Origin of the sequence: Vibrio sp. dhg, from assembly GCF_003443775.1 — a bacterium.
In the GTDB taxonomy this organism is placed as follows: domain Bacteria; phylum Pseudomonadota; class Gammaproteobacteria; order Enterobacterales; family Vibrionaceae; genus Vibrio; species Vibrio natriegens.
Window position 1 is genome coordinate 3,171,065 of sequence record NZ_CP028943.1, and the last position, 57,671, is coordinate 3,228,735.

The window sequence follows — 57,671 nt, forward strand, 5'->3', positions numbered from 1 at the left end:
AAAATCATCGACGCGGCCAGAATCACATTCAGCGTTTTGTATGACAACCAGCGTCCTACTGTGTATTTCTCCGCTTCCAGACTGTTGGTCACAACCATCGCAAAGGTAACCGCCAATGCGACTAGTCCCAAGCCAGTAAAAAGAGTGACGTTCGAGCGGTTCAAAGGCAGCTTTTGGTACAACACGTAACCCAGAGGTAAATAGCCCATATAGAGCCATAACTGATTACTCCAAGGGCCGTCTACCTTAAACAGGAATAAGGTACTGGTGAACAACCAGAATGCCAGGTAAGTATATAAAACGTTGTCGTCGACATTGCGTACCATCCACTGAAACAGAGGGATCACGAAATAGAGCGGAATAAAGTAATAGAAAAAACCTAAGTGGTAATAGGTTTCATGGTGGACACAGTTACTTAATACCTCTTTAACCGTTTCAAAGTTAAACCCCTCAGCCGTCCATCCGGACAAGTAAGCATAGAAAACCGACCATAAAAGAAAAGGCACCAACACCTTACCCAAGCGCCTTCTCAAATAATATTTTCCATCAAAAGGTCGAGTGTCAGTGAGCATTAATGCGCCTGTGATCAGAATGAAAACTGGCACCGCCCAACGGGTTACACTATTGACTCCCACAGCCGTAAGCCACTGATCGAAAGGAATGACCCCTAATTCATTTCGATATGGCGCTAAGACGTGAATAGCGATCACAGCAACTGCCGCCACACAGCGCAATAGATCAAAAAACAGAACCCTTTCTCTCATACTTCTTCCTAAACTGAGTCGCTTATCGTTTGTTTATAGCATAGGGTAATTTCCAGTCAGGGGAATGCTTAACAAACTGTTTTTGCTTATTTTTAACTCAGTGCGACAAAGCAGCCTATTTTTGCCCGCAGAGAGCCAGAACCAAGGCGAAAACCAGAACACAAGGATAGAACGAACCATATCGATACAAAAAAGGGCTCCGTAGAGGAGCCCGATAAATGTAAATGCGTACGCTTAAGCCGTCACTGTCTTGGCTTTGGGCAACTTGATTGAAATCAGAGTGGTCAAAGCAAGGAAAGCAAACGAGACCCACAGACAAGCGGCTAAACCCGCTTCCTGATAAATCCAGCCCGACAGAACGGTCCCTATCAAACGGCCCATCGCATTGGCCATGTAGTAAAAGCCAACATCCAGAGACACGCCATCGCCTTTGGCATAGCTGACAATCAAATATGAATGAAGCGAAGAGTTAATCGCGAATACCGCGCCAAAAATCATTAGCCCAGCCACAATAACAATTTCTGGTTGCCAACCGACTTGTACTCCGTAGGCAATTCCTCCTGTAATCAGAGCTAATATGCCCGCCCATACGAGTGCGGCACTGCCATCAGGTACGCGGCCTTGCGCTTTACCGGTAATACGTGGTGCAAAGCCTTGAACAAAGCCATACGCAATCACCCAAGCCGCTAAGAAGCCACCGACCCACAAGTGATCCCAGCCAAAAACGCTGCCGAGGTAGACTGGCAGAGCAACCACAAACCAAACATCACGGGCTCCGAACAGGAACATACGCGCTGCTGACAGGATATTCACTGATTCTGATTTAGAGAAAATATGGCGAAACTTGGGTTTGCTTTTCGCTTTGCCCATATCGGCTTCCAGCCAGATCATGCTACAAACAAACACTACGGCCAGAACAGCAGCCATAATGAACATGGAATGTTGGAAACCCACCCAAGACAGCAATAAGCCACCAATAAAGAATCCCGCACCTTTGAGTGCATTCTTCGAGCCAGTCAAAATAGCCACCCATTTGTACAACGCACCTTGTTGATCATCGGGGACTAAGGTTTTAATGGCACTCTTCGCACTCATTTTGTTGAGGTCTTTAGCAATACCTGACAGTGCCTGTGCCGCCATCACCCAAGGGATAGTCAGCCAAGCATTTGGCACAGCAAGCATCAATAACGCAAAAACTTGCATTGCTAAGCCAATATTCATGGTTTTGTTCAGGCCAAGTCTCGCACCTAACCAACCACCAATCAGGTTGGTGACCACACCAAAAAATTCATAGAAAAGGAACAGTGACGCAATCGCTAGGGTTGAGTAACCCAAGTCATGAAAGTAAAGCACCACCAGCATGCGTAACGCACCATCGGTAACCGTAAAGTTCCAATAATTGAACGTCACTAACATGTACTGACGAATACTTTTGCTTAGTTGTGAAATCATTTTGACCTCAGATGTACAGCAATAAAAGCATTTGGATCATGATGTGCCAAATACTGTAAAACCTGAACACCAATAAGTTTCTATCGGCATTGGTACAAACGTGCAAGCTCAATAATCTTTCAGGTTAAAAACAAAAAGATTATTTAAATCAGCTATATAATAGTAATTTGAATTTAATTAATGTATTCAAAATAGACGCTAAGCTGACTGAACTAGAGCTTTTGGATCATAATGTTCCAAAAGCTCTATAAGCTGATCAAGCACTCTGTGCTACGCGCTCGATGTACTCTACCTGCACGGGTTTCGTAAATGCGCCAGGGCGCAAAGCCTGTACTTCACGCACGATATCGTCGAGCACCCACTCTTTCTCAAGCAGTAAGTGCGCAGCCAAAAGACCAGTCCGGCCGGAGCCGCCCATACAGTGCATAGCAACTTTACCGCCCTCGGCAAGAATGGCGTGTAGCTCAGGACTCGCGTGCTGCCATTTCGTCGCAAACGCATCATCTGGTGCACAATCGTCTTCTATCTCGACCTGAAACCATTTCATACCCAGTTGCTGAGTGATTTCACCCAACTCAGAAACATTTTTGGCTGCCAGTTCAGTGTTATCCAATGCGGTAACGACGGCTTGAACGCCCTGCTCTTTCAACTGCTCAAGTGATGCTTGTAGCGCAACATCTTTAGTACCCGGACACGGTGTTAATACCAATGCGCCCGACTCTAGCGCTAATTGCCATGTAGGATGAGACATAGTTAAACCTCTTTAAGCCAGACCAACGTTACGTACCAGCTCTGCTGTACGTGTTGCGTAACCCATTTCATTGTCGTACCACGCGTAAATCTTCACCATGCGTGAGCCCACGACCATGGTTGATTGCGCGTCGACGATGGTAGAGCGCTGGTCGCCTTTGTAATCAATCGATACCAATGGGCGCTCTTCAAAACCAAGAATGCCTTTCAGTTCACCTTCAGACGCTTCTTTCAGTAATGCATTCACTTCTTCTGCTGTGGTATCACGCTTAACATCGAAGATGATGTCAGTCAGAGATGCATTGGCTAAAGGAACACGTACGGCATGGCCGTTAATTTTGCCTTTCAGGTCAGGGAAAATTTCCACAATCGCCGTCGCACTGCCTGTCGTGGTTGGGATAAGGCTCATGCCACAAGCGCGAGCACGACGAAGGTCTTTGTGTGGTGCATCCAGAATAGTCTGTGTGTTGGTCAGATCATGAATGGTTGTGAAGGAAGACTGCTCGATACCAAGTTTCTCATGAATCACTTTCACCACTGGCGCAATACAGTTGGTAGTACAAGATGCCGCGGTCACGATACGGTGTTTTTCAGGGTCAAAGATATGGTCGTTCACACCCACAACAATGTTGGCAATACCTTCTTCTTTCACTGGCGCACTGACGACAACTCGCTTAACACCTTGGTCAAGGTACTGATCTAAGTACGACGTTTTGCGATGTACGCCAGTGGCTTCAATCACAACATCACAGCCTGACCAATTAACGGCGTCGATGTCTCGCTGCTGGGTAGTGACGATACGCTTACCATCAATGACCAGTTCGTTGCCTTCGACCTGAACTTCATGGTGCCAACGCCCCTGAACCGAATCGAACTCCAGCAAATGCCCTAGCGTTGCCGCATCACCAGCAACATCATTAATCTGAACAAACTCCAATTCAGGCCAGTCAAACGCCGCACGCAATGCCAAACGGCCAATTCGGCCAAAACCGTTAATTCCTACTTTAATCGTCATAATTTTCCCTTCAAATCTTCTGCGTTGAAATATTTATCCGTTGTGTGCTGTTAGCAGCAGGCCTCACGATTTTTATCGTGCAGGCGCGAAATATCTTGCTGGTACTCTTGCTTCAAACAGTTCGATGCCACTAAATCGTTAATCACTTTTCTCATCCAACCTGGCAACTCTTGTGACAACTGGTAAAACACCCATTGTCCCTGACGCTTATCAACTAAGATGCCATTGGATCGTAACTGGGCAAGATGACGAGACACTTTCGGTTGGCTCTCTTGAAGTGCAAACGCTAAATCGCCCACACAAACTTCTCCTTCACGAGCCACCAGCATTAAACAACGCACTCGAGTCTCGTCAGATAAAAGTTTGAAAAACTGATGTGGAAGCATAGTAAACATACCTATATATGGATATGCGTATATGTTTATTTAAAACCACGGCAGCGTCAAGCGCTCAGCACTTAACGTCACAAAAGTTTAATAATGGAAAAGCTAGGCGTTAGCGACGCTTTGGCTCCAACGAACCGCTTCACCCAAAGAAGCCTGTACTTGCTCGAAACAAAGGCCCAGCTGATTAGAAAATTTTTCCACTCCAAGCCAGTCAGCGCGTTCGTAGCATTCTTCCAGAGAAATAAGCGCACCATACTCCCCTTTTCGATGCAGCAACGCTTGTTGCACAGACTCACTGAGCGGTAATTGCTTGATTAAGGATTCAGTAGACAGATCGAGTATGGCATCTAGAATCGACAACAAGCCGACCATAAAACCTTGCTCGTTCAAATGAGAGAATGGCTGGTGACGAGACATCAACTGACAAAATTGAGCTCGTTGAAGTGAGAGGTTAAACAGTTCACGTGGTTTGTTAGTCGAGATATAAGACGCCACGACAAGTGAGACGAACTGCTTTAGATTATCCTGCCCAAGGTAAATCAGAGCCTGACGAAACGAACGGATTTCCACTTCCAGCTTGGTCGCCTGCATGTTCACAAAGCGCAGTAATTTGTACGACAGCGCCACATCTTGCGTTATCAGGTCTTCAATACGCTGAAAATTTGGTTCGGGCACACACACTTCACGAAATAGCTGCAGTGCCACAACCTGCTCTGGGCTGACATAATGGGTTTGAGACACAAGAGGCTTACTGAAAAAGTAACCCTGGAAGAATTTGAAACCGGCTGCTTTTGCCTGATTAAACTCTTCCTCTGTCTCTACCCGCTCAGCTAGAAAATGGTATTTAACTCGTTGCGCTAGCTGCGTTTTAACCAATTCACACGCGGCCTCTAACCCCATTGCCATAATGTCCAGCTTTACAATGTGCGCGTAAGGCAAGAAACGTTTCCATTCTGGAGTAAGGGTGAAGTCGTCCAATGCGATCAGGTAGCCCTCTCGATAAAGCTCTCTGATCGCCTCAAATAGCTCATCAGTAGGCTGACAAGTTTCTAGTACTTCGACGACGATTTTATGTTTCGGCAAGCTGTGCGGTAAACGGCGCAGTAAACTCTGATGAGGGAAGTTGATGAAACATCGTGATGATGTAATCACCGGATTTAAGCCAACAGAGAGGAAGTTTTCGACAACCAATCGGTATGTCGCCCGGTCTGCATCAATATGAGAAGGGAAAACATTGCGCTCCCCATCCCGAAACAGCAGTTCGTAGCCAAGCGTTTGTCTTTTACGATTAAAGATAGGCTGGCGAGCGACATACGTGGTATTCATACTAAAAACAACCTAATAATTAGCGACTTATGATTTTGCAGCTGCTAATAGTGCACCACATCCCATAAACATGGAACCAAAGACTTTATTTATGTTCGCCATAATTTTATCTGAGCGAATAAAACGGCCCATCTTTGATGCCAGCGACGTGTAACCAAGCATCACAAATGAATCCACTGCAACTGTTGTTACCCCGAGTACCAATAACTGAGTTAGCTGGTCTTTTGCCGGATCAATAAACTGCGGGAACAAAGCCACCAAAAAAACAATCGATTTTGGATTGGTTAAATTAATGAGGATCGCTTTATACATCAGCGCTGTTGCTGACATCTCTTTTTGACTCTCTGCCGCCACCAAACCAGACGTATCGCGCCACTTCTGAAAACCAAGCCAGACAAGATAAGCCGCTCCAACCCATTTGATAACCGCAAACGCCGTGGCCGATTGCGCCACCAGCGCACCAATACCAGCACCCACCATAGCAATATGAATCGCTAAACCAATTTGCAAACCCATAATCGCGCCAAGTGACTTACGTGTACCGTAGCTCAGACCATTACTGATCGAGTTTACAGTACCTGATCCCGGAGCAAGGCTAAAAACAATTGCTGTGACCAAATAGGCAAACCAAACATGGGTATCCATTGCATTTCCTCACTAATTCTTCGATGATACATCGCGTCTACAATGTATTTTCAGGTAATCGACTAATGGCTACTCACCATTCCCCTACGACTTATACTCAAGAGAACTTATTTGAGCAAGCGATAGGTGGTCCGATCGCTGAACTCTGGCAAAGTCGCCAAGAAGGCTTTGTGAAAGGGACAGAAAAAAAGAAGATCTACTGGTGCAAACTCACCCACCCTGAACACAAAAAAGCGGTGCTGGTTGTTAATGGACGAATCGAGTCTTCCTGGAAATACCAAGAACTGTTTTATGATTTCTACCGCCAAGGTTACGACGTTTACTCATTTGACCACCGTGGGCAAGGATTATCCGACCGGCTACTAGAAGACTCGGACATGGGTCACGTCTATGACTTTGCAGACTATGTTGAAGATATGGACATAGTGATAAAAAAGCACGATCTCGGCCACTATGACCAGTGTTTTATCGTCGCGCACTCCATGGGCGGAGCCATCGCCACTCGTTATCTTCAAACTCACCCGAAGCATCATTTCACAGGGTTGATTTTAAGTGCCCCGATGTTCGGGATTAACCTGCCGTGGTACTTATCTCCGATCGCCCTGCCGGTGACACAAATTCTTTCGGCAGTATCAACGCTGCCACGTTATGCGCCTGGTCATCAGCCCTACTTCCCCAAACCGTTTGAGAATAATCTCCTCAGCCAGAGCCATGATCGCTATCGTTGGTTTCGTGGACTTTATTCAGACATGCCGGAGCTACAAGTTGGTGGACCAAGTACCCGCTGGGTATGGCAAGGGCTGATGGCAGCCAAACAATGCTTTTTATTAACACGTCAGGTAAAAATACCCGTGTTGCTTATTCAAGCCGGAGAAGACCGTATTGTCAGTAATCTGGCTCAGAAACGTTTTATTGATAAGTTGAGTAAAACCAACCCGAATGCCGAGCTGGTATCCGTAGAAGGTGCTCATCATGAAATTTTGTTCGAAGCCGATAAATACCGTAATCAGGCTCTGGATGCGATTTTCCGTTTTATGAAACAGCCTAAGCCTTCTTCCGTTTCATAAAAAACAGTCCGCCGCCAGATACGCAAAGTGGACTTTATACGTCCCTATTCTCTGAGCAATTTAAAGAGGAAATGTATGCAACGCGATTTACCCTCTTTTTCATCCCTATTTTAACGTACACTGATTAGGCTTGTTCAGCTTTCAACCGAGATGTAACCCCGAAAGGTGAATAGCACCTTAAGTTCCCCCTAGCATTCGGAGCCGCATGATCTAGTCAGTCTGCAGGGCTCCGTCTGCACTCTACTTAATCGACACTATCCAAACCGTTTACGAGGACTTCATGAGCACATCGCTACCTTGCAAAGAGATCACTAAAATCGTTGCCTCAGATCTGGATGGCACTTTACTTGCGCCCAATCATCAACTCAGCGCTTACTCAAAAATGACGCTGCGAACGCTACATGAAATGGGCTACACCTTTGTCTTTGCTACAGGTCGTCACCACGTAGACGTCGCTGGTATTCGCTCTCAGGTTGGGATTCCGGCGTACATGATCACCTCAAACGGTGCGCGCGTGCATGATCAAAACGATAAGCTGATGTACAGCGAAAACGTCCCACAGGAGCTCGTTCAAGGCGTGATCGACACGATCAAGCACGATCATGAAATACTTATCCACATGTATCAGAATGACGACTGGTTACTAAACAAAGACGATGAAACGCTGCGTGAATTCCATGAAGAGTTTACTTACAAGCTGTTCGATGAAAATCAGGCACCAACTGACGGCATCGCGAAAATCTTCTTTACCCATGCAGACAAAGATCATGAACGTCTGGTCTCGTTCGAAACTCAGTTACGTGACCAGTTTGGAGACAAACTAAATATCGCCTTCTCCACGCCTTGGTGTCTGGAAGTCATGAACGGAGAAGTCTCTAAAGGTCATGCTCTGCAAGCCATCGCGGAGTCACTCGATCTAGAACTGAAAAACTGCCTTGCATTTGGTGACGGCATGAATGACGTCGAAATGCTGTCAATGGCGGGTAAAGGTCTGATTATGGGGACTGCGCACGAAAAAGTAATGAAAGCACTACCAAACAACGAAGTGATTGGCAGTAACGCCGATGATGCGGTTGCACGCTATCTGCAAAAGCATTTGCTGCAAGACGAGCAATAAGAAAATCTTCACAAGGGCTGTATAAATCAGCCCTTGTTTTTATCTAGTCTAACGCTGGCTGGGCAGTTTCTCTCGGCCAAGAATCGCTTGCCACTCCTCCTCTGTCACTGGCATAACCGATAAACGATTTCCGCGTTTGACTAAAGGCATGTTCTCCAGCTCAGGCATCGCTTTCATCACTGACAACGGAATCACGCGGTCCGTTTTACGCACAAACTCTACATCAACCATAATCCAGCGAGGATTGTCCGGATCCGATTTCGGGTCGTAATAATCGCTTTCTGGATCGAACTGAAAATGGTCTGGATACGCCTCGCGTATGACTTTGGCAATTCCTGCAACACCAACGTTTTTACACGAAGAGTGATAAATCAGAACCAAATCGCCCAGTTTCAGCTGATCACGCATCATGTTACGCGCCTGATAATTACGAACGCCTTCCCAACATGAAACCTTTTGGGTTCGAAGCGTGTCAATAGAAAAGGTATCTGGTTCAGTTTTAAATAACCAATATGCCATAATGCCATCCGATGCTGATTGAGTAACAATAATAATGAGGAAGATATAACATGAAGGCTTTGAAAAACCCAGTGGCCCTGGCCACTCTGCTGGTTCTGCAAGCATGTAGCTCGCAACTGCCAGAAAATGGCAACGAGGAGATAACCACCCCACCAGCATCACTAGATAAGCCTGAAACCATTCAACCTCAAACGTTTATGCTGCGTGGTGAAGTGGTTATTGGCCACGAAAGCCAGTACATCATGCCTTGTGGCAGTGACAAACAATACTGGCTGCAACTGTCACCACAACAAGCTCAACGCGCCATGTCGTTGAGTAACGAGCCTTATCAACCCATGTATGGGGAAATGATTGGCCACCTGAATCCTCCAGGCAATGAAGGCTTCTCTGCGGATTTCGACGCCAACTTTGTCGTTGAACAGGTTAACCTCCTCACCAGTGAAAACCCGCAGCGATGCAGTCAGCCAAGTAAACCCACTCGCGTATTTGGTAATGAGCCATTCTGGTCAGCAACTTTTGAGTCGGACGCACTGCAATTTCAGCAACCGGGTAAACCGGCACAATCTATAACCATTGAATCCAGACAGCTACAAGCACGTCAACGCACTTATCAACTTGCGGATGGCGAACTGCGCATGACGGAAAACCTTTGTTCTGACACCATGAGTGATTCCATCTATGGCTGGACAGCGACGCTTAAACACGATGGTACAACGTATCAGGGCTGTGGCATGGCATCGAATGTCGACTCGACACTCGAATGGGCAAACACTTACGTCGCAACGTCAACGCAATCACAAGGGTTTGAAGTACAGATGACCTTAAAGCCAGATCACAGTGCGACAACCCAATACAGTTACTCTGACGGTCAAGCGCCACTGGTTGAACGTGGTTACTGGCAGCAGTTAAGTCCGTCACAGATTCAGGTCGTAATGACCCACCACCAGCAACAGCGTTTACAGTCAGAGCGACTTTTCATCCGCGAAGGAAACCAGCTTAAAGCCACGCAAGAAAAAGTTGGCACTATGGTTTACCCAATTGCTGATGGCGGCTTGGTGTTGTATCCGGCAACAGTACGTCAATCAGGAACGAAGACCTCCTCCCAAGAGCGAGCTAACAGTCCTATCAGCAGCGCAGATATTCCTTCTAGTGCCGACTTCAACTCCAAAGTCGATGCAGCAGTGCGCAATTACTTTTTTATCAATCAAACCAATCTTAGCAATAACCAATACCGCTGGCTGACTTACGATCTGAATGGTGATGGAAACGAAGAACTGTTCGTTCAGCTAGATTGGTGTGGTTCAGGCGGCTGTACCTTACTCGTGTTTGAAAATCATCAAAGTGAGTGGCGTTTTAACAGCCGTATCACTCTAGTACATAGCCCGATAATGCTGGGCCAGCAAACCTCACACGGCTGGCGAGACCTAATTTTTAATGTCAGTGGAGGTGGTGCAACACCGGCTCAACACATCATGCAATACACTGGCGTCAGCTACCCAATCAATCCGAGCATGGCGCCAAAGGCAACGTCAACACAAGTGAGTGGTGTGCGCCTGTTCTCGGATGGTATTAGCCCAGTCCGCGAAGGAGTTCGCTTGTAATGGCACTACCATGCCCTGACTGTGGTTTTCAGTTCAACTGTATTTGCTCACTGCTGCCTAATCTCAGCAGCGAGCACAGCATCATGCTATTAATGCACCCCAATGAACTGGCGCGAGATACCAACACAGGTAAACTGCTGCAGCAATGCAAACTGAATGTGAAGCAAGCCATTTGGGATCGCAAGCAACCACCTGGTGAGTTAATGACTCACCTTGAAGATTCAAGCCTGTACCCGGTGTTACTGTTTCCCAGCGAGGAAAGCCTGACTCTCGAACAAGTGGCAGAGCAGAGCCAGCAACAAAGCCGAAAGCCTTTGTTTATTATTTTGGATGCAACCTGGCAAGAGGCGCGCAAAATGATTAATAAAAGTCGATGGCTGGAGAACGTGCCATTGATGGGGCTTGTAACCCAGGGCGATTCGCATTATCAGCTGCGTCGCAACCAGCAACAAGGCAACCTATGTACGTTTGAAATTGCGGCGCAATTATTAGGGCAATTAGGGGAAGAAGATAACCAGCAGCAGATGCAACACTTCTTTACGCACTACCTTGCCGCCTTTCAAGCAGAAAAAAGCGGACATACGCTTAAGCACTAGCGCAGAAAGTAACAACAAAAAAGCGCAGCCTTGGCTGCGCTTTATTATACGTGTTTCACGTGAAACAATTTAAACTCTGAGTCTCTGCCACATCAAATCAGTGAGAGTAACGGCGGTAAGCTATGAATTTCCATATCCGGCAACGTTCTAGCTCTAGGTAATTGCGCGATATTCTTGTTTACGTCGTTAAACCAACAAGCCGAAAAACCAGCCAGTTTTGCTCCGTGAACATCCGTTACGATATGGTCGCCGACGTGCAAAATATTCTCTGCCGGCAGATCTAAAATCTGTTGCGCTTTAGCAAACATGTCACCGGCTGGTTTGGCTAATCCATCCGGTCCCGCTTTCAGCACACTTTTAAAATAGGGGGTCAGACCGACTTTATCTAAGTCAACATTACCATTAGTGATGGCAACCAAAGGAATTTGCTCACCAAGCTGCGCGAGTACGTTAAGGCTCAGTTGCGGAACCTTGAAACGATTACGCCAATCAAGGGCGACTTGCACGCCTTTTTCCGCCGCAGTTTGCGCTTGCTCTTCATGATAACCAGCATCGAGAAAGCCCTGCTTCAGCTGCACCAAGCGCCAAAGCGTCACGTCACTTTTTAATTCTGGATCCTGCTGCAAAACCTGCTTTTTCACTTTGACCCAGTCCGGTTTTTCCATATGGGCGACCGCAGGATGTGCTTGTTGGAGCCAAGTCAAAAGCTCACGCTCCATGCGTACTATGACCGGATAGTTGTCATAGAGAGTGTCATCAAGGTCAAACGTCATCGCCTTAATTGGCGCAATACGGCGGTAAAATTTCATGCTCTGGTTCAGTCCCCGCTCTTTTTACGTGCTCGTGGATGTGCTTGATCGTAGGCTTGCGCCAAATGTTGGAAATCCAAATGGGTGTAGATCTGCGTGGTCGAAATATTTTCGTGACCTAACAGCTCTTGGACCGCACGTAAGTTGTTACTTGATTCCAGCATATGGGTCGCAAATGAGTGACGTAACTTGTGTGGGCTGATGTGGCTCGCTACCGATTGTTTTTGTCCCCACTCTGCCATACGCTTTTGCACACTACGATGCGAAATACGCGTACCAAGCTTGGACACAAATAATGCTGGTTCTCCGGGATCTGCGAGGTTACCTCGCACTTTAAGCCACTTGCCTACCCACTCGGTCGCCATGCCTGAGAACGGAACTTTACGCTCTTTATCACCTTTACCAATGACACGAAGTTCGCCACTGCGTAAATGCACGTCACGCACATCGACACTTACCAACTCAGCCAATCGTAAACCCGCACCGTACATCAGCTCCATCATGGCGCGATCGCGAACCGCTAGCGGGTCGTCTTCGTTCACTTCCAATAACTGGTTAACTTCATCGACATCGAGGTTTTTTGGCAGCGGACGCTGCTTACGCGGTGCGGAAACACCTTTGGCCGGGTTTGCCGACATTTCGCCGCGCAGGATAAGAAAATCGAAGAAACTGCGCAGTGAAGATAAACGAGTGGCCAGACTGCTGGCTTTCATTCCTTCACGCATGCCTTTACCTGCCAGTTGTCGAACCCAGCCCGCGTCAACCTGAGACCAGTCTTTCAACCCCATTTCGGTTAAGTGGTGCGCCATGGTTTCCAGCTGCTGTTTGTAATTACGCTGGGTATGCAAACTTAGCCCCTTTTCACTTCGCAGAAATTCGTAGAAGCGTTCAAGAGGCTTTTGCAGACTATTTGGCAGAGGAGTGTTTGGAGTTGTCGTCATCGTAACGTTGCCATACCAATGTTTGAGCAAGATGTGCCACTACTAAGGATAGATGACGCAAGAACAAGGTATCCATATCTGGTTGGAAATGTCCGCCGTCCTGGCTCGAAAATGCAAGAACACCCAGTGTCTGTTTCTTGATTAACGGCAATACCACATAAGACCCCATTTCTGGCATTTCCAAACTGCCAAACAAGGCTTCACGATCGACTTTGCGTAAGCGACCTAAGTAGGCATCTTTGCCATTGAGGTGCGTCGTAGCAAAACGCTGGTAGCTTTCCTTACCCAGTTGAACAGAGGCATCACATTGACTAAACAGACGAACGTAAGCACGCAAGCCGAGATCATGCGCTTTCTGCTCAATGGCATGAATCACCTGCTTGAAATCACCACACTTGAGAATCTGTCCCTGCAAATCCATGAACTCGTAAAAAGTTCGGTCATTATTGGCAGCCAGAGACATCAGTGTCGTAATCTCTTCCTCGAGCTCTTCGATGCGTTGACGCTGACGGTTCATCTGAATATGAACCAGTGAAACCGCCCCCAAATCCACATGTGGAAATGACAAACGGTCTACCAGTTCTGGACGCTGAACAAAAAAGTCCGGGTGATCTTTGAGGTACTCAGCGACCACTTCGGCCGTCAACGTATCGGCTTCCACTTCAGACAAAACGTTTCCTTTCTCTTCCACTAGCACGACAGTTGCCCGTCAAAGACATGACTAGCAGGGCCTGTCATAAACAGCGGTTTACCCGGACCTTGCCAAGAAATATTCAGTTCACCACCAGGTAGCGACACTTTGACATTTTCATCGAGCAAGCCTTGTAGAATACCAACTGCAACCGCACCACAGGCGCCACTGCCGCATGCCTGAGTTTCGCCCGCACCGCGCTCATAAACACGCAGACGGATATGGCTGCGATCGACAACCTGCATAAAGCCAGCGTTCACTCGCTCAGGGAAACGCTCGTGAGACTCTAGCAGCGGACCTAATGTATCGACATCAGCAGTATCGACATCATCCACGACCGTCACAACATGAGGGTTGCCCATACTAACAGCACCACAAAACAGGGTGTTGTCACCAGCGCGCATAATGTAGGTTTTCTCTTTTTGCTTCGCTTTGAAAGGGATCTTGTTCGGCTCAAACTCTGGCACGCCCATATTGACCGTTACTTCGCCATCGTCTTCGACGTTAAGGATCATTTTCCCTTTCTTGGTACTCACGCTAATGCTGTATTTGTTGGTCAAACCTTTAAGGCGAACAAAGCGCGCAAAACAACGTGCACCGTTTCCGCACTGCTCAACTTCGCTGCCATCGGCATTAAATATGCGATAGTGGAAGTCGGTCTCTGGGTCATACGGCGCTTCTACCACGAGCAATTGGTCAAAACCAACACCAGTGTGTCGATCCGCCAGGCGGCGGATCAAATCTTGCGAGAAAAACACGTTCTGGGTAATGCAGTCGACGACCATGAAGTCGTTACCCAAACCGTGCATTTTGGAAAAGTGGAAATGCATTTGCTTTGTGTTACTCCGGTAGAATCTGTTCCAGCTGCCACAAACTTGTCAGCTCCTCACGCTGACGAACAAGATGGCTTTGCTTACCGTCCACCATCACTTCCGCCGCTCGGGTACGAGTATTGTAATTCGAAGACATAACAAAACCATAGGCGCCAGCAGAACGAACCGCGAGTAGATCACCTTCTTGTAAAACCAACGCGCGATCTTTACCCAGGAAATCACCGGTTTCACAAATTGGTCCAACCAAGTCGTAAGTTTGCGCTTCACCATCGCGTGGCGAAACTGGCACGATATCTTGCCATGCCTGGTAAAGAGCAGGACGCATCAGGTCATTCATTGCTGCATCAATAATGGCAAAGTTTTTATGCTCAGTGTGCTTTAAGAACTCAACGCGAGTCAGCAAGATGCCCGCATTCGCTGCAATCGCACGACCAGGTTCAAAAATCAGTTCCAGATCTTGGTGATTAGTCAGACGTCCCAATAGAGCCTTCGCATAATCAGATGGCTGTGGAGGAAGCTCATCACGGTAAACCACACCAAGACCACCACCAACATCCAAGTGACGAATGTTGATGCCTTGCGCTTTCAGATCATCAATCAGAGCAAGCAAGCGATCAGTCGCATCGATAAAAGGTTCAATATCAGTTAACTGAGAACCAATATGGCAGTCGATACCCTGTACGTTTAGGTTCGGCAAGCTTTGGGCGAATTTGTACACCTCAGGTGCACGATCAAACGCAATACCAAATTTGTTGTCGCGAAGACCAGTCGAAATATAAGGGTGAGTTTTTGCGTCTACATCTGGGTTGATGCGCAGTGAAATAGGAGCAATCACACCAAGATCGCCTGCCACTTTATTCAGGCGCTCAAGTTCAGGCTCAGATTCAACGTTGAAGCACTTGATACCAAGTTCCAGTGCGCGTTTCATTTCTGCTGGGGTTTTACCTACGCCAGAAAATACCACTTTCTTCGCGTCACCACCGGCAGCAATAACACGTTCTAGTTCACCACCAGATACGATATCAAAGCCTGAACCCAAACGAGCCAGTGCATTCAGTACGCCTAAGTTTGAGTTTGCTTTTACGGCATAACAAACCAGATGAGGATGTTGACCCACTGCACTATCAAACGCCTTCCAGTGGCGCTCTAGCGTGGCTCGAGAGTATACATAAAGAGGAGTGCCATATTGCTCGGCCAGAGCTTGAAGTGAGACGTCTTCGGCCCAAAGCTGGCCATCATCCTGATAGTTGAAGTAATCCAAAATTCGCTTCCCTTATTTTATTCGACTGCAGAACCCTAATTTCACCCAAAGGTGCGGATATTTATTGTGATTGCTCGTTTTGTTGTGTGTCATCTGGAATGTAGAGTGAACCTGACTGTCCACACCCTGCCAGCGTAGCGGCAGCCATCACAAACAACACAGTAACTAATTTTTTCATTTGGCATATCGTGATTATTGAATCAATGCCCCCTATAATCGCACCACACTCAGGAAAAGCAATAGGACAGACGGATGAACGATACTGAATTTCATCAACTGGTGGATGTACAGATGCAAATCATTGAAGAATCCATCGATGATTCAGGTGCAGACATTGATTACGAAGTGTCTGGTAACGTAATGACATTAGAATTTGAAGACCGCAGCCAGATCATCATCAACCGCCAGGAACCGATGCATGAAATTTGGCTGGCATCAAAATCAGGTGGCTTCCACTTCAAGCTTATCGAAGATAAATGGACCTGCTCGAAGACTGGCATGGAACTGTTTGAAATGGTCAAGCAAGAGTGTGAAAAACACGCTGGTGAAGAGATCGACTGGGCATAAGTTCATTTTGTCCTGACCAATACAGAAAAAGAGCACCGCGGTGCTCTTTTTATTTTTGTTCGATTTGCTGTTATGCATTCACCGCTTTGTTGGGACGATGAGGAGGACAATCATTACGGTAAGGTATGATGTAAGCGTTACCTTCTTCGGGATGAATGATCTGATAGTACTGCGGCAAGTTAAAGTTAATGAACTTCGAAGCCACACGAGTATCGTCTTTCACCGAGGTATAGAAACTGTTAACCGAAGCAATCATCTCATCTTTAGAGCCACTGAACTGGTGATACACTTCCACCTGATTCGACTCATCAAGTACGTAGATGTTAAACCCCTTCTCACTGTCTTCGAAGAAGAACTGCACTAACCCTTCACTAGCAAAGCCATCCACCGCATCCGGCATTTGATATTCTTGCTCACGATCGAGCATTAGTAGCGGAGAACCTTTCAGCTTATTAGTTGAGATGCTGCGATAGAAGTCGACGGAGTTTTCTAGCTTCTGTACCGATACGCCGCGGCGCTCGAAGAATAAACCATAGGTTTTCTCGCCAAGACGCATCGCTTTAAAGCGGCGACGTTTTTCTTGTTCGACAGGCTTCAAACGTAAGTCGATACACTCAGCCAGCAACTGATACACTTTATTACGCATCACACCGCGCATGTTTTTCGCGTAACAGAACACATCCACCGATTCTGGCGGAAGCGCATCCTGGTGCATTTTGCCCAAAATGGTTTTTAGTGCATCAAGCATCGCCGTCTCGCCTTTAAAATGCAGAGTACGAACTTCATGCCAGGAATTGCGGTAAACCAAATCAACACTGCCGACTAAGTTTTTATGCTCAGGACCAAAACTGAAAATATCAGTATTCTTCACATCTACTTTGAGCGAACGACCGGATAACTCTTCAGTAGGATCACTTTCAAAGTTGATGAACATCGTCAATTGACTGATTTCACATGGGCTCGCCAGAGCTTGCATAGTCGGACGGCGCTTACGCAATGCAAAGGTGTTACGTAAATCGCTCACCATTTGGTAGAACTTATCAATATCTAACTGCGCTTCACGTACGACAGCGTGCAAACGAGTCGATTCCGTGATCAGGCCATTGAAGAATGCCCACGAAACCAGTTTGCTCAGATATTCATGGTGTTCAAGGTATGGCTGACCCAGAATACGGTGTGCAACCAGCGGCTGTTTGTACAGATACCAACCGGACTTATTCACACCACCATTCTTCACTTCGATAAAGCTCAAATCCGGCTCATGTAAATCTGGTGAGATTTGAGGATTCAGCAGCGTCACTTTCCCCGGAAGCACCTCAAATGCCGCATAAAGCTTACGAGCCAGAATACTGATGTCTTGTGGACTGATCGCCGACGTGATGTCGTTACGACGCGCAAACTGGATAAGGTTACGGTAACTCTGCATCAACGCATCCAACAGCGCATGATGCACTACTTTCACCTGTTCGACCTTCCAGTTACGGCGGTCGTCAAGTTCTGCCACCACGCTTTCATCCCAGTCCCAGCGGGTAATCATGTCGCTCAAGGCTTCACGACGCCAAGCAACAGAGCCAACACCCGGCTGACGAGAGAGTTTTTCATGGGTTTTAAGGTAAAAACAGCGACGAACTAAGTCTAAACGCGTGTAGTCTTGAATACGTTCAAGGTAGCGAGTGACTTTTTCCAACATCAAATAATACGCGTCCATACCGTAGAGATCAGGCTCATGGGCAAAGAAACGACGCTTAGTATCGATACTTAACAGTTGAGTGTGAGGGTATTCCCACGAGTAAGCTTCAAGCAAAATGGCTTTTAATACCGACTTGTAAGGAGAATCGATACTTTTGTACAACTGCCACAAATTCGAGCCAAAGTACTCTTCTGCTGGAATTCGGTTCAATTTGCCAAAGTCGATCCACTCTTTACAATCGATGTAGCCATCGCGACAAAGTTGAGAAACGTACTCGTCGTAAGACTCTTCCATCTCTGGTGGCACAATTTGCCACAACAATCGCTGACCAGCGATACGCACGGCGCTGCGATAGAATTCATCAAGTAACAATAAGTGCTGTGATGAACCACAGTTATCACCAGTCATCTCTTCAGAATGGTTACTTCTGAAACGCTCTTCATCCATCAGGAAGAAGTTCGCCTCGACACCTTTCGTCTGCGCCCAATCAGTGATCAATAAACACTTGTTGGTGAGTAATTCACGCTCATCGCAGTCCATCTGCGGAGAAACACATACCCAAATGTCTAAGTCACTCGATGTACTTTGACCAATCGATGAAGTACTGCCCATGGTGTAAAGGCCAAGGATCGCTGGTTGCGCTGCATCCTCTAGCTTATCGCCAATGGTAAGTTGTGTATCGTCGATGAATTGCTGTTGAACGTCATTAGGCTCCAGACCATAGACACCAACTGGGACGTCAGCATCGTAGTAGCCCGGAATGACAGGGTGGTTGTAATTCAATAAGACAGGAATCAAGTGAAAAACTTGCTGGCTTTGCGAATCCATAAGCGCCAGCGCACGTTCAACACGTTGCTGATTCAATTTATCTAATCGCTGAATTATTTTTTGGGTGTAAGCCTGCAAGGGTAATTCCTTGGTTGAACAATCAAAGATACCTGATGATATTTTAAGCCCAAAAAGCCTAAAAACGTGATCAATTTAACACTTTTATTGTGTATGGTAAAGTTTCTGCTCTCTAATTCATTGCAGAGAAAAAACTATACCCCAGTCACAAAATTAGCAGCGAGCTAGTGTCGCTTGTAAACGCCTCAAACTAATAATAGTCCTTAGTCTAATTGAGAATCTAGTCACACTATTTTCATAACATCATGTAATTCCATTCATAGCACCGCCAGATATCCAACTAACAGTAAGAATTTCTTGATGAGGATGGTAGGATAAAGCCAAATCCAAACAGCTTTGAGAAGATCATGACACAATCCACACCAATTCGCATTGCAACTCGAAAAAGCCCACTTGCTTTATGGCAAGCTCACTTTGTTAAAGATGCCCTTCAAGCCGCTCACCCGGGTTTAGAAGTCGAGTTAGTAACTATGGTGACCAAAGGTGACGTGATCCTAGATACACCGTTGGCTAAAGTAGGCGGTAAAGGTTTATTCGTTAAAGAGCTGGAAGTCGCCATGCTGGAAGGCCGTGCAGATCTGGCTGTACATTCAATGAAAGACGTACCTGTCGACTTCCCTGAAGGATTAGGCCTTGTCACCATCTGCGAACGAGAAGACCCTCGTGATGCTTTTGTTTCTAATACCTATAGCAGCGTTGATGAATTACCTCAAGGCGCGATTGTCGGCACATGCAGTTTACGCCGTCAGTGCCAGCTCAAGGAATATCGTCCAGATCTCATCATCAAAGAACTGCGTGGCAACGTAGGCACACGCCTTGGTAAATTAGATGCTGGCGAATACGACGCTATCATTCTGGCAGCTGCAGGCCTGAAACGATTAAAGCTTGAAGAGCGTATCAGAAGTTTTATTGAACCTGAGCAATCACTTCCGGCTGTAGGTCAAGGCGCAGTGGGTATTGAATGCCGCTTAGACGACGAACGATTACTCAAACTGCTTGAGCCACTTAACCACAAAGATACTGAAGATCGTGTACTGTGTGAGCGTGCAATGAACCTAACACTGGAAGGTGGCTGTCAGGTTCCTATTGGTAGCTATGCTCTGCTTGATGGCGATAACGTTTGGTTACGTGCACTAGTCGGAGAACCAGACGGCAGCGAAATTGTCCGTGGCGAAATCCGTGGCCACCGTAAAGATGGCGAAGCACTCGGTATCCAATTAGCAAATGAACTGCTGGATAATGGTGCTCGCGACATTCTCACAAAGCTGTACGCAGATCACGACTAATCATGGCAGTGTTGGTCACTCGGCCGGGAGAGCAAGGCATTGAGCTTTGCTCTCTGCTCGAAAGGCACGGCATTCCCGCATACCACCATCCATTGATCGACATTGTTGCCGATCTTTCGGATACACAGCTCTCCGATCACCTCAATCACGCACACTTCATTATTGCTGTCAGCAGACATGCGGTGCAATGCGCACAGCAAATATTATCAAACAACGGTATATCATGGCCTAAACACGCCATTTACCTTGCCGTTGGTCAAAAAACAGCACACTATTTAAGCAAATGCACGCAACAAAAAGTACACTATCCTCAAGTCAGTGATAGTGAACACTTATTGCAACTTCCAGCGTTAAACAATGTAGAAAAACAGAACGTTGTTATTCTGCGTGGAAACGGTGGAAGAGAGCTTATTAAAGATGCATTGGTGAGACGTGGAGCAAAAGTTCACTATAGTGAGACTTACAAGAGAGAATTCATCCCATTCGATCCAGTAAGCTGTGTCTCACTATGGAAAGCCCAACAAATCAATCAGATCATCGTCACTAGTGGTGAACAACTTGATTATTTGTGCAGCCAATTAACGTCAGATCAATTGGCTTGGCTTAATCAACGAGAGTTGTATATACCCAGTCAGCGTATCGCCGACATCGCAATTCAAAAGGGGTTCACTCAGGTGAGGTGCACAGGAAGCGCATCCAACCAAGAATTACTGGCTGCTCTCCAGCCCTAGCTACACAGGATAAAGGCATGACAAGTAAAAATAACGACCAAAAAAATAACGATAAAAACCTTGCTGAAGAAACCTCTTCGGCACCGCTAGCTGAAAAAGATACCCCGAAACAGGATGCTGAGCCTACCAAGGAATCATCACAACCTGCTGATACAGAAAAGCCAGCAGAACAAAAGAAAGTTGAGTTTGAAGAGAAACAAGGCAAGCGAGGCGTCAAACTGGGCACAGTCGCAATCATCTTGTCGATCATCTTTGGTGGAGGCTTAGCGTATAAGCTTCACGAACAGCAGACTGACTACCAAGCAAAAATAGCTCAGCTTCAAAGCCAACTAGAACAAGCTCAAGCTTCTATGAAGCAGGAACTGACTCAGGTTAAAGAAGAAACTATTGAGAAGGCGACTACGGTAACGCATAAAGCTGAAGTGGTTCTTGGTCAGCAACAAAAAAGTATCGAAAGCCTTCAATTGGCTGTGGCTGACGTGAAAGGCCGCCGTCCAAACGACTGGTTACTGGCCGAAGCCGATTACTTAGTTAAACTGGCTGGTCGCAAGCTGTTCCTAGAGCACGACGTTGAAAGCGCAACTCAATTGATGGAAAGCGCAGACCAACGTATTGCTGCACTCAATGATCCGAGTTTAGTTAACCTTCGTAAAGCGATGGCGAATGACATCACTAAATTACGTACCGTGCCATTAATCGACCGTGACGGCTTAGTGCTACGTCTGACAGCCTTGCAACAACAAGTCGATAAAATGCCACTGGCGAATGCCCTACTTCCTGAAGCTGCGGCTGTGACTGAGCAAGAAGTGTCTGAAGACATTGCCAACTGGCAAGATAACTTGATGACGTCTCTGAAAGACTTCTCAGAAAACTTCATTACTTTCCGTACTCGCGATGGCAACGTCATCCCACTGCTTTCTCCTCAGCAGCATTTCTACCTTAAAGAGAACATCAAAGCTAAGCTAGAAACGGCTATTAAAGCGGTTTATCAAGAGCAAGGCGAAGTGTACTCGACCTCGCTAAAAACAGCAGATAAATGGGCGTTAGCGTTCTTTAATCAGGACGATAACTCAGTTAAAGAGTTCAACAAAACGATCGGCCAGCTTAGCCAGCAAAACATCCAGGTTGAATACCCGGCTAAACTGGAAACTCAGTCTCAGCTATCTGATGTTATTCGTGAACGCCTACGTCGTGAAGTAACCACTATGACAGGCACGGAGGATAAGTAATGTTTCGTCTTATTTTCCTATTTGCCATTCTAGGAGCCGGCCTATTTGTGGGTACACAATACTCAGGCCAACAGGGTTACGTTCTGATCTCGATCGCCGAGAAAACCATTGAGATGAGTGTTACAACACTGGTCATTTTTGTTATCGCGGCGCTTGCTGGTCTGTTCATTTTAGAATACCTAATTAAGAAACTGGTCTACGCAAGTTCAAGTACCTGGAACTATTTCAGTGTACGAAAAATGCGTCGCTCTCGTCGTTACACCAATGAAGGCATAATCAAATTGCTAGAAGGTGACTGGAAAGGTGCAGAGAAGAAAGTCACTCGCTGGGCAAATCACCACGACATGCCACTTCTGTGCTACCTAGTCGCCTCAGAAGCAGCACAAGGTCAAGGTGATAAAGAGAAACGTGACAAATACTTAGAGCTAGCGAGTCAGCAAGAAAACGCGCACCTAGCCGTTGAGCTGACCCGTGCCAAACAGTTTATTCGCGACAATGAGTTTGAAGCGGCATTTGACACGCTATCTTCACTAAAAAATCAGCACGCAAACAACCCGATTGTATTAAACCTGCTGAAAACTACCTACATGCAGTTGAATCTATGGCAACCATTAATTGACTTGATGCCTCAGCTAAACAAAGCAAAACAGGTGACTGAAGACGAAGAAATTGAGCTGATTAAAACAGCACAATGCGGATTGCTACACGATGTTGCTCAACAGCAAGGTAGTGAAGGATTGATTTCTCACTGGAACAGTTTGGCTCGCAAAGTAAAACAAGACCCTCATTTGATCGCATGTTTTGCTCGCGAGTTGATTGCCCGTAAAGCAGATAACGAAGCATTTACTGTATTAAAAGAAGCGTTAAATAAAACACCAGCACCGGAGTTATACGAGCTTCTTCCTGAGTTAAATGTACCAGACATCCATCCTATCGTTGTCTTCCTTGAAGGCGTAGTGAAGAAAGAGACAGATAATGCAGCAGCACACAGTGCACTGGCTCACTTCTACTTCCGCCAAGAGAAATGGCATGAGTCTCAAGAGCAATTTGAAGCAGCCTTAAAGCTACGCTCAAACGTCTCTGATTACGCTTTCCTTGCCGACACACTAGAGAAGCAGAATCTAACTAAAGCGGCACACGAAGTTTCTCGTAAAGCGCTGACACTCGTTCAAAACGATTAAGTAGACGGTACAAACCCATAGCTAAAAGCCGACATGTAAGTGTCGGCTTTTTTATCACCTTTCAAACATCCCCTCATTCCTCCCAGTAACCTCAATCCACAAACAAACCCACTATCTTAGTTCAATGCAATACCCAATGATTATTTCAAGCAACAAACTGGAGATATAGAAACGGAATTGCTGGAACTACTCAATAGCAACGAAACGGGCATTCTCAGTTCAATCTAGACTTTTCCTTATCGTCATCTTTATTCCAAGTAAAGAAAAGGATATCTGCGTTCAGGCGACGTAAGCGGACAGGGCTTTACTAAAAGAATTGGATTATCAGGCGGGATCTATTGTTGAAACTAACCAGCAAATAGACTCTATTATGCATCTCCTCTTTCATTCATTAATGCTGCCTAATACACCTTATTACTCTCTGTAGACTGCGTTGTAGATAGGTTCTGACTTTTAGAAACGTGAATAGGAAAAACTGATAAGACCTTCTTGATTACATTCGATAGAAGAAGGAACTCGGTAGAGTCGAAGATAATTGTGGTGACTACAGAACGTCTTAAGTAGGAACCCTCTAGCTAGTAAAGTCAAAAATATCAAAGCGATAAAACCGAGCACTCAGAATAGGCTTTGTAATAAGTGGCGGAGTGGCTGGGGTCGCAGACGACGGGCAAACCTTTTGCGGGACTCATTGGTCGAATGACCAACTTAACTCAGCACAAACTAAAAGACCCCAGCATTTCTGCTAGGGTCTCGAATAAGTGGTGGAATGGCCGGGCTTGCGCACAAGCCTGACTCGATGTCCCTGAAAGGGAAGTCATGTGCCATAAACGAAAAAAGCCTAGTCTTTCGACTAGGCTTTCTAATAAGTGGCGGAGTGGACGGGACTCGAACCCGCGACCCCCGGCGTGACAGGCCGGTATTCTAACCAACTGAACTACCACTCCGCAGTGGTATCATCCGCATTTGCGAACGTCCAAAATTTAAAGCCTGGCGATGTCCTACTCTCACATGGGGAAACCCCACACTACCATCGGCGCTATTTCGTTTCACTTCTGAGTTCGGAATGGAAGTCAGGTGGGTCCAAAACGCTATGGTCGCCAAGCAAATTCTTACTCTCTATTTCTAGAGAAAACTTGGAAAGCTGTTTTTAATTCTCGTTATTACACATTCAATGTTCTTACATTGAGTCCATCAAAACCCCTTGGGTGTTGTATGGTTAAGCCTCACGGGCAATTAGTACAGGTTAGCTCAACGCCTCACAACGCTTACACACCCTGCCTATCAACGTCGTAGTCTACGACAACCCTTTAGGATACTTAAAGTATCAGGGAGAACTCATCTCAAGGCTCGCTTCCCGCTTAGATGCTTTCAGCGGTTATCGATCCCGAACTTAGCTACCGGGCAATGCGTCTGGCGACACAACCCGAACACCAGAGGTTCGTCCACTCCGGTCCTCTCGTACTAGGAGCAGCCCCTTTCAATTCTCCAACGCCCACGGCAGATAGGGACCGAACTGTCTCACGACGTTCTAAACCCAGCTCGCGTACCACTTTAAATGGCGAACAGCCATACCCTTGGGACCGACTTCAGCCCCAGGATGTGATGAGCCGACATCGAGGTGCCAAACACCGCCGTCGATATGAACTCTTGGGCGGTATCAGCCTGTTATCCCCGGAGTACCTTTTATCCGTTGAGCGATGGCCCTTCCATTCAGAACCACCGGATCACTATGACCTGCTTTCGCACCTGCTCGAATTGTCATTCTCGCAGTCAAGCGGGCTTATGCCATTGCACTAACCTCACGATGTCCAACCGTGATTAGCCCACCTTCGTGCTCCTCCGTTACGCTTTGGGAGGAGACCGCCCCAGTCAAACTACCCACCAGGCACTGTCCGCAACCCCGATAAGGGGTCGACGTTAGAACATCAACACTACAAGGGTGGTATTTCAAGGACGGCTCCACAGATACTGGCGTACCTGTTTCAAAGCCTCCCACCTATCCTACACATGTAGGGTCAATGTTCAGTGCCAAGCTGTAGTAAAGGTTCACGGGGTCTTTCCGTCTAGCCGCGGGTACACTGCATCTTCACAGCGATTTCAATTTCACTGAGTCTCGGGTGGAGACAGCGTGGCCATCATTACGCCATTCGTGCAGGTCGGAACTTACCCGACAAGGAATTTCGCTACCTTAGGACCGTTATAGTTACGGCCGCCGTTTACCGGGGCTTCGATCAAGAGCTTCGACCGAAGTCTAACCCCATCAATTAACCTTCCGGCACCGGGCAGGCGTCACACCGTATACGTCATCTTACGATTTTGCACAGTGCTGTGTTTTTAATAAACAGTTGCAGCCACCTGGTATCTGCGACTCTCAATAGCTCCATCCGCAAGGGACTTCACCGTCGAGAGCGTACCTTCTCCCGAAGTTACGGTACCATTTTGCCTAGTTCCTTCACCCGAGTTCTCTCAAGCGCCTTGGTATTCTCTACCCGACCACCTGTGTCGGTTTGGGGTACGATTCCTTACAATCTGAAGCTTAGAGGCTTTTCCTGGAAGCATGGCATCAATGACTTCACTACCGTAGTAGCTCGACGTCGTGTCTCAGCCTTAAAGAGAGCCGGATTTACCTAACTCTCAAGCCTACGCACTTGAACCTGGACAACCGTCGCCAGGCCCACCTAGCCTTCTCCGTCCCCCCATCGCAATTGTAAGAAGTACGGGAATATTAACCCGTTTCCCATCGACTACGCCTTTCGGCCTCGCCTTAGGGGTCGACTTACCCTGCCCCGATTAACGTTGGACAGGAACCCTTGGTCTTCCGGCGAGGAGGTTTTTCACCCCCTTTATCGTTACTCATGTCAGCATTCGCACTTCTGATACGTCCAGCATGCGTTACCACACACCTTCAACCGCTTACAGAACGCTCCCCTACCCAATATACAAAAGTATATTGCCGCAGCTTCGGTTTACTACTTAGCCCCGTTACATCTTCCGCGCAGGCCGACTCGACCAGTGAGCTATTACGCTTTCTTTAAATGATGGCTGCTTCTAAGCCAACATCCTGGCTGTCTGAGCCTTCCCACATCGTTTCCCACTTAGTAGTAATTTGGGACCTTAGCTGGCGGTCTGGGTTGTTTCCCTCTCCACGACGGACGTTAGCACCCGCCGTGTGTCTCCCGGATAGTACTTACTGGTATTCGGAGTTTGCAAAGGGTTGGTAAGTCGGGATGACCCCCTAGCCTTAACAGTGCTCTACCCCCAGTAGTATTCGTCCGAGGCGCTACCTAAATAGCTTTCGGGGAGAACCAGCTATCTCCAGGTTTGATTGGCCTTTCACCCCTAGCCACAAGTCATCCGCTAATTTTTCAACATTAGTCGGTTCGGTCCTCCAGTTGATGTTACTCAACCTTCAACCTGCCCATGGCTAGATCACCTGGTTTCGGGTCTATATCCAGAGACTGAACGCCCAGTTAAGACTCGGTTTCCCTACGGCTCCCCTAGATGGTTAACCTTGCCACTGAATATAAGTCGCTGACCCATTATACAAAAGGTACGCAGTCACACCACGAAGGTGCTCCTACTGCTTGTACGTACACGGTTTCAGGTTCTATTTCACTCCCCTCACAGGGGTTCTTTTCGCCTTTCCCTCACGGTACTGGTTCACTATCGGTCAGTCAGTAGTATTTAGCCTTGGAGGATGGTCCCCCCATATTCAGACAGGATATCACGTGTCCCGCCCTACTCGATTTCACTGAACACACATCGTCAACTACGGGACTATCACCCTGTATCGTCGGCCTTTCCAGACTGTTCGTCTAACGCGTGTAAAGCTTAAGGGCTAGTCCAATTTCGCTCGCCGCTACTTTCGGAATCTCGGTTGATTTCTTTTCCTCGGGGTACTTAGATGTTTCAGTTCCCCCGGTTCGCCTCCTGTTGCTATGTATTCACAACAGGATACTTACTTATGTAAGTGGGTTTCCCCATTCGGAAATCCCAGACTCAAGTGGCTTTTACTGCCTAATCTGGGCTTATCGCAAATTAATACGTCCTTCATCGCCTCTGACTGCCAAGGCATCCACCGTGTACGCTTAGTCACTTAACCATACAACCCGAAGGAGTTTCGAATTGATGTTAAACAACCAAAGTTGCTGTCTCATTATTTGAATGAGCGAGACAGCTTTCGATTTTGCCGGACTCAAATTCCAAGAACACTTGAATGTGTTTTTAGTTGTATTCAAATACATGAATACTTTGAGAACTTTACAATCAAACTTAAAAAGTTTGATTTGTCAGCTTTCCAAATTGTTAAAGAGCTAGATTCATTTAAGAACCATTTTTAAACACACTCGTAAGAATGCTTAAAGATGGTGGAGCTAAGCAGGATCGAACTGCTGACCTCCTGCGTGCAAGGCAGGCGCTCTCCCAGCTGAGCTATAGCCCCATCAAGGTGTGTCGATACTGTATGCCAATTCCTTGGGAAGGGAATTGGTGGGTCTGAGTGGACTCGAACCACCGACCTCTCGCTTATCAGGCGAACGCTCTAACCACCTGAGCTACAGACCCAGTATCGTCTCTTTTACATAAACCGTATCAATCTGTGTGGACACTCATCGTGAATAATCATCGTATAAGGAGGTGATCCAGCGCCAGGTTCCCCTAGCGCTACCTTGTTACGACTTCACCCCAGTCATGAACCACAAAGTGGTAAGCGTCCCCCCGAAGGTTAAACTACCTACTTCTTTTGCAGCCCACTCCCATGGTGTGACGGGCGGTGTGTACAAGGCCCGGGAACGTATTCACCGTGGCATTCTGATCCACGATTACTAGCGATTCCGACTTCATGGAGTCGAGTTGCAGACTCCAATCCGGACTACGACGCACTTTTTGGGATTCGCTCACTTTCGCAAGTTGGCCGCCCTCTGTATGCGCCATTGTAGCACGTGTGTAGCCCTACTCGTAAGGGCCATGATGACTTGACGTCGTCCCCACCTTCCTCCGGTTTATCACCGGCAGTCTCCCTGGAGTTCCCGACATTACTCGCTGGCAAACAAGGATAAGGGTTGCGCTCGTTGCGGGACTTAACCCAACATTTCACAACACGAGCTGACGACAGCCATGCAGCACCTGTCTCAGAGTTCCCGAAGGCACCAATCCATCTCTGGAAAGTTCTCTGGATGTCAAGAGTAGGTAAGGTTCTTCGCGTTGCATCGAATTAAACCACATGCTCCACCGCTTGTGCGGGCCCCCGTCAATTCATTTGAGTTTTAATCTTGCGACCGTACTCCCCAGGCGGTCTACTTAACGCGTTAGCTCCGAAAGCCACGGCTCAAGGCCACAACCTCCAAGTAGACATCGTTTACGGCGTGGACTACCAGGGTATCTAATCCTGTTTGCTCCCCACGCTTTCGCATCTGAGTGTCAGTATCTGTCCAGGGGGCCGCCTTCGCCACCGGTATTCCTTCAGATCTCTACGCATTTCACCGCTACACCTGAAATTCTACCCCCCTCTACAGTACTCTAGTCTGCCAGTTTCAAATGCTATTCCGAGGTTGAGCCCCGGGCTTTCACATCTGACTTAACAAACCACCTGCATGCGCTTTACGCCCAGTAATTCCGATTAACGCTCGCACCCTCCGTATTACCGCGGCTGCTGGCACGGAGTTAGCCGGTGCTTCTTCTGTCGCTAACGTCAAATCTATACGCTATTAACGCATAAACCTTCCTCACGACTGAAAGTGCTTTACAACCCGAAGGCCTTCTTCACACACGCGGCATGGCTGCATCAGGCTTGCGCCCATTGTGCAATATTCCCCACTGCTGCCTCCCGTAGGAGTCTGGACCGTGTCTCAGTTCCAGTGTGGCTGATCATCCTCTCAGACCAGCTAGGGATCGTCGCCTTGGTGAGCCCTTACCTCACCAACTAGCTAATCCCACCTAGGCATATCCTGACGCGAGAGGCCCGAAGGTCCCCCTCTTTGGCCCGTAGGCATCATGCGGTATTAGCCATCGTTTCCAATGGTTATCCCCCACATCAGGGCAATTTCCTAGGCATTACTCACCCGTCCGCCGCTCGACGCCGTTAACGTCCCCCGAAGGTTCAGTTAACTCGTTTCCGCTCGACTTGCATGTGTTAGGCCTGCCGCCAGCGTTCAATCTGAGCCATGATCAAACTCTTCAATTTAAGATTTTGTTCGGCTCAATGAATACTGAACATTACATAAAGTAATGTTTGAATTGACTGTGCTGAATCCGAAGATTCAATGGTCACTTCGTATCATTGAAACCTAATTTGAAACCGAAGTTTCTAATTGGATTATCATCAACGAGTGCCCACACAGATTGATAGGTCTATATTGTTAAAGAGCTTGCTTTGCGAGAAACTTTTCTCTCAAAGCGGAGGTGCATTCTAGCGATTTAATTGTAAGTGTCAAACACTTTTTTCAACTAATTTTTCGTAGAAGCTTTTACCTCTCCGACCCTGCTGAAGCCTTATCGCGTCTGCCGTGTCGGTGGATGCGCATTATAGGGAGTTACGATTGGAGCGCAACCCTTTTTTAGAAAAAAAACCAAAAAAACGAACACTCGATGATTATTTAATCAAAAACGTAAAAAAGAGGGTAATAAACCCTCTTTTTTATCGCATAAAAGCCGTATTTAAATGAAAGCGTACGCGTCTGCGTACATACGTTCGCTTTTGGCTTTCTTATTTTGAGTAAACTGTTCTCGAGCTGCGCCCGCCATTTCAAAGCGACCAGCAATATAGATATCATAGTCTTCCAGACTTTCGAAATCGTCACTGACGGCTTGTAGCACGTTTCCAACTTTACCTTGCCACTCAGCGGGAGCGTCTTCTACTACAGGAATAAAGTGCACGTTAGAAAACTTCTCTGAGATAGCGATAAGTTCATCTTTTGCGTATAACTGGCTTTCGTCACGAGCACCCCAGTACAAGTAGATTTCATTAGTCTTATTCTGTGCAACACAATGATCCAAGATCGAGCGTACGTAACTGAATCCTGTACCACCAGCGATCAGTAATAAAGAACGCTCGCTATCTTCTTGAATCCAAGCGTCTCCATGAGGCGCATCAATTTCAATATCACCACCCGATTCTAATGCTGCTTTCATCGATTCTACGACTTCTATTGCGTAAGCGTTATGTTCTGCCGCACCAATGTGCAGTTCCAACTCACCTTCATGTCGGCAAGGGCTACTTGCGATAGAAAACGGGCGCTTGTCTTTCTCACCCATCACAACCATAAGGTATTGGCCAGCTTTGAAAGACACTGGTGATTCTGGGTGAAGTAGAATTTGATAAGTATTACAAGCTAACGGCTGAATAGACTTTACTTTACATTGGATGGTCATGATGTCCCTCTCGCTTACTCATCAAAAGTAAGCACTAAATTACTTTCTGTATAGGCTTGGCAAGGAAATATCCAACCTTGCTGCTGTTCTTTGTCGGTTAACATGGGTTCCAGATGATAACTCACCTCGCCCGTTACCTTTTTACACATACACATGGCACAAGCGCCAACTCGGCAACGATGTGGGAAGCGAATATTATTGTTGAGCGCAGCTTCCAACACCGTCTCCCCAGCTTCAACCTCAAATGATATGTTTATAGGAAGAAGGAGGACTGTATGACTCATAGAATACCTAACTGGTCCCAAATCTCATCAATTTTAGCGACAAGTTTAGGATCTTTCTTAATTGGGATACCCCACTCGCGCGTTACCTCAGACTCAAACTTATTGGTCGCATCGAGCGCTAGTTTCGAACTGCTCGACGAGCTTCCCCGAAGTTGAATCGTATCTCTATCAGGATCCATGCGAGTCGTTACTGCCCAAATAATATCATTCCAATCCCGTGCATTAACGTCGTCATCACATAAAATGATGAACTTAATGTCTGTGTAGTCGGCAAAGTATGCCCACAGACTTTCAAGCAATGCCTGGGATTGACCCGCTTCGTCTTTCTTCATTGTTACCACAGCGAACTGGTTGTTTGCCGTCGGAGGTAGATAGATATCGACAATGTCCGGACGAAGGGCTTTTAGTGAGTCTAAGTCTTCTTGAGTGATCGGTTTGCTCTCTGAAGGATTGACTTGCGTGCGAGTCGCCAACTCCGCTTCCCATTTTATGGTCGCATCGAGTCCCATTTTGGAGCCCAAACCAACAACCGGAGAAGCAAAATCCAGTGAGTCTATCGGCGTGTTATCAATCATTACCGTATCACGCACTGGGTCCATATGCTCAGACATGGCTTTCACCACGTCATTCCAGTCACGCGCATTTACCGACTCATCACACACAATCACAAACTTGGTGTACATAAACTGGCGTAAGAAAGACCAGACGCCCATCATGACGCGTTTCGCATGTCCCGGATATTGCTTCTTCAACGTCACGACCGCCATACGGTACGAACAACCTTCTGGAGGCAGATAGAAATCTTCTATCTCAGGAAATTGCTTTTGCAGAATAGGCACAAAGACTTCGTTCAGTGCTACACCCAGAACGGCGGGCTCATCGGGCGGACGACCAGTGTAAGTGCTGTGATAAATCGGGTCTTTACGCATAGTGATATGAGTAATGGTAAAGACATGATGCTTTTCTTTTTCGTTATAGTAGCCCGTGTGATCGCCATACGGGCCTTCATTCGCAAACTCAGTCGGGTCGATGTAGCCTTCCATTACTATCTCAGCACTCGCTGGCACTTCCAGTTCGTTACTGATGGATTTGACGACTTCCGTTTTACTGCCACGCAATAAGCCAGCAAAAGCATATTCTGACAATGTATCAGGTACTGGTGTTACCGCACCAAGAATAGTCGCAGGATCCGCACCGAATGCGACCGATACTGGGAATGGCTTGCCGGGGTTGGTCTCCATCCAGTCACGTAGGTCTAACGCGCCACCACGGTGGGCAAGCCAGCGCATGATGATTTTGTTTTTAGCGATTTTCTGCTGGCGGTAGATACCGAGGTTTTGGCGTTTTTTATTCGGCCCTTTGGTAACCGTCAAACCCCACGTCAATAATGGTGCTACGTCTTCTGCCCAGCAGCTCATCACCGGAATCTTATTCAAATCGACTTCGTCACCCTGCCACACGATCTCTTGACAAGGCGCTTTACGCAGACGCTTAGCTGGCATATTCAAGACTTGCTTAAAGACAGGCAGCTTTTCTAGCGCATCTTTGAAGCCTTTTGGCGGCTCAGGCTCTTTGAGATAAGCCAACAGTTTACCGACTTCACGCAGTTCTTTTACGTCTTCACGTCCCATACCAATCGCGACCCTTTCCGGGGTGCCGAACAGGTTGGTTAAAACCGGAACATCGTAACCAATAGGGTTTTCAAATAATAATGCAGGACCACCAGCTCGCAGAGTACGATCGCTGATTTCTGTCATTTCATAAGCGGGATCAACAGGGTGAGTAATGCGCTTGAGTCGACCTTTCTGTTCCAGGTGATCAATATATTCGCGTAAATCCTTAAAACTCATAGGCCTTCATGACTACTGACTGATTAAACTTTTCGCAGTATAACAAATAGGAGGACACTAAGGTCCTCCTATTTTGTGTGGGTATAAGGATTGTATTACTGCAACACTTGCTCTATTTGACGGGCTTTAACCTGATAATTCCCCGTCACTAACTCTTTAAGCCAGCTTTGATGGCCCTGTTGCGCTAACTCTCTCGCCACCAATGTCGCTTCTTCAGACAAAGCCATCTTAGTGATTAAAAACTGTTTCACTTCGGGGCTTAATGGATTCGCTTTGGTTAAAAGACCGATAGCATAAGGTTTGAGCGTTGGATTCACCGTGGAGTTCATCAACTGCTGCAATGAAAAAGCATCGCCTGCTTCTGCTAATCTCTCCAGCTCGGCATGGCTGTTGTAGTCCGCTCTCATTCTCCACAACAAATCGTACATCGACTGGTCCTGGCTCACTTGCGCTAAACGAGCAATGACGGCGGTGGACGGTAACCAACTGGTCACATCTATTTGAGTTAACTGTACGGTTAACGCGTTTAACGCGCCGGGAGACAAGCTATCGAGTTCGCGAATCAATAATGCCTCACGAGCCTGAGTTTGTTGTGAAGTTCCTGCGGTTAACCACTGGCTGAGATCGAGCTCTTTTCGCTCCGCTTGTAGAACAAATTCTAGTGTACTCTGGTCTTGCTTCCAGCGCTTGATCAAGCGGCTTGCAACCGCAGGAAAGTTAAAAGCTGGCACAGTGAATTCGTAACCTTCACCACGCTCGAGTACTTGATAAGTGGGAGTAATACGGCTTTGCGATTCAACAAATAGCGCCATACGCGGCGTAAGAATCACGTCTTGCTGTTCTAGTTTTTCGAGTAAGCGGAAACGCACCACCTCTTGTTGAGGTAACGCCAGTCGATTGAGGGAAAATTTAAGCGAGTCAACCTCATCCCTGACAACATATTCTAGAAGTTCAGAGACCTTGGTTTGTATTTGGGTATCCTGAAGCCACTGTTCTACCACTGACTCCTGCATTTCCTTCGCAGGCGCGGTCATAGGTATGGTCACGAGTGACAAACTCAGGAGTAATGACGACAACATTCCTTGTTGCATGTTAACCTCCCGATAACATTAGTCCTCATTTTGAGGCTTCTATCGGTAGAAAGCAATAAAAAAGCCACCATAATTTATGGTGGCTTTTTCAAAATAAGAACTCAGTTGTTACTGACGACGCATCGCATCGAAGAATTCATCGTTCGTCTTCGTCATTGCTAGCTTATCGATGAGGAATTCCATTGCGTCGATTTCACCCATTGGATGAACAATCTTACGCAGAATCCACATTTTCTGCAGTTCGTCAGTCTTAGTCAGTAGCTCTTCACGACGAGTACCTGAGCGGTTGAAGTCAATCGCAGGGAAAACACGCTTCTCTGCAATCTTACGGTTCAGGTGCAATTCCATGTTACCTGTACCTTTAAATTCTTCGTAGATAACTTCATCCATCTTAGAACCAGTATCGACTAGCGCTGTTGCGATGATTGTTAAGCTACCGCCTTCTTCTACATTACGTGCAGCACCGAAGAAACGCTTAGGACGGTGCAGTGCGTTCGCATCCACACCACCTGTTAGTACTTTACCTGATGAAGGTACAACCGTGTTGTATGCACGAGCCAGACGAGTAATCGAGTCAAGCAGGATAACCACATCTTTCTTGTGTTCTACCAAGCGCTTCGCTTTCTCGATAACCATTTCCGCTACTTGAACGTGACGAGATGCTGGCTCATCAAATGTAGAAGCAACCACTTCACCTTTAACCAGACGTTGCATCTCTGTTACTTCTTCTGGACGTTCGTCGATAAGAAGTACCATGAGTTCACACTCAGGGTGGTTATAAGCGATGCTTTGAGCAATGTTTTGCAGAAGCATTGTCTTACCCGCTTTTGGCGGAGCAACAATCAAACCACGTTGACCTTTACCGATTGGCGATGCCAAATCTAGAACACGTGCCGTGATATCTTCTGTAGAACCGTTACCGCGCTCCATTACCATGCGCTCATTCGCATGCAGAGGCGTTAAGTTTTCAAATAGGATCTTGTTACGAGCGTTGTCTGGCTTGTCATCGTTAACCGTATTGACTTTCAGAAGTGCAAAGTAACGTTCGCCGTCTTTTGGTGGGCGAATTTTACCGGCAATTGAGTCACCTGTACGTAGGTTAAAACGACGAATCTGACTTGGCGATACATAAATATCGTCCGGACCAGCAAGGTATGAACTATCGGCACTGCGTAGGAAACCAAAGCCGTCTTGCAGAATTTCCAGAACCCCATCGCCAAAGATGTCTTCGCCGCCTTTAGCATGCGCTTTTAAAATCGCGAAGATGATGTCTTGTTTTCTTAAGCGCGCTAGGTTCTCTAATCCTAAGCTTTCGCCCAGTTTTACAAGGTCAGACACAGGTCTGTTCTTCAGTTCGGTAAGGTTCATGGTAGTGGATTCTTGTTTAGTCAAAATAAGATCTGTTTTCTAGTTAAGATGGATTTGGTCACAGGATCGACCAAGAAGAGAAATTTGTTCAATTAACGCGCGATAAGTTAGCACTAATTAATATTCTAGTCCAGAGTTAGAAAAACAAAACCGTGCATTGATGGTTGCACGGTTTTATCTGTAATCACTTGGTGATTATATGTTTGCGTCCAAAAACTCTTTAAGTTGAGTTTTAGACAGAGCACCAACTTTCGTTGCCGCTACGTTGCCATCTTTGAATAGCAGTAGCGTTGGAATGCCACGAATACCAAACTTAGGTGGTGTGCCTGCGTTATGGTCGATGTTTAGTTTACCGATAGTGAGTTTGCCTTCGTACTCTTCAGCGACTTCGTCCAGGATAGGAGCGATCATCTTACAAGGACCACACCATTCTGCCCAAAAATCTACTAATACAGGGCCTGCAGCGTTGATTACATCGTTTTCAAAACCGTCATCAGTTAGCTGCAAAATCTTATCACTCATCTTCCACTCCAATGTGTTTTTCGAAACTGGTTGGATGATAACCAGTAATTTGATGCCCTATTGGAATGTATTTACTTTCGTAATGCAAGCTTTAGCTGATATTCTATAGCCATGAAAAAGACGCATATCACAGAGCAAAAGTTCGCCGATTTGGGGTTAGAGCCCCAAGTTATTGATGGATTGGATAAAAAAGGGTTTGAGTTTTGTACCCCTATCCAAGCCTTGGCGTTGCCGGTACTGCTCACCGGCCAAGACATCGCAGGCCAGGCCCAAACGGGCACTGGTAAAACACTCGCGTTTCTCACTGCAACCTTCAACCACCTAATGACGACACCGGAGCACGAAGGTCGCAAACCAACACAACCACGTGCCATCATCATGGCGCCTACGCGTGAGTTAGCGATTCAGATCTACAATGATGCTGAAACTCTGATTGCAAGCACGGGCCTAAAAGCAGCACTGGCTTACGGTGGCGAAAGCTACGACAAGCAACTGGCTAAGCTGCAAGATGGCGTAGATATCCTGATCGGTACCACTGGTCGTATTATCGATTTCTATAAACAGCGCGTATTTAATCTAAACAACATTCAAGCGGTGGTGTTAGATGAAGCCGACCGCATGTTCGATCTTGGTTTTATTAAAGACATCCGTTTCTTGTTCCGCCGTATGCCAGAGCCAAAAGAGCGTTTGAACATGCTGTTCTCAGCAACGCTGTCTTACCGCGTACAAGAACTCGCGTTTGAACACATGCATAACCCAGAACATGTTGTGGTAGAACCAGAGCAAAAAACTGGTCACCGCATCCAGGAAGAACTTTTCTATCCTTCAAATGAAGACAAAATGGCGCTTCTTCAAACACTTATAGAAGAAGAATGGCCAGATCGTGCGATTATATTTGCTAACACCAAGCACAAATGTGAATCAGTTTGGGGTCACCTGGCGGCAGACGGCCATCGTGTTGGTCTATTGACAGGTGATGTACCGCAGAAGAAACGTGAAAAGATTCTTGAGCAGTTCACTAAAGGTGATGTGGATATCCTAGTGGCGACGGATGTAGCGGCTCGTGGCCTGCATATTCCTCAAGTAACACACGTATTCAACTACGATCTGCCAGACGATTGTGAAGACTACGTACACCGTATTGGTCGTACCGGTCGTGCAGGTGCGAGCGGCAACTCTATCAGCTTTGCTTGTGAAGAGTACGCGATCAACCTACCTGCGATTGAAGAATACATTGAACACACTATCCCTGTATCGGAATATGATGCATCAGCTCTAATTCAAGATCTGCCAGCTCCAATCCGTATGCGTGCACCACGAACGCAACAACGCCGTACGAATACAGGTGGCACTCGCTCTGGTAACCGTAAGCAACAAGGACGTCGTCCTCGTCAGCCACGTCAATCAGCGCCAAAACAATCATAAAGGAATGTTAAGTCGTATATGAGTCAAGCAGGATCATCACCGCTATACGCCGCCATCGACCTCGGGTCGAACAGTTTTCACATGCTCGTTGTGCGTCACATCGATGGCAGCGTTCAAACAATGGCTAAAATTAAGCGCAAAGTTCGTCTAGCGGCGGGCTTAGATGAACATAATTCTCTTAGTATGGAAGCTATGCAGCGAGGATGGGACTGCTTAAGTCTATTTGCGGAACGCTTGCAAGATATTCCTAAACAGAACATTCGTATCGTCGGTACTGCGACATTACGTACTGCGACGAATGTGGATGAGTTTCTCGAGAAAGCACGTCAAATTCTTGGTCATCCGATCGAAGTTATCTCCGGTGAAGAAGAAGCTGCGACTATCTATAAGGGCGTCGCTCATACTTCTGGTGGCAGTGGCCGCCGTCTTGTGGTCGATATTGGCGGTGCCAGCACTGAACTTATCATCGGAGAGGGTTTTGAAGCCAAAGCACTCACCAGTTTAAAAATGGGCTGCGTGACCTGGTTGGAGAACTTCTTCAAAGATCGTCAACTGAATGCTCGTAACTTCGATGCCGCCATAGAAGGGGCAAAACAGACCATCAAGCCGATTTTAGAGCAGTATATCGACTTGGGTTGGGATGTTTGTGTCGGGGCTTCAGGTACCGTTCAGGCGCTACAAGAGATAATGCTGGCGCAGGGAATGGACGAAGTAATTACTCACTCCAAACTTAAACGCCTGCAAAAGCAAGCCATGTTAGCCGATCATTTAGAAGAGCTCGACATCGAAGGTTTGACGCTCGAGCGAGCACTGGTCTTCCCAAGTGGCCTGTCCATTCTGATTGCTGTGTTTGAGTTACTTGAGATAGACGCGATGACCCTTGCAGGCGGCGCTCTGCGAGAAGGTCTGGTGTACGAAATGGTCGAAGAATTGCGCCAAAAAGACATTCGCTCACGCACTATCTGCAGTGTTCAAAGTCGTTATCAATTGGATTGCGAGTACGGTGAACAAGTAGCAACCCTTGCAAGTAAGCTATTACAGCAAGCCGGTGGTGATGCGTGGATTGCGGAGCCTCAGGGTGAAGTTCTACTGGAAACCACAGCCAAGTTACATGAAATTGGCTTAACCATCGACTTTAAAAAAGGTGGTGAACACAGCGCTTACTTGCTGCAAAACTTGGATTTACCGGGGTTCACACGCGCACAAAAATTCTTTATTGGTGAGATAGCCCGCCGTTACCGTGAGCAGCTCACATCATTACCAGAGCAACATGCACTATCTGGTAACAGTGCAAAACGCCTATTGCGCTTATTGCGACTTGCAGTCTTGCTAACTCATCGACGTAATCAAAGCTTAGAGCCTCAAGTGGAACTTTCTGCCGAAGGTGACAACTTGACACTAAGCATTGATGCAAAGTGGTTAGAAGCCAACCCGCTGACCGCCGCAGAGTTGGAAATTGAATCAAACCGCCAGACCGATATTGGCTGGCCATTGACAATTTCAGCGCTCTAACAGCGAATTTGTAACAGAGAAAAGGCTCCATTGGGAGCCTTTTTTATTGCCTTAATGATGATTCTGTACAGCTCAAAGAGCTTTTGGACACCCATGATCTAAATGCTCCCTATGCTGTACATCCCCCTACAAAACACAAAAAGCCGCTGTTAAAAACAAGCGGCTTTTTGGTATTCGCGGAACGCTTCCTGACTAAGCAGTCGTCGTCACTTTGAAGTTCGGGTTCACTGCGGTCAGCTTTTTGATCAGATAATTCAGTAAGACACCGTACATAGGAACAAACAAGCCAAGGCTGATCACCAGCTTAAAGCCGTAGTCCACCAGCGCAATTTCAGTCCAGTGCTCCGCCATAAATGGATCTGGGCTTTGGTAAAATGCGATAGCAAAGAACGCGATGGTATCAAGCGCATTACCAAACAGCGTTGAACAGGTTGGTGCCACCCACCATTGTTTCATCTGACGCAGGCGATTGAAGACATGCACATCCAGAATTTGACCCAATAAGTACGCCATAAAACTCGCCACCGCGATACGCGCCACGAACAGGTTAAATTCTCCTAGGTGTCCAAACCCTTGGAACTGACCTTCAAAGAACACCACTGACAAAAGGTAAGACACGGCCAGCGCTGGTAACATGACTAAGAAAATGATCTTACGCGCTAATCCTGCGCCAAAGATACGTACCGTCAAATCCGTTGCCAAAAAGATAAACGGAAAGGTAAATGCGCCCCATGTGGTATGGAGACCAAAAATCGTAAAGGGTAGCTGAACGAGGTAATTGCTGGATGCAATAATGATCAGGTGGAATAAAACCAGATAAATAAGGGCGTTGCGCTGCTGCGCAGGGGTAAAGTTACTCATGCGATACCTTTTTAGTTTGGTTTGGGGGCGAGGGAACCCAAATCGAGCGCTTTTAAAATAAAAACGACTCTTACCAACAATGTAAAATGAAAAAATAAACTGACTTGGCTCCTAAGAGCTAAGCGGTGGGCGATTATACATTAACCAATTTTGCTCGCAAGCAGTGGTTTTTACGCAAACGTTTATACCCAAGTAACCTCAAGATGCTTAGTTCAGCGAGAATGACTTGGCTTACAGACAAGGCAACGATTTGATGATCTAGTGGTTCTAAATCGAAAACCGTTAACAAGGTATGTAAGCCAAGACAACTCGCCCTTTGGGAGCGTGTCACTGCAACAATTTCATCGTCAAACAACTTGGAAAGAGCTCGCTATTCCACGGCGTCGTTTTCCTTGAACTTGAATCAGTGACACCGCTCTGAATCCTGCATCTTGAAGTCACTTGGGTATATACAAAAAAGGGTGTTTCATGTGAAACACCCTTAACAAGATTATACTGCTTTGATCAAAATCCGCGTTGGAATAATCCGGCAAGATAATCGAGCTCTTCCCTGCTCTCTTCCACTGCTAGTGCTTCAAACCATATCGCTTCGCTGTAGTGTTCTGCCTTCATAAACAGTCGGCAACCTTCAAAATCGATAAGCCACGAATGAATATCGGCATCCCACTGCTTCTCGACAACCGAGGCCGACAGCAAGCCGACCAAACGTTCACCCAGCACCGGAAACGTATCCAAATCGAAGCTTGGCGCAGTAATAAGTAAACGACCTTCTTCGGCAATGTATTCAGCAAGGCCAAATTCCTTGTGCATGTAATATCCTTAACCGTGATGGGTAATATGTTCTTGAATAAGATCTAAGAATGGATCGGCGTATTTCTCAAGTTTACGTTGACCCACCCCGCTGACTGCAAGCATTTCACCATAAGAGGTTGGCAGAATCTCCGCCATATCAATCAGTGTCGCATCACTGAAGACCACATAAGGTGGTAAGCCATCTTCATCCGCAATCGACTTACGCAGTTTACGCAGTTTGGCAAACAGCTTCTTATCGTAGTTTTTACTGGTCAGTTTATCCGACTTAGCCGCTCGTGCTGCAGTATCCAGACGTGGTACCGCGAGCTCCAGTGCCACATCGCCACGCAGTAAAGGACGCGCTTCTTCCGTAAGCTGCAAGGTTGAGTTACGGGTAATGTTCTGGAACAACAAACCTTTATGGATTAACTGGCGGAAGATACTTACCCAATAATCATGGCTGTGGTCACGGCCGATTCCATAAGTGGATATTTTATCGTGGCCATTTTCACGCACGCGGATATTTTGCATACCGCGCAGTACTTCCACGACATAACCCATGCCAAAGCTTTGGTTCACACGATAGACACAAGACAGCGCTTTGCGTGCCTCTTCGGTTGCGTCGAAGTGTTTCGGTGGATCGAGGCAGATATCGCAGTTACCACATGGTTTCTCACGATATTCGCCAAAATAGTTGAGCAGAACCTGACGGCGACAAGTCTGAGCTTCAGCAAACGCACTCATCGCATTCAGCTTATGGCTTTCTACCTGCTTCTGCGGACCATCGTCTTTTTCATCCAGCATGCGTCTCAGCCAGCTGATGTCGGCTGGGTCAAAAAGCATCATCGCTTCTGCTGGTAAGCCATCTCTCCCTGCTCGGCCCGTTTCCTGATAGTAGGACTCGATATTGCGCGGAATATCAAAATGCACCACGAAGCGCACGTTAGGTTTATTGATGCCCATACCAAAAGCGACGGTCGCTACTACGATCTGGATATCGTCACGCTGAAACGCTTCCTGAACATAAGCGCGTTCATCGGTATCCATGCCAGCATGATAACCTGCTGCGCGAATATGGTTGTTACACAGTTTCTCTGTCACCATTTCCACTTTCTTGCGGCTACCACAATAAATAATGCCGCAGTTCCCTTTCTGGGTTTCCAAATAGCGGATGATCTGAGAAACAGGCTTGTGTTTTTCCACCAGATTATAGCGAATGTTTGGGCGGTCAAAGCTGCCGAGATAAACCTGCGGGTCGTTCAGTCTTAAACGCTCTAAGATATCCCGACGGGTGGCATCATCAGCGGTCGCCGTTAACGCCATAAATGGAACATGAGAAAAGTGCTGTTTAAGCTGGCCCAGTGACGCGTATTCAGGACGGAAATCATGTCCCCACTGCGAGATACAGTGCGCCTCGTCAACCGCAATCATCGCCAGAGGCAGACTTTCAAGGCGTTCAATAAAATCACGCATCAAGACCCGCTCTGGAGAAACATAAATCAGCTTCAGCTGCCCGTTGTGCATACGGTTATATACACTCAGCAGTTCTTCTCTGTTCATGGTCGAGTTCACGCATTCCGCCGCGACACCATTGGCTTTTAGCTGGTCCACCTGATCTTTCATCAAAGAAATCAGCGGAGAGATAACCAAGGTGATCCCGTTTCGTACCAGCGCGGGAATTTGATAGCAGAGAGATTTACCACCGCCGGTAGGCATGATCACCAAGCTGTCTTGTCCATCAATAGCAGCATCGATAACTTCTTGCTGACCATCGCGGAATTTTTGATAACCGAAGACGTCCTCCAACACACGTTGAGGCGTTACAGGCGAGTCTGAAGGTTCGGCTAACAAGGTCGAGGTCATGAATTGTCTCAGATTGGGTGATCATAGGAATGCTTTTGTATGCCACCAGCATACAAAATGAGGGCACATTGTAATGGGGTTTCATGGTGAATAAAACCGCAAATTACTAGGTGTTTGCCAACACCACTCGTATACTGCTCGTCCGCTCTATAAACACAATTAGGTGACACGTCATGATACAAGAAGAACAGCAACGTGCACGGCAAGGCGTCCTGCTTGCAATTGGCGCTTACACGATGTGGGGTATCGCCCCAATATACTTTAAATCAATTACTGATGTATCAGCTTTAGAAATCCTCAGCCACCGCGTGATTTGGTCTTTCTTTTTGCTTGCTGCACTCCTCCACTTTGGCCGTCATTGGCGCTCGGTTAGCGATATCATCAGAAACAAAACCAAGATGCTGTATCTGGTTTCTACCGCGATTTTAGTCGGGGCTAACTGGCTGATTTTCATTTGGGCGGTCAACGCAAACCACATGCTTGATGCCAGTTTAGGTTATTACATTAACCCTCTGCTAAACGTGCTGCTTGGAATGATATTCCTCGGAGAAAGGCTGCGTAAACTGCAGTGGTTCGCTGTCGTACTTGCGGCCTGCGGTGTCTTGGTACAACTCGTTGTATTTGGTTCGGTACCTATTGTTGCTATGGCATTAGCAACGAGCTTTGGCATTTATGGCTTACTGCGCAAAAAAGTCAGCGTTGAAGCGCAAACCGGATTATTCATCGAAACGCTCGTCATGCTGCCTGCAGCCGCGATTTATTTGTTCTTTATCGCAAGCTCACCGACTTCGAGCATGGCTGACAACGCGTGGCAGTTAAATACACTGCTGATAGCCGCTGGCGTGGTGACGACACTGCCATTACTCTGCTTTACGGGCGCAGCGACTCGATTGAAACTCTCTACACTGGGCTTCTTCCAGTATATTGGGCCAAGTCTGATGTTCTTGCTCGCGGTCTTGATTTACGGTGAAGCCTTCACCATGGATAAAGCAATCACATTCGCCTTTATCTGGGGAGCATTAGTAGTGTTTAGCTTTGATGGACTGCGCAGCAGTCGCCGTTCCCGCAGGGCAATTCAAGCTCAGTGATCGTTTTTTACAAGACAAGTCACCAATTCATAGATAAGCTTGGTCATTATATGACCAAGCTTTTTTGTATGTAATGGAACAGATTCAATACTACGCAACCGACCATGACCAACTAAGTCTGATTGAGGCGAAATACCAGAAATTTGCTTTTCAAAAGCACTATCACCTGGATTTTCACCTTGGTCTGATCACGCATGGCGAGCAGAAGTTCCATTATCAGGGCAGTCACCACCAAGTCGGGCACGGACAAATCGTGATTATGCCGCCCGATGAGTTACACGATGGTCAATCGAGACTTGCTGACGGTTATGAAGTGAATGTCTTCTCGATCGAACCGCACCTATTTAGTGATCTGGCCGATCTTAAACAAAACGGTCAAATAATCGGCTTTAATGAGCTGATCATCTCCGATCCACAGATATTTTCACAACTTAGTAACTTACACCGCCATCTTCGACGCAAGAATCTCAGTCGGTTGACCAAAGATTGTCTTCCGTTTGAGGGATTTAACCAGCTTTTTGATCGCTATGGATCACTTGCCAGAAAAAGGGTCATCCCCCTCGGAAAACAGTCACTCAACACCTTAAAAGATTACTTAATGGCAAATCTCGATCAGTCCGTTCGTTTAGAGTCGTTATCTGAACTCTGCCAGCTAAGTCCTACCCAGTTTCAACGCCACTTTAAAGCCCAAACAGGGATGACGCCCTATGCCTGGTTTGCACGACTTCGTCTCGAGCAAGGAATGAAGCTGCTTCAGTCAGGACAATGCGGAACAGAAGTCGCACATCAAATTGGCTTTTACGATCAGGCCCATTTCAGTAAAGCCTTTAAGCAGACTTACGGCGTTTCTCCATCGCAAGTAACACGCTAGTCCCTTTCAGACATTTACTGTCAGTTTTTTACAAGCGCGGCATGCCGGTGTCGGAGAGAATAAACCTCTTCATTATGTTTTGAGATGTCTTATGAATGAATCAACCATCCTGCTAACTCTGGCCAGCATTCACTTTATTGCTTTAATGAGTCCCGGCCCCGATTTCGCGTTAGTCGTACAAAACGCCACTCGTCATGGACGCCAGACTGGTTTATATATCGCGCTTGGTTTGTCCTTCGGTATTTTGCTGCACTCTTTTTTCAGCCTGACCGGTGTGAGCTACCTAGTACATCAACACCCAACGCTTTACTCCATTCTGCAATTAATCGGTGGCAGTTATTTACTTTATTTAGGTATTGGCGCACTGCGAGCCGTGATCGCGATGATCCAAAATCCACAATCAGATCAGTCAAATCAAGCCAACAATCTGGTGATCAGTAATAAACGTCAGGCATTCACTAAGGGTTTTGCGACCAACATTCTGAATCCAAAAGCCTTAGTTTTTTTCGTCAGCTTAATGTCGAGTTTGGTTCCTGCTGGCATGTCTGTTACTGGAAAAGGTATCGCTTTAGTGATTCTATTTGGTTTATCACTGCTTTGGTTTTCCAGCCTGGCCTGGATGCTCTCTACACAAAGATTGCAGCGACGATTACAACAAGCCGGTATTTACATCGATGGTTTATGCGGTGTGGTGTTCACGCTAGTCGGTGGCAGCATCTTACTGCAAACCATCCGAACCTTTGCGGTATAACTGGCTGATTTAAAAGCGTCGCACAACCGACATTTCTAAGACCGCTTACTCGACGATCCTCTCCATGACTGCCAAGCTGGATATTCAACTGGTAACATGGAGAGTCATCATGCAATCGACGTTTAATCGGCTCGTCACTACGGGTCTTTTCCTTACTTCCACCTTAACTCTGACGAGCCAAGCCCTCGCCAATCAAGCCACTGACGCGATAGCACCTGAGCAAAGTACTGGCGTCGAGAAAAAGCAGCTGAAAAAAGCCAAAAACTACATGGTGACGGCCGCAAACCCGATTGCGACTCAAGCAGGCGCCGACGTAATTGAACAAGGTGGTAATGCGATAGATGCGATGGTGGCCGTTCAATTGATGCTTGGTTTAGTGGAGCCTCAATCTTCAGGTATCGGAGGCGGTGCATTCTTGGTGTATTGGGATAACGATAAGCAAAAGCTCACCACTTTTGATGGCCGAGAAACCGCCCCACTGGCTGCTACCCCACAATTGTTTCTGGACGACAACGGCCAGCCACTGCAATTTTACGATGCCGTTGTCGGCGGCCGCTCCGTTGGCACACCAGGTACCGTCAAGCTGTTGTGGGATACGCATCAAAAGTACGGCAAGTTAGAATGGAAAAAGATCATTCAACCCATTATCAAGCTTGCTGAACAAGGATTTAGCATCAGTCCCCGACTTGCAAGCCTGATAGAAGGCGACGCTGAGCGTCTATCACGATTCCCTGCGACCAAAGCTTATTTCTTTAATCCAGATGGTTCACCTAAATCGGCGGGAACAACCCTTAAAAACCCTCAATACGCGCAAACTTTAACCGCAATTGCAGAGAAAGGCGCTGTGGCCTTTTACCAGGGTGATATCGCCCAGGACATCATCGATACGGTCCAAAATGCGCCAGGTAATCCGGGAGTACTCGCACAGTCAGACTTTAATACCTACCAAATAAAGCAACGCGAACCGGTATGTGTGGCTTATCAAAGCTATGATGTCTGCGGTATGGGGCCACCAAGCTCCGGCGCATTAACGGTAGGACAAATTCTGGCCATCAGTGAGCATTACGATCTCAAAGGCTGGGGTGCAGAAAGTGCCAAATCATGGCAAGTGATAGCGGATGCCTCTCGCCTCGCCTTCGCGGATCGTGGTAAATACATGGCAGATCAGGACTATGTACCCATGCCAACCGCGGGACTATTGGATGCCGACTACCTCAAAGAGCGAGCTAGCTTGATAGAAGTTGGTAAAGCACTGCCAGAAGCCTCTGCCGGAAACCCTCCATGGTCTCATGCAATGAATCTCAGCATGGATGAATCGATAGAGCTTCCGTCCACCAGCCATTTCAATATCGTCGACAAACAGGGCAATGTGGTATCCATGACCACAACGATTGAAAACGCTTTTGGCTCGCGGTTAATGGTTCGTGGCTTTTTACTTAACAACGAATTGACCGACTTCTCTTTCCGAACTCATCAAGATGGAACTCCGATAGCTAACCGCTTAGAGCCAGGTAAACGTCCGCGTTCCTCTATGGCTCCAACGATCATGCTCAAAGACGATAAACCTTATATGGCCATTGGTTCGCCGGGAGGCAGCCGCATTATTGGTTACGTCGCTCAAACCATTATTGCTCATACTCAATGGGATATGGATATCCAGCAAGCTATCAATCAGCCAAGACTACTCAACCGCTTTGGCACATTGGATATAGAGCAAGGTACTGCGGCCACCCGCTTACAACCAGAGTTAGAAAAGATTGGCTTTACTACAGAAATTCGTGATCTGAATTCTGGTTTACACGCCATTCGAATCACCTCAGATGGCCTGGAAGGTGCAGCCGATCCACGCCGAGAAGGAATCGCGATCGGCAACTAGGCGTCTTTGGCCCACCCCTTTGTGCGAGATCTCGCACAAAGGGTTAGGTAAAACACGCTTTTTTAGTAGAAAAAGCACCCTACAAAATGCATAAGACATTGAATAATAAGAAAAGTGCTATTTAAAGCTGCATTAAAACCATAAAAATGTGAATTTCCACCATTGCCGAGAGGCATGAAAAACGTAATATTAAACCTGTCGGAAGGATGCTGACACGGAACAGGAATTACCAAGGATTTGGTAGACTTCAGGATGAAGAAACGGTTATTCAGGATGAATAGTCGGGCATGGAATGCAAAACTGGACATTGAACGGAATCAATAGTGACTAGGATGGTTGCTACTAAGGACGGGAAATGGACACCTCTGGACGAGGCAGGGATTGAACATCAGGATGATGTCAGGGACACCGCTCAGGGAACAAGTGATGAGAGCTAACGAGGATTGTTAGCAGACCAGGATAAGGTCAAGGACACCGCTAGGAAGGCGACGAAAGGAATAAGCTGAAGGAATCAGCACACTATCATGGATTTGATGCATGGAGCACTTTTAGTAGCTGGATTGCTGCGAGTAAGACTATAACCCCGACGGGCGCAAGCCCTCGGGGTTTTTCTTTTTAAAAGCGCCAGAAATAACAAGAGCCACCGAAGCAGCTCTTATATTCACTTTTTCTTGTAGGCCTTACAGCTTCTCAAGTCTTGCGTAAGCGGTCACTAACCATTTAATCCCTTCACCATTAAAGGCAATTTGCACGCGGCTTTGTGGGCCACTACCTTCAAAGTTGATAATGGTCCCTTCGCCAAACTTAGGGTGCATCACGCGTGAGCCTAACGCAAAACCGGTCTCGTTAAAGTTCTCTTTTACCGTGGTTTGGCTAAAGCGACCACTACTTGCCGGGCGGCTGACTTGAGCTTTCATGCGTACTTCATCCAGACAACCTTCCGGCAGTTCGCGAATAAAACGTGATGGTTTGTGATACTTATCCTGACCATACAAACGACGCATTTCTGCATAAGTGATGTAGAGTTTTTGCATCGCACGCGTCATACCGACATAACAAAGGCGACGTTCTTCTTCTAAACGCCCGGCTTCTTCAGCAGACATCTGGCTTGGGAACATGCCTTCTTCGACACCCACCATGAACACTAATGGGAACTCCAGACCTTTTGCACTGTGCAGAGTCATCAATTGAACCGCATCTTCGAACTCGTCTGCCTGACCTTCACCCGCTTCCAGAGCCGCGTGAGTCAGGAATGCGGTAAGCAGAGACATTTCTTCTGCTTCTTCAGGTTTCTCAAACTGACGCGTTGCGGTGACCAGTTCTTCCAAGTTCTCAATACGCGCTTTGGACTTCTCGCCCTTCTCTTGCTCATACATTGCAAACAAGCCGGAATACTTGATCACATGGTCAGTTTGCTCGTGTAGAGGCTTCTCTAGCGTATCGTCTTCCAGCGCGGTAACGAGCTCGATAAAACGGCTTAATGCGCCCGCAGCACGACCAGCAAGTACCTGCTCATCCAGCATCGCAATACTGGCTTCCCACATAGTGCAACCACGATCACGAGCCGCACGACGAATCGTCTCAAGTGTTTTATCACCTAAACCACGCGTTGGTGTATTCACCACACGCTCAAACGCCGCATCATCATTACGGTTGGCAATCAGACGCAGGTAGCTCAGGGCGTCTTTGATTTCCTGACGTTCGAAGAATCGCATACCACCATAAATACGGTATGGAAGACCCGCTTGAATTAACGCTTCTTCCAGTACACGAGACTGGGCGTTATTACGGTAGAGCATTGCGGCATCATTAAGGACACCGCCCTTGTCTTGCCACTCTTTAATTTTGGTTACGGCAAAACGGGCTTCGTCCAACTCGTTGTAAGCACTGTAGACCGAGATTGGCTCACCAACGACACCATCGGTCCAAAGCTCTTTACCCATACGCTCAGTATTATTCGCAATAAGCGTGTTCGATGCTTCCAGAATCGTTTTGGTCGAGCGGTAGTTTTGCTCCAGACGAATCGTGCTAACACTTGGGAACTCAAGAGTAAATTTCTCAATGTTCTCCACTTTCGCACCACGCCAGCCATAAATGGACTGGTCATCATCACCCACAATCATCACATGACACTCAGGCCCTGCCATCATACGCAGCCAAGCGTATTGGATGTTGTTGGTATCCTGAAATTCGTCGACCAGAATATGTTTAAAGCGCGCTTGGTAATGCTCGCGGACAAACTTGTTATCGCGCAGTAGCTCATGAGCGCGAAGCAAAATTTCCGCAAAGTCGACCAGACCAGCGCGATCACACGCTTCCTGATAAGCGGTATACAACTGCAAGTAAGTTTTGGTGACCGGATCGTGGTACGCATCGATGTGCGCCGGGCGAAGACCTTCATCTTTTTTGCCGTTAATCCACCAAGCAACCTGGCGCGCAGGCCACTGCTTTTCATCCAGATTTTGTGCTTTGATCAGGCGTTTAAGTAGTCGCTGTTGATCGTCGCTATCGATGATTTGAAAATCTTCCGGTAGCTTGGCATCAAGATAGTGCGCGCGCAGAATACGATGACAAATGCCATGGAAAGTACCATTCCACATGCCAGATGCGCTGCCCATCATTAACTCTTCAATACGGCCACGCATTTCCGCTGCCGCTTTGTTAGTAAAAGTTACTGACATAATTGAAAACGGAGAAGCTTGTTCTACAGACATCAGCCAGGCGATTCGGTGAACAAGAACACGAGTCTTACCACTCCCTGCACCAGCAAGGACGAGCAAGTTTTCTAGAGGTGCTGCAACGGCTTCACGCTGTTTATCGTTCAAACCGTCGAGTAATAGAGATGGATCCATCATGATGAGCTACTGGTTATTTATACATAAAAACCGATTATAACCTAAACAGCTGGGCGCTGTTTAGACAAAACTTGAGAAAAAACTTGCTGTTTTTTTCCTCACCTCTTCAGTCGCTTATATCAAAAGAGCAACCAAAATAGAGACTAATGGCAAATTTCACTGAAAGTTTTTACCTCTCCTTCCTATCTCATAAATTAAGCAAGTGGACAAATACTGAACAACATGGTGTCGCTTCTTCTTGCGAAATGGAAGTAAAGGAAACTACTCAGAGGAAATTATTATGAAAAATTCGAATCTTGCTATTACCGCTGCCGTTACGGGTCTAATCGCGCTAGGCGGCACAATGCTGACTGCAACGTCTGCCATCGCAGCTGAACAAGAAAAGTGTTATGGCGTAGCCAAGGCAGGTAAGAACGACTGTGCAACCAAAAACAGCTCTTGTGCCGGCACCTCTAAACAAGACAGTCAAAAAGATGCCTTCGTGGTTGTGCCAAAAGGTTTATGTGACAAATTGGCGGGCGGTAGCACTTCTTCATCTTAATTGTCCCATGATGCTCGTCAGGGTGTGTGAAGGCTCGATCCACACGCCCTTTTTCTCCAGAACTCGTTGGAAAAGGAGTTTCACGTGAAACATCAAGCTTTGCAAAACCTCGTTGGGGTTGGATTACGCATGCCTCACCTAGATTATTTCAGTCGCAACCCGTCGGACTTGTCGTGGCTAGAGGTTCACAGCGAGAACTACTTTCAACCTAACTCGGCCGAAAGAATTCAGCTGCAAGAGCTTCGTAACCATTATCAAATTAGCTGCCATGGTGTTGGCTTGTCACTGGGTTCGGTAGCACGAGTCAGTCAGGAGCATCTCGCCCAGCTTAAAAGCCTTATCGATGTGATTGATCCGATGCTTGTTTCTGACCACTTAAGCTGGAGTGAGCATGGAGGTCACTACTTTAACGACTTGCTACCCTTGCCATATACCGAAGAAGCTCTGAACGTGTTCACGCGAAACGTACAAGAAGTACAGGACTATCTGCAACGTGAAATCTTAATCGAGAACCCATCAAGTTATGTGCAATTTCAGCATTCCACCATTAGTGAGTGGGAGTTTTTAGCTGAAGTTCAGAAACGTACAGACTGCCGATTATTACTCGATCTAAACAATGTCTACGTTTCGGCATTCAATCATGGTTTTGATTGCGACACTTATTTAGCAGGAATCCCTGCTGACAAAGTCGATGAAATTCACCTCGCCGGGTTTACTATCAAAAAATTGGAAAAAGGTGAGATTTGGATTGATACCCATAGTCGCCCTGTCAGCGAAGAAGTATGGCAACTCTATCGCCGTTGGATCAAAAAGAATGGCCCTCGACAAACTTTAATTGAGTGGGATCTTGATATTCCCGCACCTGAAGTGTTGCTAGCAGAAGCCGATAAAGCCAACCGTGTTCTTTCAGAATACCAAACCTACTCCGCTTTAGAATCTGCGAGGAAAGCATCATGAACCTTGCTACCTTACAAAACCAGTTCGCTAAAGCACTTCACTATCAAACATCGGGAGAAGACTGCGGTATCACCGCTGATCAATTCAGCGCAGATGAACTCATACAGATTTATCGCAACAACTTCATCATCAGCTTAAGTGAAGTTTTGTCGGCAACTTACCCTATGGTTGAAGCATTAGTGGGTGAAGCGTGTTTTACACAAATAGCTAGGCAACATGTGCTGAGCCATCCATTGACCGAAGGTCACGTTACTCACTATGGCAAAGGCTTTCATAAAACCATTAAGCAGTTTGACCAAGTCATGTCGCATGCGCCCTATTGCGCCGAAGTCGCCCGATTTGAATGGTGTCTCGATATGACAAGACAAACTCACTGCAACGCAAGAACGACAGAGAATCTGATTCCCCTGGCCGACCTTGCTCATGTAAATGAATCACAACAGCCCAATTTAGTCTTCCACCTGAGAGCTGGCTGCTCAGGCTTTGATTCCAATTGTGCCGTGTTTGATTTGTTCCATGCGATTCAAAGCCAACAACTTGAACAACTCAATATCAATAACCCCCAGCAAGGAGTGATGGCGTATCAACGCGACCAAGTCGTCTGTTATAAGCTGACTCCTCAGGCGTTTCGCGTGCTATGTGCTCTAGAAAACAAACTTTCGTTGAGTGAAATGCCAAAAGTAATGCTAGAAGAGCTTAACCACATCACCGCTCTTGGCCTTATTGACGGCTTTACCATAAAAGAGATGTAAGGAGTCCACGATGACAGAAAATGTAAAAGACTTGGTTGGACGATATGACCAGTTGATTCATACCCTACAAGCTGCTTGTGTGCCTTTGCTGCTGCTTTTCTGCCGTTTATGGGTCGCTTGGGTGTTTCTGAATTCAGGCTTAGTCAAAATCACCTCCTGGGATAGCACACTTTACTTATTCGAGCTGGAATATCAGGTGCCGTTATTACCTTGGGAGTTAGCTGCTTATCTAGGGACGGCAGCTGAGTTAACGCTGCCGCTGTTCATCGCTCTGGGTTTTATGACTCGCCCAATGGCTGCGATTTTATTTCTCTTTAATATTGTCGCCGTAGTGTCCTATCCGTTACTTTGGGAAAAAGGGTTCTACGATCACCAGCTTTGGGGGCTGATGATTTTGATGCTCATCGTATGGGGTGCAGGTCCGCTTTCTCTGGATCAGGCTTTGAAAAATAAACTGATGAAATAAAAAATCCCCGCAGTAGCGGGGATTTTTTATTGTTTGTTTAGGTAAGCTAACAACTCATCAGCAGAGATACCCTTCTGAGCAATATCTTTCGCTAATAGCTCTACTTGCTCACCTTTACGTGACTCAATCACTTGCTGGAATTGGTACACAATATCACGCAGGATTGGCAGTGGTACTTGTTTTGCCGCACTACGAATGCGCTCGGAGCTTTGATTACCCAGCTCATTAAGCAACTTACCAAACATCACCTTTTCTGGTGATTCTTCCATTTGCTCTAAAATACGAGCCATTTCATACGTAGTTAACGACATTACTTTTTGAATTCCATTATGGTGTCAGGAAAAGTGTGAACGACAAATATACACTCGATCCTCATATTGGAAAATACTAAATTACACAGTTTTACGCTTTCGCGAAGCTTGAATGCCAATTCTTACCTGCTTTGGTAAACAATATGACAAGTGCAGGTAGCATTATCCACATTTGAAGTGCAATTAGTGTTTGCGGATCTAATGATAAACGCTGCAGCGTACCAACCAATAAACCAGAGCCACTCATTTGGAACAATCCAAGTAACGCTGCCGCCGTACCCGCTTTATCACCGAACGGTTCTAGCGCCTTACCCGCCGCTCCGCCAAGAATGAGAGCGAAACCGATCGAAGACATAAAGATTGGCAGCATAAAAGAGAACGCGGTGTTCTGACCATTCATCAGCATCATAACCACACCAGCCAGACCTAAGGTCGAAATACCCACAACCAGCGTGTTATGCGTACCAAAACGATCCATAAACTTAGGTGCGAGCATACACGCAGCGATGTTGATTACTGCGTTCACGCCAAACCAGAACGTAAACTCGTTCATCGATAGACCCATTCCGGTCATTAGTACTGACGGCGCAGAAGTCACATAGGCAAGGATTACCGCCATTGCCATCAAACACAGCGATGCGTGGAAAATGAAAGACGGCGTACTGAGCACAGCCCAGTAACGACTGAGTTTGAATACCGCTTGTTTTTCTGTCGCAGGATTGGTTTCCTTCATCATAAAGAACATCAACGCACCAGAAACCACCGCGAAACCAGCCATAAAACTGAAATTCGCACGCCAGTCAAATTGCTGCGTCAACCAGCTACCCAGGATAGGAGCCAAAGCTGGGATAAAGCAGATAGCACCATTAAGGTAGCTAATCATCTTGCCACTTTTTTCCGGGCCAAAGATATCGCGAACTGTTGCAAAGGCTGCCACTGATGTCGCACATGCGCCTAAGCCTTGTAGCAGTCGGGACATCAACATCCACTCAATATTTTGAGCACTCCACGCCAATAAAGCACTCATTGCGTAAATGGTGATACCACCCAATGCAACAGTTCGACGTCCGAGCTTGTCTGCTAGCGGGCCGGCAAAAAGCTGACCGACACCCATAGCAAACAAAAACCAAGTGATCGTGTCTTGTGCTAGCGCATTATCTACCTGAAACGTGGAAGCGATAAGAGGTAAAGCAGGAAGATAAATATCTATCGCAAGCGGGCTAAAAAGTACCAAAAGGGTCAATAACGCCATCTGCATTTTACTGTTAGAACTATGGCTAGACACACTACACTCCAAATTGAACAAGAACTATTTGTGAAGCTTAATCATCTGATGATATGAATGGAAATGATGTATACTCATGACCATTATTCCTTTAAGGAAAATCATAATGAATATAGAGAAATTGGCACGTATTGATCTGAATCTGCTGGTTTGTTTTAAAGTTCTGATGGAAGAGCTCAACGTGACCCGAGCCGCGCATCGACTTTGCCTTAGCCAGTCAGCGGTGAGTAAATCACTCGCCAAACTGCGAACTCAGTTTGACGACCCTTTGTTTACTCGTAATTCGCATGGACTGACACCCACGCCTCGTTCTCTATTCCTAAAACCGAAACTCGATCTGTTGATTAACCAGCTGGAAGTACTAACGCAGCCTGAAGAGTTTTCTCCACAAAGCAGTGAGTACCGCTTTCAAATCGCAGCGGTGGAAAGCGTCTACCCTTTAATATTGCCTCATTTTTTACCCGCAATCTTTCAGCAGGCACCCGGCGTGACCATCAGCACCCATCCGTGGTCGGATAACACGTTTAAAATGCTACAACGCGGAGAATTGGATTTGGGTTTGACCGGGAAAGACATCGACATTAACGATGCCAAACTTACCCTACTTCCACCGGATGATATTTGTGAGCAGGAAATCTATCGCGATCACCAAATGTGTATTATCCGTAAGAACCACCCCGCACTAAACAAAAATTGGAACCTTGAGGCTTACCTATCTCTGCGCCATGTTCAGGTGCGTTGCGACGGTAATGATCGCTGGCTATTGGATTATCGCCTCGCCGATATTGGCGCAGAACGGGACATCGCGGTCACAGTTCCAGATTTCAATAGTGCCGCAAGTTTGTGTTCTTATACCGATTTTATCTTCACAGCACCCAGTCACTTTGTTCAGCTGGCAGCTAAGCAACTCGACTTAGCCGTTCTGCCATTGCCACTCGAATTTCCGCCAATGGCATATACTTTGTTCTGGCATAGAGACAGAGAAAACGACCCGGCACTGAACTGGTTACGCACGATGATCACGCAAAAAACCGATCACCTTAGATAAAAACTCGGACTCAATTTGCGCTTAACGGTTAAAATGAGTAGCTTAACAGTCGATAGTCCTTTTTGGCTCATCTAGGCCTGTTGTACCCAGGATTAAACTTAAGAATGTTTAATTCGATACTGCACTAAGCAGAAGGAAGCAGCTCCCAAATTGAGCATGAAGGAGCCGTAATTGAAGGAATAACACAGATGCATAACGATACTCAAAGCCGCGTGAACGCGATTCGCGAATGGCTTGCTCAACATAATATTGATGCCCTACTCATCCCACACGAAGACGAGTATTTGGGTGAATACGTTCCGGCTCATAACGAACGCCTACATTGGCTAACCGGATTTACTGGTTCAGCCGGAGCAGCCGTCATTACGAAAGATAAAGCAGCTATGTTTGTTGATGGCCGCTATACCGTTCAAGTCACCAAACAAGTGCCTGCAGAACTATTTGAATACCGCCACCTGATTGAAGAGCCAGCGCTTGATTGGATCAAAGACAATCTTGCAGCGGGAGCATCAGTAGCGATTGACCCACGTATGCATAGCTCCGCATGGCTAGATAAGGCGCAGGCGAAACTGGCTGGTAAGTTTGAGCTTAACATGCTAACCAGTAATCCGATTGATGAATTGTGGCATGATCGCCCAGCTCCAGTGGTTTCTGATGTTCGCCTGATGCCAACGGAAGCGGTTGGTCAATCTAGCGAAAGTAAACGTCAGGAGATCGCTCAGCTAATCAAAAATGCTGGCGCTGACAGTGCAGTCATCACCGCGCTTGATTCTATCTGCTGGCTATTGAACGTTCGAGGCTTAGATGTATCTCGCCTACCCGTACTTCTGTCCCATGCTATTCTTCATGCGGATTCCACCGTGGAATACTTCCTTGACCCAGCTCGACTGCCAGATGAATTTGAAGCACACGTAGGTACAGGTGTCACCGTGCATCATCCTGAAGCACTTCAGTCTCGTCTTGAAGCGATGACGGGCAAAAAGGTATTAGTCGATCCAGCGATCAGCAATGCATGGTTTAAGCTGGTTCTACAGAATTCCGGCGCATCGATTATCGCGGCGGCAGATCCATGTCTGATGCCGAAAGCAGCGAAGAACGCGGTTGAAATTGCGGGTATGAAAGCGTGTCACGTACGCGACGGCGTTGCGATGAGTAAGTTTCTATGTTGGTTAGATGCAGAAGTAGCGGCTGGCAATCTTCATGATGAAGCAACACTCGCAGACACATTAGAAGCATTCCGTAAAGAAGACCCAACATTGATGGACCTAAGCTTCGATACGATCTCAGCAGCCGGTGGTAACGCCGCAATGTGTCACTACAACCACGAGAACCAACCAGTTCCAGGTAAGCTAGAAATGAATACGCTTTATCTGGTTGACTCTGGCGGTCAGTACTTAGATGGCACAACCGACATCACGCGTACCATTGCGATTGGCCAACCATCAGCGGAAATGATCAAGCAATTCACTCTGGCGTTAAAAGGCCATATTGGTGTTGCTCGTGCGCGTTTCCCGAAAGGGACTTGTGGCTACCAGATCGATACATTGGCTCGCCAACACCTATGGGCAGAAGGTTACGATTACGACCACGGTACTGGCCATGGTGTCGGTCACTTCCTGAGTGTACATGAAGGTCCTGCAAGCATTTCTAAAAGACAAATCAATGTACCGCTAACAGAAGGTATGGTGCTATCCAATGAGCCAGGTTATTACCGTGCTGACGCATTCGGTATCCGTATCGAAAACTTAGAGCTCGTGGTGGAAACACAAACTAACGGTGACTTCCCTGTTCTGTCATTTGAGTCACTGACTCGTTGCCCAATTGACAAACGTAACATCAACGTGGATATGCTGTCTCGTCCAGAACTGGCTTGGTTAAATGATTACCACCAAAAAGTCTGGGCGCAAATCAGCCCTCTTGTCGAAGGTGATGTAAAAGACTGGCTACGCGAAGCTACTCTGCCTTTGGCACATTCGTAATAAATACGCTCAAACTTCTCTATGATGCAAAATCAAAAGGCTCTCCAAATGGAGAGCCTTTTTTAAAGGTCGTCAGATAAAGTTCAATGCTTCGTTTTATTATCATCTAGCCACTCACGATGTTTCACGTGAAACACTTACCATCTGGCACACCTAAATTATCCTGAATAAACAGAGTGCCAGTCTCGCCATACTGGATCGAAACCTTTTGCTCTGATCATATCTTCTACTGAAGCTGCACTTCTTTCATCGCTGATTTCGAACTGTTCGAGTTCTACTTCTTCTGTCGCATAACCACCAGGCTGAGTTTTAGAAGCCGCGGACATACTAGTAATCCCAAGAGGCAAAACATTATCACGGAACTTTGGTGATTCACGTGTCGACAACGAAAGCTCTACTTCGGGGTTAAACAGTCGGTATGCACAAATCAGTTGGACTAACTGTTTATCTGTCATCACTGATTTTGGTTGCAAGCCACTGGTCGGCGCATTGCCTGCACAGGGACGGAGTCGAGGGAACGAAATTGAGTAACGTGATTGCCAATAAGTACGCTCAAGGTAATCAAGATGAGCCGCAGCAAAAAAACAATCCG

Annotated in this window: 48 protein-coding genes, 3 tRNA genes, 3 rRNA genes and 1 pseudogene (2 of these 55 running past the window's edge); 21 read left to right on the forward strand and 34 right to left on the reverse strand. The window is 46.8% G+C overall.

Annotation, left to right across the window (positions count from 1 at the left end; translation table 11 throughout):
• The 7 genes from DBX26_RS14835 to rhtB all read right to left on the reverse strand — a co-directional run.
• Positions 1–764 carry the 5' portion of an acyltransferase gene (locus tag DBX26_RS14835; RefSeq protein WP_118119612.1) on the reverse strand. It extends 250 nt beyond the left edge of the window, so only the first 764 of its 1,014 coding nucleotides appear in the window; it begins with the start codon at positions 762–764; its stop codon lies off the left edge, out of view.
• Between the two features lie 234 nt (positions 765–998).
• Positions 999–2,216, reverse strand: coding sequence for an organoarsenical effux MFS transporter ArsJ (gene arsJ / locus DBX26_RS14840; protein ID WP_118119614.1), 1,218 nt, complete (start codon positions 2,214–2,216; stop codon positions 999–1,001).
• A 256-nt stretch (positions 2,217–2,472) separates the two neighbouring features.
• Positions 2,473–2,967, reverse strand: coding sequence for a cyclin-dependent kinase inhibitor 3 family protein (locus tag DBX26_RS14845; protein WP_118119616.1), 495 nt, complete (start codon positions 2,965–2,967; stop codon positions 2,473–2,475).
• Between the two features lie 12 nt (positions 2,968–2,979).
• Positions 2,980–3,981 (reverse strand): ArsJ-associated glyceraldehyde-3-phosphate dehydrogenase, encoded by a 1,002-nt coding sequence (locus DBX26_RS14850; protein WP_118119618.1) that lies wholly within the window; start codon positions 3,979–3,981, stop codon positions 2,980–2,982.
• 50 nt (positions 3,982–4,031) lie between these two features.
• Positions 4,032–4,367 (reverse strand): metalloregulator ArsR/SmtB family transcription factor, encoded by a 336-nt coding sequence (locus DBX26_RS14855; RefSeq protein ID WP_014233324.1) that lies wholly within the window; start codon positions 4,365–4,367, stop codon positions 4,032–4,034.
• A gap of 102 nt (positions 4,368–4,469) precedes the next feature.
• Positions 4,470–5,693, reverse strand: coding sequence for an EAL and HDOD domain-containing protein (locus DBX26_RS14860; protein WP_020334052.1), 1,224 nt, complete (start codon positions 5,691–5,693; stop codon positions 4,470–4,472).
• Positions 5,694–5,720: 27 nt separating this feature from the next.
• Complete coding sequence (gene rhtB, locus DBX26_RS14865; RefSeq protein WP_020334053.1) at positions 5,721–6,338, reverse strand: homoserine/homoserine lactone efflux protein; 618 nt, start codon at positions 6,336–6,338, stop codon at positions 5,721–5,723.
• Positions 6,339–6,403: 65 nt separating this feature from the next.
• On the opposite strand from rhtB, the gene DBX26_RS14870 reads away from it, so the two are divergent.
• A complete protein-coding gene (locus DBX26_RS14870; protein ID WP_065303007.1) occupies positions 6,404–7,405 on the forward strand; it encodes an alpha/beta fold hydrolase in 1,002 nt (333 codons plus the stop codon).
• Between the two features lie 280 nt (positions 7,406–7,685).
• Positions 7,686–8,522, forward strand: a complete 837-nt coding sequence (locus DBX26_RS14875) for a Cof-type HAD-IIB family hydrolase (protein WP_118119620.1) — start codon at positions 7,686–7,688, stop codon at positions 8,520–8,522.
• A 48-nt stretch (positions 8,523–8,570) separates the two neighbouring features.
• Here DBX26_RS14875 and DBX26_RS14880 read toward each other — a convergent pair whose 3' ends face one another.
• Complete coding sequence (locus tag DBX26_RS14880; RefSeq protein WP_118119622.1) at positions 8,571–9,041, reverse strand: EVE domain-containing protein; 471 nt, start codon at positions 9,039–9,041, stop codon at positions 8,571–8,573.
• Between the two features lie 50 nt (positions 9,042–9,091).
• On the opposite strand from DBX26_RS14880, the gene DBX26_RS14885 reads away from it, so the two are divergent.
• Together DBX26_RS14885 and DBX26_RS14890 are read left to right on the forward strand one after the other, a co-directional pair.
• Positions 9,092–10,642, forward strand: coding sequence for a COG3650 family protein (locus tag DBX26_RS14885; protein ID WP_118119624.1), 1,551 nt, complete (start codon positions 9,092–9,094; stop codon positions 10,640–10,642).
• Positions 10,642–11,238, forward strand: coding sequence for a tRNA-uridine aminocarboxypropyltransferase (locus tag DBX26_RS14890; RefSeq protein ID WP_118119626.1), 597 nt, complete (start codon positions 10,642–10,644; stop codon positions 11,236–11,238). Before DBX26_RS14885 ends, DBX26_RS14890 begins: the two co-directional genes overlap by 1 nt.
• Before the next feature lie 92 nt (positions 11,239–11,330).
• On the opposite strand, the gene yigB is transcribed toward DBX26_RS14890, so the two are convergent.
• From yigB to DBX26_RS25505, 6 genes and pseudogenes are all read right to left on the reverse strand, one after another.
• The gene (gene yigB, locus DBX26_RS14895) at positions 11,331–12,047 is read right to left on the reverse strand and encodes a 5-amino-6-(5-phospho-D-ribitylamino)uracil phosphatase YigB (RefSeq protein ID WP_118119627.1); all 717 of its coding nucleotides are present in this window, start codon (positions 12,045–12,047) and stop codon (positions 11,331–11,333) included.
• An 8-nt stretch (positions 12,048–12,055) separates the two neighbouring features.
• A complete protein-coding gene (xerC, locus tag DBX26_RS14900) occupies positions 12,056–12,988 on the reverse strand; it encodes a tyrosine recombinase XerC (RefSeq protein WP_014233333.1) in 933 nt (310 codons plus the stop codon).
• Positions 12,954–13,685 (reverse strand): DUF484 family protein, encoded by a 732-nt coding sequence (locus tag DBX26_RS14905; protein WP_024372612.1) that lies wholly within the window; start codon positions 13,683–13,685, stop codon positions 12,954–12,956. Before DBX26_RS14905 ends, xerC begins: the two co-directional genes overlap by 35 nt.
• Positions 13,679–14,509: a diaminopimelate epimerase gene (dapF, locus tag DBX26_RS14910; RefSeq protein WP_065300366.1), complete on the reverse strand. Its 831-nt coding sequence runs from the start codon at positions 14,507–14,509 to the stop codon at positions 13,679–13,681. Before dapF ends, DBX26_RS14905 begins: the two co-directional genes overlap by 7 nt.
• Before the next feature lie 10 nt (positions 14,510–14,519).
• Positions 14,520–15,773: a diaminopimelate decarboxylase gene (gene lysA / locus DBX26_RS14915; protein ID WP_020334062.1), complete on the reverse strand. Its 1,254-nt coding sequence runs from the start codon at positions 15,771–15,773 to the stop codon at positions 14,520–14,522.
• Positions 15,774–15,834: 61 nt separating this feature from the next.
• A pseudogene (locus DBX26_RS25505) lies at positions 15,835–16,046 on the reverse strand (lipoprotein).
• On the opposite strand from DBX26_RS25505, the gene cyaY reads away from it, so the two are divergent.
• Positions 16,026–16,340 carry an iron donor protein CyaY gene (gene cyaY, locus DBX26_RS14925; RefSeq protein ID WP_014233338.1) on the forward strand — a complete coding sequence of 105 codons (315 nt, stop codon included), beginning with the start codon at positions 16,026–16,028 and terminating at the stop codon, positions 16,338–16,340. The pseudogene DBX26_RS25505 and the gene cyaY sit on opposite strands and share 21 nt — an antisense overlap.
• Positions 16,341–16,410: 70 nt before the next feature.
• On the opposite strand, the gene DBX26_RS14930 is transcribed toward cyaY, so the two are convergent.
• Positions 16,411–18,936 (reverse strand): class I adenylate cyclase, encoded by a 2,526-nt coding sequence (locus DBX26_RS14930; RefSeq protein WP_020334064.1) that lies wholly within the window; start codon positions 18,934–18,936, stop codon positions 16,411–16,413.
• A 347-nt stretch (positions 18,937–19,283) separates the two neighbouring features.
• On the opposite strand from DBX26_RS14930, the gene hemC reads away from it, so the two are divergent.
• From hemC to DBX26_RS14950, 4 genes are read left to right on the forward strand one after another with little or no spacing between them, the layout of a single operon-like run.
• Positions 19,284–20,222, forward strand: coding sequence for a hydroxymethylbilane synthase (gene hemC / locus DBX26_RS14935; RefSeq protein WP_065297537.1), 939 nt, complete (start codon positions 19,284–19,286; stop codon positions 20,220–20,222).
• A 2-nt stretch (positions 20,223–20,224) separates the two neighbouring features.
• Positions 20,225–20,953 carry a uroporphyrinogen-III synthase gene (locus DBX26_RS14940; RefSeq protein ID WP_014233341.1) on the forward strand — a complete coding sequence of 243 codons (729 nt, stop codon included), beginning with the start codon at positions 20,225–20,227 and terminating at the stop codon, positions 20,951–20,953.
• Between the two features lie 17 nt (positions 20,954–20,970).
• Complete coding sequence (locus DBX26_RS14945) at positions 20,971–22,182, forward strand: uroporphyrinogen-III C-methyltransferase (protein WP_014233342.1); 1,212 nt, start codon at positions 20,971–20,973, stop codon at positions 22,180–22,182.
• Entirely contained in the window at positions 22,182–23,363 is a 1,182-nt protein-coding gene (locus tag DBX26_RS14950) for a heme biosynthesis protein HemY (RefSeq protein WP_118119629.1), read from the forward strand. Before DBX26_RS14945 ends, DBX26_RS14950 begins: the two co-directional genes overlap by 1 nt.
• A gap of 867 nt (positions 23,364–24,230) precedes the next feature.
• Here the strand turns inward: DBX26_RS14950 and DBX26_RS14955 are convergent.
• The 12 genes from DBX26_RS14955 to trxA all read right to left on the reverse strand — a co-directional run bounded on the left by DBX26_RS14955 (position 24,231) and on the right by trxA (position 35,846).
• Positions 24,231–24,307 (reverse strand) — tRNA-Asp (locus DBX26_RS14955).
• A 41-nt stretch (positions 24,308–24,348) separates the two neighbouring features.
• Positions 24,349–24,465 (reverse strand): 5S ribosomal RNA (rrf, locus tag DBX26_RS14960).
• A 110-nt stretch (positions 24,466–24,575) separates the two neighbouring features.
• A 23S ribosomal RNA gene (locus tag DBX26_RS14965) occupies positions 24,576–27,465 on the reverse strand.
• A 263-nt stretch (positions 27,466–27,728) separates the two neighbouring features.
• Positions 27,729–27,804, reverse strand: a tRNA-Ala gene (locus tag DBX26_RS14970).
• Between the two features lie 45 nt (positions 27,805–27,849).
• Positions 27,850–27,926 (reverse strand) — tRNA-Ile (locus tag DBX26_RS14975).
• A gap of 65 nt (positions 27,927–27,991) precedes the next feature.
• Positions 27,992–29,544 (reverse strand): 16S ribosomal RNA (locus DBX26_RS14980).
• The 16S, 23S and 5S rRNA genes sit together here with 3 tRNA genes alongside, the layout of an rRNA operon.
• Positions 29,545–30,017: 473 nt before the next feature.
• Positions 30,018–30,731, reverse strand: coding sequence for an NAD(P)H-flavin reductase (gene fre, locus DBX26_RS14990; RefSeq protein WP_014233344.1), 714 nt, complete (start codon positions 30,729–30,731; stop codon positions 30,018–30,020).
• Positions 30,732–30,745: 14 nt separating this feature from the next.
• A complete protein-coding gene (locus DBX26_RS14995; RefSeq protein WP_014233345.1) occupies positions 30,746–31,015 on the reverse strand; it encodes a 2Fe-2S iron-sulfur cluster-binding protein in 270 nt (89 codons plus the stop codon).
• Positions 31,012–32,865 (reverse strand): 4-hydroxy-3-polyprenylbenzoate decarboxylase, encoded by a 1,854-nt coding sequence (gene ubiD / locus DBX26_RS15000; RefSeq protein ID WP_014233346.1) that lies wholly within the window; start codon positions 32,863–32,865, stop codon positions 31,012–31,014. Before ubiD ends, DBX26_RS14995 begins: the two co-directional genes overlap by 4 nt.
• A gap of 95 nt (positions 32,866–32,960) precedes the next feature.
• Positions 32,961–33,956 carry a hypothetical protein gene (locus DBX26_RS15005; RefSeq protein ID WP_020333381.1) on the reverse strand — a complete coding sequence of 332 codons (996 nt, stop codon included), beginning with the start codon at positions 33,954–33,956 and terminating at the stop codon, positions 32,961–32,963.
• Positions 33,957–34,064: 108 nt separating this feature from the next.
• Positions 34,065–35,324: a transcription termination factor Rho gene (gene rho / locus DBX26_RS15015; RefSeq protein WP_005378757.1), complete on the reverse strand. Its 1,260-nt coding sequence runs from the start codon at positions 35,322–35,324 to the stop codon at positions 34,065–34,067.
• A 195-nt stretch (positions 35,325–35,519) separates the two neighbouring features.
• Positions 35,520–35,846, reverse strand: coding sequence for a thioredoxin TrxA (trxA, locus tag DBX26_RS15020; protein WP_014233348.1), 327 nt, complete (start codon positions 35,844–35,846; stop codon positions 35,520–35,522).
• 111 nt (positions 35,847–35,957) lie between these two features.
• Between trxA and rhlB the strand changes: the two genes are divergently transcribed.
• Together rhlB and gppA are read left to right on the forward strand one after the other, a co-directional pair.
• Positions 35,958–37,271 carry an ATP-dependent RNA helicase RhlB gene (rhlB, locus tag DBX26_RS15025; RefSeq protein ID WP_014233349.1) on the forward strand — a complete coding sequence of 438 codons (1,314 nt, stop codon included), beginning with the start codon at positions 35,958–35,960 and terminating at the stop codon, positions 37,269–37,271.
• A gap of 18 nt (positions 37,272–37,289) precedes the next feature.
• Positions 37,290–38,783, forward strand: coding sequence for a guanosine-5'-triphosphate,3'-diphosphate diphosphatase (gene gppA, locus DBX26_RS15030; protein WP_014233350.1), 1,494 nt, complete (start codon positions 37,290–37,292; stop codon positions 38,781–38,783).
• A 192-nt stretch (positions 38,784–38,975) separates the two neighbouring features.
• On the opposite strand, the gene DBX26_RS15035 is transcribed toward gppA, so the two are convergent.
• From DBX26_RS15035 to recQ, 3 genes are all read right to left on the reverse strand, one after another.
• The gene (locus DBX26_RS15035; RefSeq protein WP_118119632.1) at positions 38,976–39,644 is read right to left on the reverse strand and encodes a 7-cyano-7-deazaguanine/7-aminomethyl-7-deazaguanine transporter; all 669 of its coding nucleotides are present in this window, start codon (positions 39,642–39,644) and stop codon (positions 38,976–38,978) included.
• Positions 39,645–40,148: 504 nt separating this feature from the next.
• Entirely contained in the window at positions 40,149–40,454 is a 306-nt protein-coding gene (locus DBX26_RS15040) for a DUF3630 family protein (protein ID WP_014233352.1), read from the reverse strand.
• A gap of 9 nt (positions 40,455–40,463) precedes the next feature.
• Positions 40,464–42,299, reverse strand: coding sequence for an ATP-dependent DNA helicase RecQ (gene recQ, locus DBX26_RS15045; protein ID WP_118119634.1), 1,836 nt, complete (start codon positions 42,297–42,299; stop codon positions 40,464–40,466).
• A 173-nt stretch (positions 42,300–42,472) separates the two neighbouring features.
• Here recQ and rarD point away from each other — a divergent pair, with 173 nt between their 5' ends.
• The 4 genes from rarD to ggt all read left to right on the forward strand — a co-directional run bounded on the left by rarD (position 42,473) and on the right by ggt (position 46,885).
• Positions 42,473–43,387, forward strand: a complete 915-nt coding sequence (rarD, locus tag DBX26_RS15050) for an EamA family transporter RarD (RefSeq protein ID WP_020333388.1) — start codon at positions 42,473–42,475, stop codon at positions 43,385–43,387.
• A 73-nt stretch (positions 43,388–43,460) separates the two neighbouring features.
• Complete coding sequence (locus DBX26_RS15055; RefSeq protein ID WP_162889710.1) at positions 43,461–44,258, forward strand: AraC family transcriptional regulator; 798 nt, start codon at positions 43,461–43,463, stop codon at positions 44,256–44,258.
• A 91-nt stretch (positions 44,259–44,349) separates the two neighbouring features.
• The gene (locus DBX26_RS15060; RefSeq protein WP_118119638.1) at positions 44,350–45,009 is read left to right on the forward strand and encodes a LysE family translocator; all 660 of its coding nucleotides are present in this window, start codon (positions 44,350–44,352) and stop codon (positions 45,007–45,009) included.
• Positions 45,010–45,118: 109 nt separating this feature from the next.
• Positions 45,119–46,885: a gamma-glutamyltransferase gene (gene ggt, locus DBX26_RS15065; RefSeq protein ID WP_118119640.1), complete on the forward strand. Its 1,767-nt coding sequence runs from the start codon at positions 45,119–45,121 to the stop codon at positions 46,883–46,885.
• Between the two features lie 680 nt (positions 46,886–47,565).
• Here the strand turns inward: ggt and uvrD are convergent.
• Positions 47,566–49,740, reverse strand: a complete 2,175-nt coding sequence (gene uvrD, locus DBX26_RS15070) for a DNA helicase II (RefSeq protein ID WP_118119642.1) — start codon at positions 49,738–49,740, stop codon at positions 47,566–47,568.
• Between the two features lie 280 nt (positions 49,741–50,020).
• Between uvrD and DBX26_RS15075 the strand changes: the two genes are divergently transcribed.
• The 4 genes from DBX26_RS15075 to DBX26_RS15090 all read left to right on the forward strand — a co-directional run bounded on the left by DBX26_RS15075 (position 50,021) and on the right by DBX26_RS15090 (position 52,456).
• Positions 50,021–50,281, forward strand: a complete 261-nt coding sequence (locus tag DBX26_RS15075) for a DUF2282 domain-containing protein (protein ID WP_065297547.1) — start codon at positions 50,021–50,023, stop codon at positions 50,279–50,281.
• Positions 50,282–50,410: 129 nt separating this feature from the next.
• Entirely contained in the window at positions 50,411–51,238 is an 828-nt protein-coding gene (locus DBX26_RS15080; protein ID WP_254063530.1) for a DUF692 domain-containing protein, read from the forward strand.
• The gene (locus DBX26_RS15085; RefSeq protein ID WP_118119646.1) at positions 51,235–51,990 is read left to right on the forward strand and encodes a DNA-binding domain-containing protein; all 756 of its coding nucleotides are present in this window, start codon (positions 51,235–51,237) and stop codon (positions 51,988–51,990) included. Before DBX26_RS15080 ends, DBX26_RS15085 begins: the two co-directional genes overlap by 4 nt.
• A 10-nt stretch (positions 51,991–52,000) precedes the next feature.
• On the forward strand, positions 52,001–52,456 hold the full coding sequence (locus DBX26_RS15090; RefSeq protein WP_118119648.1) for a DoxX family protein: 456 nt from the start codon (positions 52,001–52,003) through the stop codon (positions 52,454–52,456).
• Between the two features lie 26 nt (positions 52,457–52,482).
• Here DBX26_RS15090 and DBX26_RS15095 read toward each other — a convergent pair whose 3' ends face one another.
• Both DBX26_RS15095 and DBX26_RS15100 read right to left on the reverse strand, forming a co-directional pair.
• Positions 52,483–52,767: a hypothetical protein gene (locus DBX26_RS15095; RefSeq protein ID WP_014233364.1), complete on the reverse strand. Its 285-nt coding sequence runs from the start codon at positions 52,765–52,767 to the stop codon at positions 52,483–52,485.
• A 91-nt stretch (positions 52,768–52,858) separates the two neighbouring features.
• Complete coding sequence (locus tag DBX26_RS15100) at positions 52,859–54,052, reverse strand: multidrug effflux MFS transporter (RefSeq protein WP_209438578.1); 1,194 nt, start codon at positions 54,050–54,052, stop codon at positions 52,859–52,861.
• 106 nt (positions 54,053–54,158) lie between these two features.
• On the opposite strand from DBX26_RS15100, the gene DBX26_RS15105 reads away from it, so the two are divergent.
• Both DBX26_RS15105 and DBX26_RS15110 read left to right on the forward strand, forming a co-directional pair.
• On the forward strand, positions 54,159–55,100 hold the full coding sequence (locus DBX26_RS15105; protein WP_118119650.1) for a LysR family transcriptional regulator: 942 nt from the start codon (positions 54,159–54,161) through the stop codon (positions 55,098–55,100).
• 188 nt (positions 55,101–55,288) lie between these two features.
• A complete protein-coding gene (locus tag DBX26_RS15110) occupies positions 55,289–57,079 on the forward strand; it encodes an aminopeptidase P family protein (RefSeq protein ID WP_118119652.1) in 1,791 nt (596 codons plus the stop codon).
• 158 nt (positions 57,080–57,237) lie between these two features.
• Here DBX26_RS15110 and thiH read toward each other — a convergent pair whose 3' ends face one another.
• Positions 57,238–57,671 carry the final stretch of a 2-iminoacetate synthase ThiH gene (gene thiH / locus DBX26_RS15115; RefSeq protein ID WP_014233368.1) on the reverse strand. It continues 694 nt past the right edge of the window, so the window shows 434 of its 1,128 coding nt (coding positions 695–1,128); the start codon falls outside the window, past its right edge; its stop codon occupies positions 57,238–57,240.

Bases quoted from the DNA above. Each gene is read 5' to 3' on its own strand.
- arsJ (WP_118119614.1), bottom strand. From the start codon at position 2,216: ATGATTTCACAACTAAGCAAAAGTATTCGTCAGTACATGTTAGTGACG.
- DBX26_RS15060 (WP_118119638.1), top strand. From the start codon at position 44,350: ATGAATGAATCAACCATCCTGCTAACTCTGGCCAGCATTCACTTTATT.
- DBX26_RS14880 (WP_118119622.1), bottom strand. From the start codon at position 9,041: ATGGCATATTGGTTATTTAAAACTGAACCAGATACCTTTTCTATTGAC.
- DBX26_RS14945 (WP_014233342.1), top strand. From the start codon at position 20,971: ATGACAAGTAAAAATAACGACCAAAAAAATAACGATAAAAACCTTGCT.
- dapF (WP_065300366.1), bottom strand. From the start codon at position 14,509: ATGCATTTCCACTTTTCCAAAATGCACGGTTTGGGTAACGACTTCATG.
- uvrD (WP_118119642.1), bottom strand. From the start codon at position 49,740: ATGATGGATCCATCTCTATTACTCGACGGTTTGAACGATAAACAGCGT.
- DBX26_RS14850 (WP_118119618.1), bottom strand. From the start codon at position 3,981: ATGACGATTAAAGTAGGAATTAACGGTTTTGGCCGAATTGGCCGTTTG.
- hemC (WP_065297537.1), top strand. From the start codon at position 19,284: ATGACACAATCCACACCAATTCGCATTGCAACTCGAAAAAGCCCACTT.
- rho (WP_005378757.1), bottom strand. From the start codon at position 35,324: ATGAACCTTACCGAACTGAAGAACAGACCTGTGTCTGACCTTGTAAAA.
- rarD (WP_020333388.1), top strand. From the start codon at position 42,473: ATGATACAAGAAGAACAGCAACGTGCACGGCAAGGCGTCCTGCTTGCA.
- DBX26_RS15105 (WP_118119650.1), top strand. From the start codon at position 54,159: ATGAATATAGAGAAATTGGCACGTATTGATCTGAATCTGCTGGTTTGT.
- DBX26_RS14875 (WP_118119620.1), top strand. From the start codon at position 7,686: ATGAGCACATCGCTACCTTGCAAAGAGATCACTAAAATCGTTGCCTCA.
- DBX26_RS15090 (WP_118119648.1), top strand. From the start codon at position 52,001: ATGACAGAAAATGTAAAAGACTTGGTTGGACGATATGACCAGTTGATT.
- rhtB (WP_020334053.1), bottom strand. From the start codon at position 6,338: ATGGATACCCATGTTTGGTTTGCCTATTTGGTCACAGCAATTGTTTTT.
- DBX26_RS15035 (WP_118119632.1), bottom strand. From the start codon at position 39,644: ATGAGTAACTTTACCCCTGCGCAGCAGCGCAACGCCCTTATTTATCTG.
- DBX26_RS15110 (WP_118119652.1), top strand. From the start codon at position 55,289: ATGCATAACGATACTCAAAGCCGCGTGAACGCGATTCGCGAATGGCTT.
- DBX26_RS15005 (WP_020333381.1), bottom strand. From the start codon at position 33,956: ATGCAACAAGGAATGTTGTCGTCATTACTCCTGAGTTTGTCACTCGTG.
- DBX26_RS14940 (WP_014233341.1), top strand. From the start codon at position 20,225: ATGGCAGTGTTGGTCACTCGGCCGGGAGAGCAAGGCATTGAGCTTTGC.
- DBX26_RS14885 (WP_118119624.1), top strand. From the start codon at position 9,092: ATGAAGGCTTTGAAAAACCCAGTGGCCCTGGCCACTCTGCTGGTTCTG.
- DBX26_RS14890 (WP_118119626.1), top strand. From the start codon at position 10,642: ATGGCACTACCATGCCCTGACTGTGGTTTTCAGTTCAACTGTATTTGC.
- DBX26_RS15040 (WP_014233352.1), bottom strand. From the start codon at position 40,454: ATGCACAAGGAATTTGGCCTTGCTGAATACATTGCCGAAGAAGGTCGT.
- trxA (WP_014233348.1), bottom strand. From the start codon at position 35,846: ATGAGTGATAAGATTTTGCAGCTAACTGATGACGGTTTTGAAAACGAT.
- DBX26_RS15095 (WP_014233364.1), bottom strand. From the start codon at position 52,767: ATGTCGTTAACTACGTATGAAATGGCTCGTATTTTAGAGCAAATGGAA.
- xerC (WP_014233333.1), bottom strand. From the start codon at position 12,988: ATGACGACAACTCCAAACACTCCTCTGCCAAATAGTCTGCAAAAGCCT.
- DBX26_RS14950 (WP_118119629.1), top strand. From the start codon at position 22,182: ATGTTTCGTCTTATTTTCCTATTTGCCATTCTAGGAGCCGGCCTATTT.
- ggt (WP_118119640.1), top strand. From the start codon at position 45,119: ATGCAATCGACGTTTAATCGGCTCGTCACTACGGGTCTTTTCCTTACT.
- DBX26_RS15085 (WP_118119646.1), top strand. From the start codon at position 51,235: ATGAACCTTGCTACCTTACAAAACCAGTTCGCTAAAGCACTTCACTAT.
- cyaY (WP_014233338.1), top strand. From the start codon at position 16,026: ATGAACGATACTGAATTTCATCAACTGGTGGATGTACAGATGCAAATC.
- DBX26_RS14870 (WP_065303007.1), top strand. From the start codon at position 6,404: ATGGCTACTCACCATTCCCCTACGACTTATACTCAAGAGAACTTATTT.
- DBX26_RS15055 (WP_162889710.1), top strand. From the start codon at position 43,461: ATGGAACAGATTCAATACTACGCAACCGACCATGACCAACTAAGTCTG.
- ubiD (WP_014233346.1), bottom strand. From the start codon at position 32,865: ATGAGTTTTAAGGATTTACGCGAATATATTGATCACCTGGAACAGAAA.
- DBX26_RS15075 (WP_065297547.1), top strand. From the start codon at position 50,021: ATGAAAAATTCGAATCTTGCTATTACCGCTGCCGTTACGGGTCTAATC.
- rhlB (WP_014233349.1), top strand. From the start codon at position 35,958: ATGAAAAAGACGCATATCACAGAGCAAAAGTTCGCCGATTTGGGGTTA.
- DBX26_RS15080 (WP_254063530.1), top strand. From the start codon at position 50,411: ATGCCTCACCTAGATTATTTCAGTCGCAACCCGTCGGACTTGTCGTGG.
- DBX26_RS14845 (WP_118119616.1), bottom strand. From the start codon at position 2,967: ATGTCTCATCCTACATGGCAATTAGCGCTAGAGTCGGGCGCATTGGTA.
- yigB (WP_118119627.1), bottom strand. From the start codon at position 12,047: ATGAAATTTTACCGCCGTATTGCGCCAATTAAGGCGATGACGTTTGAC.
- recQ (WP_118119634.1), bottom strand. From the start codon at position 42,299: ATGACCTCGACCTTGTTAGCCGAACCTTCAGACTCGCCTGTAACGCCT.
- gppA (WP_014233350.1), top strand. From the start codon at position 37,290: ATGAGTCAAGCAGGATCATCACCGCTATACGCCGCCATCGACCTCGGG.
- DBX26_RS14855 (WP_014233324.1), bottom strand. From the start codon at position 4,367: ATGCTTCCACATCAGTTTTTCAAACTTTTATCTGACGAGACTCGAGTG.
- DBX26_RS14860 (WP_020334052.1), bottom strand. From the start codon at position 5,693: ATGAATACCACGTATGTCGCTCGCCAGCCTATCTTTAATCGTAAAAGA.
- DBX26_RS14995 (WP_014233345.1), bottom strand. From the start codon at position 31,015: ATGAGTCATACAGTCCTCCTTCTTCCTATAAACATATCATTTGAGGTT.
- fre (WP_014233344.1), bottom strand. From the start codon at position 30,731: ATGACCATCCAATGTAAAGTAAAGTCTATTCAGCCGTTAGCTTGTAAT.